Source organism: Convivina intestini (assembly GCF_003096575.1).
Classification (GTDB): Bacteria; Bacillota; Bacilli; order Lactobacillales; family Lactobacillaceae; genus Convivina; species Convivina intestini.
The window spans coordinates 294,458-352,128 of sequence record NZ_QEKT01000001.1 but is presented as its reverse complement, the minus strand read 5'-3'; the positions used below and the strand labels follow the sequence as shown (position 1 = coordinate 352,128).

Here is a 57,671-nt window from a genome sequence, read left to right as displayed (position 1 = left end):
GGTCATTGCCTTTCCAAAGAATTCGCGTGCTACTGAGCCAATGACGCAAGCACCAACAGCGGTTGATTTTAAGCAATTAGCAGAACTAGGGCTTGAAGTTGAACCAGCCGAAACGCCAAGAGATGAAAAATAATCCCAACTAATCATTAGCTTGGTAGAATGGGATAAAAATTTATGATTACGAAATATTTACGGAATTCATTGAAGCACTTTTATTTACGGCAAATTGCTGGGGCTATCTTTTATGCGGTCGTCTTAGCGGTAGCTATGAACTATTTTTGGTTGCCTGGGCACGTCTATTCGTCTGGTTTTACCGGCTTTGCCCAGTTATTGTCTACTTTAACCAATAATCAAATCCCCATTGCCTGGGCTTTGGCCTTGACCAATTTACCGCTTTTGGTCTTGGCTTGGATTCAATTGTCACGTCGATTTGCGATTTTTACCACTGGGGCCGTTTTACTTAGTGCACTCTTAGTACCACTATTTTCTACCAACACCGTTTTAACACCAGATCCTTTGATTAATGCGATTTTTGGAGGAGCCTTAAACGGAATGGCGGTAGGAACGGCTCTTCGCTGTGGGGTTGGGACAGGTGGCCTTGATATTATTGGCATGATTGTCAAGCGGCATTTAGGCTATAAAATTGGTTCGGTTAATTTGGCGTTCAATGCGCTTATTATGGTGGGCGCCGGTGTAACTTATGGCTGGAAGTACGCCCTATATTCCATTATTGGGGTCTTTATTAGTGCCCAATTAATTGACTTTTTCTTCACCCGTCAGCAACAGATGCAAGAAATGATTGTTACGACCAAACCCCAAGAGATGGTTGAGGCCATTCAGTGTAAAATGCAGCACGGGGTAACTGTTGTTGATAATGCGCAGGGTGGTTATACTGGTCAGGAACGAGCAATTTTATTTACAGTTGTTACTCAGTATGAGCTACCAGAATTACGAGAAGCCATTCAAGCGGTTGATCCGCATGCTTTTTACAGTGGTTGGAAGGTTGAGTCAACTGGAGGTCGCTTCCACGTACCGGAAGCCTAGTGATTTTTTGGTTGACGAATGGTCTTTTATTTGAGATAATAAACTTCGTTATATTGCATGTCGTGTTAGCGAAATACAGTGCTGGAAGGGAGGGATCGACATGGCCAAGGTTATTGTTCGTAAGAATGAATCTTTGGATGATGCATTGCGTCGTTTTAAGCGTGGTGTTTCAAAAGACGGAACTCTCCAAGAATACCGTAAGCGTGAATTTTACATTAAGCCTTCTGTAGAGCGTAAGTTAAAGTCAGAAGCTGCTCGTAAGCGCAACAAAAAGAAGAAGAATCGTTAATTCGATTAAAAACGTCACGTTGGTGGCGTTTTTTCTTTAGCAGTCGTGGTAGACTGAGTATATAAATATCGGAAAGTGAGCAATGTATGTCTCTTTTAAACCAGTTACAAAATGATATGAAAGTAGCCATGAAGGCCCAAGAAAAAGACCTTCTTTCAGTAATCCGCCAGTTAAAGTCAGCGGTGATGAATGAAAAGATTCAACTTAAAAAAGATGATCTTAATCGGGATGAAGAGTTGGCCGTGATTGCCCGAGAAGTTAAACAGCGTAAGGATTCACTGCAAGAATTTATTGACGGACAACGCCAAGATTTAGCCGACAAGACCCAAAAAGAACTTGATTTGCTGAGTCGCTACATGCCAAAGCAGCTAGATGATAATGAGATTACCGAAATTGTGCAGGCAGCCATCAAGCAAAGTGGCGCTACTGGTCCTAGTGACATGGGTAAGGTAATGGGCATTGTTTCTGGTCAAGTTAAGGGCCGTGCCGATGGAAAAGTAGTAGCCGACCGGGTTAAAACACTGTTAGCAGAGCTAGCCAAGTAAGTTTGCAGATTAGTTGAAGGAATAAAGGAAATTTTGCATGACGCCAATTATTGGAAGTACGATCAAGGCGCAAGTTACGGATCAAAATGATGAGTATTTTTTCGCTCAAGTAGATGGATTAACTTATCAAATTGAAAAAGTTGAGTTACAAAAGCCATTGAAATTAGGTGGTTGGGTGACTGGCTTTGCTTACCGTAACCAAAATCACCAATTACAAATTAGTAAGACCATTCCAGCGGTTCAAAAGGACCGATACGCCTGGGGCACGGTGGTTGCCAACCGGCACGATTTGGGTATCTTCGTGGATATTGGTTTACCAAACAAAGATATTGTGGTTTCTTTGGATGATTTACCTACAATCAAGACTCTGTGGCCTCAAAAGGGTGATCGGCTGTTACTATCCCTAAAAGAAGATCATAAAGGTCTTTTGTGGGGTGAAATTGCCCAAGCTGATATTGTCCAGTCGGTTGCGCGGCGAGCTAATCCACAAGTCAAAGAAAATCACAAAACCAAGGCCACAGTGTATCGTAATAAGATGGCCGGCACCTTGGTTATTACACCTGAATGCTATTTAGGTTTCATTCATCCATCACAGCGGGATAGTGAACCTCGTTTAGGAGAGCAGGTGGAAGCTCGTATCATCGGCGTTAACGAACAAGGTGTCTTAAACCTTTCACTGAAACCCTTGGCTTATCAAGTGATGGATGAGGATGCTCGCTTTTTGTTATTGCAGTTACAACGTAAGGCTGATCATTTCCTACCTTTCAACGATAAGAGTAATCCAGAGGCTATCCGAGCCCAGTTTGGCTTTAGTAAAGCGCAATTTAAGCGGGCCCTAGGTCGTCTTTATAAGCAGGGATTGATTGAACAGGTTCCAGAAGGAACGAGGTTGGTGGTCAAGGATGGAAACCCTGAATGATCAAGTAGTGGATTATCTGCGCTACATTCAAATTGAGCGGGGGTTGTCGGTTAATACGATTAAGAGTTACCGGCAAGATTTACGGCACTTTTTACTTTATTTATCAACCCAAAAGATCACTCCCCAGCAAATTGATTATTTGGTTATTTTAGATTGGTTAAATCATTTAAAGACCAAGGGGGCTTCTACTAGTAGTGTGGCGCACATGGTTAGTACCTTGCGCAAATTTTTTGCCTATCTTCAGGCCGAAAATGTTCTCAGTCATAATCCGATGGACAAAGTTAAGCCACCTAAAAAAGCCGCTACTTTACCAGCTGTTTTAACCATTGATGAGATTGATCAACTTTTTCAAGCCCCCGTGGTGACCAGTCCTTTAGGTTTACGAAATCGAACCCTACTGGAAGTGATGTATGCTAGTGGGTTACGGGTTAGTGAGTTGACCAATCTAAAAATGGGCGACTTACATTTGGATTTAGGGCTAATTCAGACGCTGGGAAAGGGTGACAAGGAGCGAATTATCCCCATTGGTGATCTGGCTATGGATTGGTTAAAACAGTATTTTGCCAAGAGTCGCCCGCAATTACTAAAAAAAGGCGAGAGTGATTACGTTTTTTTAAACGACCATGGTCGCCAACTGAGTCGTCAAGGTGTTTGGAAAATTATTAAGAAGTTAGTACTACTAGCTGGTATTAATAAAGACATTTCCCCCCACACCCTCCGTCATTCTTTTGCCACCCATTTACTGGAAAATGGCGCTGATTTGCGAATTGTTCAAGAACTATTAGGACATTCCGATATTTCGACGACCCAGATTTATACTCATATTTCAAAGAAACATTTAAGTCAGGTCTACGATGAATTTCATCCACGCGCCTAGGAGTTTTTATGCTGATTAAATCACGTCAAGATGATGAAAAAATGGTTATGGGTTTGTTTTCACTATTACCCGGCCTAAAGGAAATCGCGCATTTAAATGTCGAATTAGCCGAATATCAAAAGTCTTCGCGGACTTTATATGTCTGGCAAGAAAATCCTCAAAGTCAGATTCAAGGCCTGCTGGGAGTTGAACAAATTAATCCCGAATTACTTTTAGTTCGGCATATTATTTTGACTCCCGGTGTCCGTTCACAAGAACATTATTTTCAAATGTTGGATAATTTACAGCATTTAAATCAGGACAGCTTTATCATGGGCAGTTTGGCAACTCAAAAGTTAGTTCAACACTGGAGGCAAGCATCATCGCAAGCACCAGCCTGACAATTAAATTAACTGATTTTGAGGGACCACTGGACCTGTTATTACATCTTATTAAAAAAAATAAGATGAATATTTTTGACTTACCAATTGCCCAAATTACACAGCAATATCTAGATTTTATTCGAGTTCAAAAATCAATGGAATTAGATGTTGCCAGTGAATATTTAGTCATGGCGGCCAATTTAATTCGTTTAAAATCAATTGATTTGTTACCGCGCCCGGCGGCCGTTGATGAGCTGGAAGATGACTACCAGGACCCGCGTCAAGAGCTGGTTGACCGTCTATTGGTCTACCATCGCTACCAAGCGGCCAGTGATTTTTTTCAAGAACGGGTAGCCCAAGAGCAACATGCCTTTACCCGACCAACTCAGTTAACGGATGCCAACCAACAAAAGGAAATTCATTTAACCCCGGGTTTGACCCTAATTGATTTGCAGTTAGCTTTTGATAGTATTTTAAATCGTCAAAAAGCTAAAATACCGCAGCACCGTCAAATTCAAAAAGAAACTTATACCATTGGTGAGGGAATTGATACCTTACGTCAGCGTTTAGCCCAAGCTCATCCCAATCAAGCCCTAAGTTTAGATCAGCTGTTGGCTGATATATACGAGCGTGATTTTTTATTGGTCTTATTTTTGGCCTTGTTGGAGCTGGCTAAATCTGGTGAAATAGCGCTGTCACAAAGCAATCGTCAAGCAGAAATCTTAATTAAAGTGATAATCAATGAACAATCTTAGTCAATTAGAAGCCCTTTTATTTGTAGCTGGAGATGAAGGACTTAGTATGAATGATTTGGCCCAAGCGACCGGCTTTGATCGCGCGGCTATGCCGCATTTACTCGAACAGCTGGAACAACGCTATAATCAAGTTGAAAGTGGCCTGAGCTTACGTTTGGATCAAGAGCGTTATGTGCTAGTAACTAAACCAGCTTTAGGCTCGGTGGTGAATCGACTCTTTGTTTCACCGGTCAACGATAAATTGACCCAACCACAATTGGAAACCTTGGTCATTATTGCTTATCAACAACCGGCCACCCGAGTAGAAATTGAACAAATCCGTGGGGTGTCTTCGGCTGGGACCTTGCAAAAATTGTTACTATATCGCTTGATTGCCGTGGGTGGTCGACGAGATGAAATTGGGCGGCCGCTCGAGTATGTGACCACGCCTGAATTTTTAGATTATTTTGGCTTAGAAAATCTAGCAGATTTGCCTGATTTACCAGATATTACTGAATTAAATTTGGCTGATAGTCAACTCGATCCACAGGATTTGTTTGAAGCTAGTGCGGTAGAAGTGCCTGGTAATCCAACAGAAAAGGAAGAGGACTCATAAGCATGGATGAAGGAAAAGAACGACTGCAAAAAGTGATTGCCCAGGCTGGCTTGGCTTCTCGCCGTGGGGCTGAAGAATTAATTACAACTGGCCGAGTTGAAGTTAATCAGGAAACTGTGCGAACTTTAGGAACTAAGGTTGGCCCCCATGACCATGTTAGCGTGGATGGCGTGCCAATTGAAGGACGGGAAAAGTTGGTCTACTATCTACTTAATAAGCCTCGTGGTGTCGTGACGACCAATCACGATGAAAAGAACCGCCATACAGTAGTGGATTTATTAAGCGATGTTAGCCAGCGGGTTTATTCGGTTGGCCGTTTAGACTATGATACGACTGGGGCTTTGCTCTTAACCAATGATGGTACTTTGGCTAACGAGTTGATGCACCCTAAAAAACGGGTAAACAAAGCCTATTTAGCCAAGGTCAAGGGTTTGGCTAGTGAAGAACAGATTCAGCCTTTACGCCAAGGAGTGGTTATTGATGGTCGTAAGACGGCTCCAGCTAAGGTGGCGATTAGTCGCTGGGATCACACGAAAAACACCAGTATGATTACCATTACCATTCATGAAGGTCGTAATCATCAGGTGAAGGAAATGTTAGCGAAGGTCGGGCTTCCGGTTATTAAACTAACTCGGCAGCGTTATGCCTTTTTAGATTTAGTTGGTCTGCAGCCTGGTGAATATCGACCACTAAAGCATGATGAAATTAAGCGTCTTAAAGAAGGAAATTATCGTAATTTACGTCGAAAATAACTACTTTTTGTGATAGAATATTAATAATTTCAATAACTTCGGGGTCAGGTGAAAGTCCTAACCGGCGGTGATGCAGTCATGATAAGCCCGCGACCTACTAATGTAGCTGATCTGGTGAGAATCCAGAGCCGACCGTAAAGTCGGGTATAAAGAAGTTAAAGCCCATTTTGTGCTGCTTTTCGTGAACCCTGAAGACGAAAGGCAGTTTTTTTATTGTCCGCACAAGATTTCAGGAGGAATTATCATGCAACATCTTCGCACTAAGCAAATCACGCTTATCAGTATTTTGGCAACAATCTCGTTTGCCTTAATGATTTTCCCGCAGTTTTCACTAATACCGGGGGCATCGTTTTTGAAAATTGAATTTTCGATTATTCCGGTTGTGATTGCCCTTTATTGGTTAGATTTTACCAGTGCCGTTTGGGTGCTGGTTTTAAGAACGATTTTAAAAGTTTTCCTGTTAAATGGTGGGGTTAATACTTATATTGGCTTGCCGGTTAATTTGGCCGTTGCCTTAACTTTTATTATTGGCTTGAAACTTTGTTTGCCAGAATTTGATTTTGGCAAACAACAAGGACGTAAACTACTAGCCCTAGTAGTTAGTACGCTTGCCATGACGGTCGTAGCTTTGCTAGTCAATGTAACGATTGCTATGCCTTTGTATAGTGAATTTGCGCATTTTGATATTAGTAAATTTATCGGTACCAAAACCTATCTGTGGGGGATGGTGTTGCCATTTAATCTGGTTGAAGGGTTATTTTGGTCAGGGGTATCTTATTTTGTATTGATTCTTGTCGCACCATTTAAGAATCGTTTCAAATCTTAAGAAAAGGTTATCATTTTCTAGTTAATCCCTATGGTAAACTGTTTTTAGGAATTAATTGGAGGCTAAATTGATGAATGAAGATCAACAACCAATGAGCCGTAGTTTGCGTAATAAGAGTTTGCGTGATAAAGCCGAACACAAGCAAGCTGCAAAACAAGATGCTCATCAAAAGAAGGGCCATGCTCGTTTAATCGTGTTTTTGGTGATGGTATCGCTAGTACTTCTTTCTAGTGCGCCAATTTATGGTCTCATCAGCAATCGTCCTAGCCCCAGTGCCAGTAAAAACAGTAGCAGTAAGAAGGAATCGTCCTCTTCTAAAGCAGAATCAACTAGTTCTTCTAGTTCTGCTAAAAGCAGTACCACTAGCCAAAGTAGTAGTCAACCGTCGGCTGCTAGTGAACACAGTAGTAGCACTATGTCTGAAAGTGCACAGCCAAGCAGTCAACAGCCTAGTCAAAGTACCAGTAGCAGTCAGGCTGCCACTGGTAATACAGCCGTCTTAGCACAAAATCAGACCTTGTACAACTTTGCGGTTTCACACGGTACGACAACTCAGCAAGTAATTAGTTTGAATCCTGGTTTGAATGCTAACAACTATAGTCAGTATGCTGGTCAAGCATTGAGGGTGAAGTAAGTCATAATGACAGAAATTGCACAAAATTTTCAAGTTGCCATTGATGGCCCAGCCTCAGCTGGTAAATCAACCATTGCTAAAATTTTAGCCCACAACTTTCACTATATTTATGTTGATACTGGGGCCATGTATCGGGCCATTACCTTAGCTGCAAAGCTGGCTGGGATTGACTATCAAGATGAAGCAGCCGTTGTCGCCTTATTGCCACAGGTACAGATTGAGTTTAAGCCGGGGAGTCCAGTGCAACACGTCTTCCTTAATGGTCAAGAAGTCACTGAAGCCATCCGGTCACGCGAGATTACCAATCATGTTTCCCAAGTTGCTGCTTATGCAGCTGTCCGTCAAGATTTGGTTGGCCGACAACAACAGTTAGCCCAAGCGGGAGGTGTGGTGATGGATGGGCGTGACATTGGCACGACTGTTTTACCCCAAGCCCAGGTTAAAATTTATTTGATCGCCAGTGTTGATGAACGCGCTCAACGTCGTTACAAGGAAAATCAAGCTCGTGGGATTGCGGCTGATTTACCAACCCTTAAAAAAGAAATTGAACAGCGCGATTACTTAGATTCACACCGCGAGATTAGTCCACTTACCAAGGCTCAAGACGCCCAAGTCGTTGATACGACTGGTCAAAGTATTGAACAGGTAGTGGCTACAATTAGTCAAATCATTAAAAACCACCAAGACAGTTAAGGTGGTTTTTATATTTACCCTATGCAAATTAGCCGGAGTTTGTTAGAATATCCTTATAAGTGTAAATGTAGGAGGACGTTTGACGTCATGAGTGATACAAACAACGAGCTATTAGCAGCTCTTGAAAGTGCTGATCAAATCAAGGTAGGAGATGTCGTTACAGGTGAGGTTTTGGCCATTGATAACGATAATCAGGCAGTGATCGGTCTGCATACCGGTGAAGAAGGAGTTGTGCCAGCGCGTGAGTACTCTGACGATCGTAACGTCAGCTTGGCCGACAACTTGAAGGTCGGAGATACAATCGAAACTGTAGTAATTTCTAACGTAACTAGCGATAAGGAAGGTGTTTCATACCTTCTATCAAAGAAGCGTTTGGAAGCTCGCAAGGCTTGGGAAAAGCTTAGCTTTGGCGAAGGCGATGTTGTTGATGCCAAGGTATTGAACGCTGTCCGTGGTGGTTTGATTGTTGATGTTAACGGTGTGCGTGGATTCGTACCTGCATCAATGGTTGCTGAACGCTTTATTTCAGACTTGAACCAATTCAAGGGTGAAGACATTAAGGCCGAAGTTATTGAAATCGATCCAGCCAAGGCTCGTTTGATTTTGTCTCGTAAGGCAGTTGCTGCTCAAGAACGTGCCGAAAAGTTGGCTGAAGCATTCAACCGTTTGGAAGTTGGCGAAGTTGTTGAAGGTAAGGTTGCTCGTTTGACTGACTTTGGTGCCTTCGTTGATCTTGGTGGTGTTGACGGTTTGGTTCACGTTTCTGAGATTTCTCACGACCGTGTTAAGAACCCAGCTGATGTTTTGTCAAAGGGTGAAACTGTTCAAGTTAAGATTTTGGCTTTGGATAGCGACCGTGGTCGTATCTCATTGTCAATCAAGGCTACTCAACCAGGACCATGGGATGAAGTTGCTGAAAAGGCCCCAGCTGGTACTGTCTTAGAAGGTACTGTAAAGCGGGTTAAGGATTTCGGTGCTTTCGTTGAAATCTTCCCTGGTATCGAAGGATTAGTTCACGTTTCCCAGATTTCACACAAGCGGATTGAAAATCCAGCTGATGTGTTGAAGTCAGGTGACAAGGTTAAGGTTCAAGTATTGGATGTAAAGCCTGCTGAAGAGCGGATTTCACTTTCAATGAAGGCTTTGGAAGAAAAGCCTGCTGATAACAACCGTGAAGAACAAAGTAACCGTGCTTCACGTGCCGACGTAGCTGCATACCAACAAGATGACGATGGTGCTGCAACCTTAGGCGACATTTTCGGCGACAAGCTGTAAGTTATTTTTCAAAGGGGCTGGGTATCCAGTCCCTTTTTTCTTGAAATTGTGAGGTAAGAACATGTCATCACCAATAGTAGCCGTTGTCGGCCGTCCTAATGTTGGTAAATCGACTTTATTTAATCGAATCGTGGGCGATCGAATTGCCATTGTTGAAGACCAACCAGGAGTGACGCGAGACCGTCTGTACGCGCACGCTGAATGGTTAAATTACGATTTTCGTTTGATTGACACCGGTGGAATTGAATTAGGCGATGCACCATTTTTAACCGAAATTCGGGCTCAAGTGGATTTGGCCATTGATGAGGCCGATGTTATTTTGATGGTCGTATCTGGGCGAGAAGGTCTAACCCACGACGATGAAGTCGTGGCTAAAATGTTGTATAAGTGCGAAAAACCAGTGGTTTTAGCTGTTAACAAGGTGGATAACCCGGAAATGCGGAGTGAAGTTTATGACTTCTATGCTCTAGGTATGGGTGAACCTCATCCAGTTTCTGGTTCGCACGGTTTGGGATTGGGAGATGTCTTAGATGACGTTGTTGCTCATTTTCCTGATGAAGCCGCTGAACAAGATGATCCGGCAGTTCGCTTTAGTATTATTGGTCGTCCTAACGTCGGTAAATCTTCAATTGTTAATGCCATTTTGGGTGAAGACCGCATGATTGTATCCAACATTCAAGGAACCACTCGTGATGCCATTGATACCCGTTTTGTTACTAATGACGATGATGAATTTGTCATGGTTGATACGGCTGGTATTCGTAAGCGTGGTAAGGTCTACGAAAATACTGAACGTTACGCAGTTATGCGGGCCATGAAGGCTATTGATGATAGTCAAGTGGTGCTAATGGTCTTGGATGCTGAAACAGGCATACAAGAGCAAGATAAGCATGTCGCTGGCTATGCCCATGAGGCTGGAAAAGCTTTGATTATTGTGGTTAATAAGTGGGATGCGATTGACAAAGACACCCATACGATGACGGATTTTGAGAACTTAATTCGCCAAGACTTTAAGTTCTTAGATTATGCGCCAATTGTCTTTGTCTCGGCTAAGACTGGGCAGCGGTTAGATCGATTACCACAGATGATTTTGGACGTGAATGCTAACCATCAAAAGCGGATACCTTCATCACATTTGAATGATGTCTTGATGGATGCAATTGCTATTAATCCTACACCGACCGATAACGGTCGCCGTTTACGAGTTTACTATGCTACCCAGGTAGCCATCGCACCACCAACTTTTGTTATTTTTGTAAATGATCCAGAGTTGATGCATTTTTCATATCAACGTTTTCTAGAAAATCAGATCCGTTCTTCATTTGATTTTTCTGGGACACCGTTGAAATTAATTATTCGGCAACGTAAATAATTAGTTAAATTTTCATGAAAATTAGCGTAAAAAGCCGTTAGATTAGGCAAAAGGGGTACACATTCAACGTTGCCTGTGCTATCCTATTTCTATGGACGGTATAGCTATGCCTTTCATGAGCTGGGATACGATTAATTCTAGTGACGAAATAAAAAATATTTTCTTATAGGAGAAAAGGAATGGCAAATAAGCAAGAGTTAATTGATTCAGTTGCAATGAAGACTGGATTGACTAAGAAGGATGCCGACAAGGCAGTTGCAGCTGTATTGAGCTCAATTGAAGAAGCCCTTCAAAAGGGTGAAAAGGTTCAATTGATTGGTTTTGGAAACTTCGAAGTACGTGAGCGCGCTGCCCGTAAGGGACGTAACCCACAAACTAAGGAAGAAATCCAAATTCCAGCATCAAAGGTACCAGCATTCAAGCCAGGTAAGGCTTTGAAGGATGCTGTTAAATAATTGATTTTACACAAACGTATCTTCGGGTACGTTTTTTATTTTATCAAATGATAAGGAGCACTCATGCAAATTCGACCAGCCACCATCGCTGATCAGCAGGCCATTATTGCTTTAGAAATGACGATTTTTAAGGATATGGAGTTACCCTTACTTAGTCAATTATCTAACCAGGAAATACAAGATTTGTTATATCAGGTTGCTATAGCAGATCCTAACAGTCGTTGCAGCTATCAAAGAGCCCAAGTAGCCGTGGAAAATGGTGAAGTACTGGGGGTTATGTTTGGATATCCAGCCCAAGACGAACCAATTTTAGATCAAACCTTTCAACAATTTTTGTTAGAAAAGTATGGGATTGATGAATTAGTTTTTCCTGATTCAGAGGTTTATCCCAATGAATGGTATTTAGATTCGTTGGTGGTGGCTGAGACTGCCCGTGGTAAGGGAATAGGTGGTCAGTTATTGGCTGCTAGTGACCAATTAGCTCAAGCAGCTGATTTACCAGTGGTTGGTTTAAATGTTGATGATCAAAATCCTAAGGCTCAGCGTTTGTATGAGCGGGTTGGATTTGAAACAGTTGGTCAATTAATGATTGGACAGCATCAATATAGCCACATGCAAAGAAGTGTGATATAACTATCGTAGAGATTGCTCATATTTTCATTAGCAATCTGGTCGGTTCAGTTATTCCGTAGTTGATCATATGAAGGAGTTCAAAATGAAAGTTGCGATTATTGGTAGTACCCATGCCGGTGTTTTTGCCGCTAAGGAAGTTTTAGCTCAAAATCCGAATGCTGAAGTTCATATTTATGAAAAAAACGATACGGTGTCTTTTCTTTCCTGTGGAATTGCCCTGTGGGTTGGGAATCACGTTTCAAGTCCAGACCGGATGTTTTATGAATCACCAGAGTCTTTAGCAAAACAGGGTTTGCACGTGCATATGCACACCTTGGTGGAAAAGGCTGATTTAGCTGACAAAGCTTTGACTATTAAAGACTTACAAAGTGGTGAACAAACTGAAGAAAGCTTCGATAAGATCGTAATTACTACTGGTTCCAAAGCTGTTAAACCTAATTTGCCTGGCATTGACAGTGACAAAGTTTACCTGGCTAAAAATTGGGCCGATGCCAATGCTTTGAAAAAGGTTAGCGAATATATTAAGAGTGCGATTGTGATTGGTGCCGGGTATATCGGGGCCGAATTAGCTGAACAACTTTCGGTCAACGATAAGCAGGTAACGTTGATTGATGCTTTGGATCGTGTTTTGGCAAACAATACTGATGAAACCTATTCAGATGTTTTTGCTAAGGCCTATCAAGAGCACGGCGTGGAATTGGCCTTGGGACAACGGGTTGAGCGCTTTGAAGAAAGTGACCAAGGTATTACCGTGACAACTGATAAGGGCTCTTATACCGCTGATATTGCGATTTTAAGTATTGGCTTTGTGCCTAATACTAGCCTCTTTGAAGGGCAAGTGGATATGCTGGGTAATGGGGCGATTGTTACAGATCAGTATATGCAAACGAATGTCGCTGATGTCTTTGCGGCAGGGGATGCTAGCACTGTCTTTTACAATCCAACGCAGGAACACGATTATATCCCATTGGCCACCAATGCCGTGCGTCAAGGAATTTTGGTGGGCCGGAACATCGTTAAACCAACGGTTGCCTATCAGGGAACTCAAGCAACTTCGGCCGTGGAACTTTATGGTTTGGCCTATGCCTCTACTGGGCTGAATCAGGCCAGTGCCGTTAAAAAGGGTGTTAAAACTCAGACCGTTACTATTCAAGAAGACTACCGGCCTAATTTCATGTTGACCACCGATAAGGTGACTGCTTCTTTGACATGGGAGGTAGAAACTCGTCGTATCGTTGGGGGTGCTTTCTTATCCAAACACGATATTAGTCAGGCTGCTAACGTGGTTTCATTAGCCATTGAAAATAAGATGACGATTGATCAGTTAGCCATGACTGATTTCTTCTTCCAGCCTAACTTTGACCAGCCAATTAACTATATTTCTTCAGTAGCAATTGCAGCAGCTAGTCAAGCCTAATAAAAAAGTCTATGAAACCAGCTTCGGCTGGTTTTTTTTAATTTTCAACTTATTTTTACTTAATTAATTTTTAATGCTTCCTTTGTAAACTTACAACATTAATTGATGGAGGCACTAAAACATGAATAGAAACAGAAAGCTTGATTGGTATTTAATCGGCATTCTGGTCCTCAGTGCATTTTTATTTGGTTGGGGGATTTGGGATGCTGGCAATGCCAATAGTTATTACACCGCCGCGATTACGTCGATGACGCAAAGCTGGCATAACTTCTGGTATGGCGCCTTTGATCCAGCCGGTTTTATTACCGTCGATAAGCCGCCGGTAGCGCTGTGGTTCATGGCCATTTCAGCTAAAATTTTTGGGATACATGGCTGGTCAATTGTCCTACCCAGCGTCTTAGCTGGTATAGGTTCCGTCTATTTAATGTACCAATTGTTGACGCCTAAATTTGGTCCCTGGGCTGGTCGAATTGGCGCCTTGTTATTAGCTATTACGCCAACGGTAGTGGCCAATAATCGTACCAATAACATGGATGCTATCTTAATTTTTGCCTTACTCTTAGCGGTTTATATCTTGAGCCGGGCGGTATCCAAGAAAAATTTCTGGTTGATCTTACTCAGTTTTGCCCTAGTTGGAATTAGTTTTAACATTAAAATGTTGCAGGCCTTTATGATTTTGCCGGCCATGGTGCTGTATTACTGGTTGGCCATCAAGGTTCCTTGGAAAAAGAAGTTAACCTGGTTAGTAGCTGGTTTTGCTTCCTTAGCAATTTTCACCCTGGCTTATCCAACTGCCGTGGATTCGGTAAGTAAGGACAATCGTCCCTATGTTGGTAGTTCACAAAGTAATTCTTTGCTGGAATTGGCCTTTGGCTATAACGGGACGGAGCGTCTCTTAGGGCAGTCAACTGGTAAAGGCGGTGCCTTTCCAGGAATGGGCACCACTACTAAAAAGAACAGTAAGTCAAATAGCAATACTCAAAATGCCGAAATGACAGCACCTACTGGACAAGCTGGTCAGATGCCAGCGGGCGGCCCTGGAACCAATGGGGGCCAACCTGGTGGAAATGGGCAAAAGCCGACTGGTGCACCAACTGGAGCGGGCGGTCAAAAGCCAACTAATGCTGGTCCTGGTGGCGCTAATGGTAAAACTGGTGGTCCTGGTAAGAATGCTAAGGGTGGCGGTGCTGGTGGGATTGGTAATGCCTTTGCCATCGGTTCTGCTGGTCCATTCCGACTCTTCCAAGCTGATTTGGGATCACAAATCGGTTGGTTCTTACCACTATCAATTATTGGTGGTCTAAGCGGTTGGTTTGCCTTCCGTAATCGTAAAAATAAATGGTATCAGTTTACTGATCAGCAAAAAGAAGTACTTCTTTGGACTGGTTGGTTAGTACCAATCTACGGCTTCTTCTCCGTAGCTGGTTTCTTCCACCCCTATTACACCATTATGTTAGCGCCAGCCATTGCGGCATTGACGGCCATTGGCGTAGTTGCTGTTAAGAAACTGCTGCCAGCAGGTAGTCAAAAGGCTATTTGGGCTAAAGGAATTATTACAACTGGTATCTTATCAACTGTGGCCTTACAGGCATACTATGCTTGGTCTTATTACCCAGTGATTGCAGTTATCCTGATGATCGTAGCCCTTGGTTTATCGACTTGGTGGTGGTTACCAAGTCAAAAGTTACACCGAGTAAAGATTATTTTGTCAGCACTGGTTGTGACGGTATTGGCTGGTTGGTGGGCGCTAACCCCAACTATTGCTCATAACTCAGCAGCGATTCCATTTGCTGGACCATCGCTATTAGCTAAGTCTGGCAGCCAAGATATGATGGGTAGCAGTGTTGATACCAAGTTACTTAGCTATTTAGAAGATCATCAAGGGCAGGCCAAGTATCTGGCAGCTACTGCGGATTCAAATTCGGCCTCAGGTTACATTATCAAATCTAAAAAAGCGGTGATGGCCATTGGTGGCTATAATGGTACCGATCCAACGATGACTTTGACGCAATTTAAGCAATTGGTTGCTAGTGGTCAAGTTCGTTACTTTATTAGTGGGGGTCATTCCAAGTCTTCCACTGGACAAATTGGTAAAATTATCGTCTGGGTTGAAGCTAACGGTAAAAAAGTTAATTACAATAATAGTCAGTCAACCAGTAGTAACAGCGCTAAGGGCGGCATGCAGGCATCGACAACCCTATATGATTTATCAGAAGCTAAATAGGGCTGCTACAATTTAGAAAGGTAGGTTCATCTATGATTATCAGACAAAAAGTTCCCCGTTTAGGATTGATTTTACCGGCCTATAATGAACAAGAAGTCTTAAAAATTACGTTGACTAAATTAAGAATCATTCGTTCGGAATTGGTCAAGAGTGGCGCCATTACGGCTGATAGCTTTATCATGATTGTTGATGATGGTTCTAAAGACCGCACCTGGGCCTTAGTCAATGAGTATGAAGCTACTAATTCGGACATTATTGGGGTAAAACTTTCCCGTAATTTCGGTCATCAACCGGCACTATTAGCGGGGATGTCTGAAGCCAGTAAGTTGGCGGACATTGTGATTACCTTGGATGCTGATTTACAAGATAATCCAGAAATTATCGGGCAAATGGTCGCTAAATACCATGAAGGCTATGAAATTGTTTATGCGGTTCGCTCCAGTCGTCAAACCGATACTTGGTTTAAGCGCAATACCGCACTGGCCTTCTATAAGGTTGCTGCTTGGTTAGGGGTTGATTTAATTCCTAACCATGCCGATTTCCGGTTGATGAGTAAGACTTCGGTCGCAGCTTTGATGAAGTTACCTGAGCGTAATCTCTTCTTACGGGCAATGGTACCTTTGTTAGGCTATCCATCCACTGAGGTGACCTATGAACGTGGTAAACGCCAAGCTGGTCAATCAAAATATCCGTTGAAAAAAATGTTGACCTTTGCCATTGATGGTATTACTAGTTTCAGCGTTAAACCAATTCGCTTCCTCTTTGATTTAGGTGTTTTAGTGGTTGGGGTAGCCGGTATTGAAATTATCTATACCATTTTTGAAAAATTATTCGGTAATCCCCAAAGTGGCTGGTCGTCTTTGATGATTTCGATTTGGCTTCTGGGGGGGATTAATCTAATCGCAATTGGTGTTGTTGGTATTTATATCGGTAAAATCTTTACTGAAGTTAAACAACGACCTCGCTTCCAGATTGAAAATGTGACTGGTCTGAAAGATCCACAAAATCAAGCTGATATTTCAATTTATAAATCAGTTAGTGCTAACTAGTGAAAAGGCCCTGCGGGGTCTTTTTTTCTGGCTGTTTAATTAGGATATAATGGGAGTTACAATACAAAGAGGATAAAATGATGACTAAAAAATTACATTGGTGGCGTTATTGCTGGCTGGGATTGGGTCTTACAATCATTGGGTTGGGTGCTTTGATTTGTTTTTATCATCCCAAAGATCAAGTAAAAGAACTAACCCCTAGACCAGCTGATACGGTCCCAACCTTTTATTTGCATGGCTATGGCGGTACTTATAACTCAGCTAAAAATATGATTGCTGCGGCCCAAAAGCAACCCGGTGTGCAGCGAGTGTTAATTGCCCGAGTAAATAAAAATGGCGAGGTTGAATTTGAGGGGAATTGGTCAGCCGGGGTGAAAAAACCAGTGATTCAGGTAGTCTATGAAGATAATCGTAATTCCGATTTTCATCATAATGCTGCTAATTTTCATCAAGTAATGACCAGCTTACAGGGACGTTATCACTTTAAAAAATTCAATGTGGTGGCCCATTCCATGGGCAATTTGACACTGATGTATTATCTAGCTGATTATGGTCAGCAGCGACAGTTACCACAATTAAATAAATATGTGGCGATTGCCGGGCATTTTAATGGGATTCGTGCCATGGATGATCCAGCTAATTCAAATCAACTAGCTGCAGACGGACGTCCAGAGCTGATTAAATCCTATTATCAGTATTTACTAGATCATCGTCAAAATTTTGATATGACGACTGTTGATGTATTAAATATTTATGGTGATTTAGAAGACGGCAGCCACTCAGATGGCAGTGTTACCAATGTCTCTTCCCAGTCTTTGAAATATTTATTGGGCGATCAGGTTCACTCATACCGGGAATTACTAATTAAGGGCAAACAGGCCCAGCATAGCCAACTCCACGAAAATAGTACGGTTGATCAAGCAGTTATCAAATTTTTATGGGACTAATAATTTGTAATTTAAAATAACTTATTGTATGATAAAAAAGTTAAATAATATCTGGGGTACCACTTTTGGTTGAGATTATACCCATCGAACCTGTCAGGTTAATACCTGCGAAGGAAGATAGCAATCTGGATGAAAAACCACTGGTTTCTGTGTTCTTTAGCACGGAATCAGTGGTTTTTATGTTAACCACAGTGGTTCCTCTTGCAAAATGGAGGGAATGAACATGCAACAAGAAACAAAGTCAACGAGCTGGCATTTACAAGAGGTTATTTGGTTAGCCTTAATTGGGATTGCCTTTGGTTTGATTTACTGGCTAATGGATTCAGTGTATCAGGTTACCGGCGTGCTTTTAGGAGCCGTTGGTTTACAGCCGCTCAATGACGAATTAACTTTAGGTCCTTGGATGATGGCCGGTCCCTTAGCCAGTTATTTGCTACGGCGAGTTGGAGCCGATGTCTTAGGGGAACTATTGGGTGCCGCTGGTGAAATGCTTTTAGGTGGGACCTTTGGGGTTAGCACCTTGTTGTCTGGTGTGATTCAAGGGGTCGGTTCAGAATTAGGCTTTGCTTTAACTGGCTATCGCAATTGGAAAACTGGTTTATGGTTGTCAACTTTGACGGGAACGATTGTCACCTTTGCCTGGTCAATGATTAAAAGTGGCTACCTGCACTATAGTTGGTCCATGCTTTTGATCCTATTTATCGCCCGCTTTATCTCAATCTTTATTTTTGCGGGCGTGTTGGTTTATTGGATTGTGAACCTTTTGGAACGGTCACAAATTTTAAAAAAGCGATAAAGAATGATCAAAGAGGAAAGTTATGGCTTTAGTAACCCAGCAGCTAACCCTTGCTTATGATCAAACTGTGATTATTGACAACTTGGATTTTTCCTTGTCTGTGGGAGAATTCACGCTCCTAATGGGACCTTCAGGGAGTGGCAAATCCACCCTTTTGAAGGCCATGGCTGGTCTATATCCGCAGTTTGGCGGGCAAGTTAACGGACAAATCACCTTGGATCAAGTTTCGGTCAGTCAATTACCGGCTAATCAACGGGCTGAAAAAGTTGCCTTACTTTTTCAACACCCAGATGAACAGTTTGCCATGCCGACGGTTTCCGAGGAATTAATCTTTGCTTTAGAAAATCTAGCTTTACCGGCGGAAGAGATTGACCGACGAATTACCTGGGCCTTAGATAAGGTTGGTATGGCTGATTTTTATCATCGTTCCTTTATCACATTATCGGGCGGAGAACTCCAGAAAATTGCCCTAGTAGAGACCTTAGCCTTAGGTGCTAAATATCTACTGTTAGACGAACCTTTTGCAGCCGTTGATACCAAGGCTCGGGCAGAATTACAACTTCTTTTAAAAGAATTGGTTCAAGAGGGTTATGCTATTTTGGTTTCAGATCACGATGCCCAAGGCTATCTACCGCTGATTACGAATTTATATCAGCTAAAAGACCGTCAGTTAGTATGGCAAGAGCCCAAACAATGGGAAAATTTTGCCTGGCAGTCTCAAAGTTATCATTTAGCAAAACCACAGGTATCGGCAGAACTATTTACCTTTAATGCTTTTAATCTGAGCAGTGGGGGGCAGGGCCTCTTAGAAAATTATCAGGGACAAATAGCTGCCAATGCAGTCAGTCTGATTACTGGCCCCAATGGCGTCGGAAAGTCGACCCTATTAAAGGCCTTAGCTAAATTACAACCCTACCAAGGAGAGTTATTTTATCAGCAACAATTGGTCAGTAAAATTGCTCGTAAAAAATATTTTAAACAGGTGGCCTTAGTTTTCCAAAATGCCCGGGAGCAGTTTTTAACCATTACGGTTCAAGAAGAAATTAAGCAAGTACTAGCTCATTCTAATCAAAAAAACTATTGGACCCAGGAAAGAGTGGATCAGGTTTTAACGACCTTACAACTGGATAACCATCGTGGCCAATCGGTTTATGTTCTTTCAGGTGGACAACAAAAAAAGCTACAAGTTCTTTTGATGTTGATCATGTCTCCGAATGTTTTATTGTTAGATGAACCCTTGGCGGGACTAGATGTAAAGAGTGCCCAAATCTTAGTTAGCCTAATTGATACTGTGCAAAAGGACTGCCACTTGTCATTAGTAATTATTTCACACCAAATCCAGCCCTTAGTCCCAATTTTGGATTATCATCTGGTATTTACGCCGGGACAATTAAACGATAGTCAGGAGGTAAGGTCATGAATTTGACGCAGCGTTTTATATTTTCCTTGATTATTTCATTGGAAGTGGCCTTTACGCAGTCGATTTGGGCCAATCTCTTGCTAGTATTTTTAAGTGTTCTCTCACTATTATGGCGTCGGATTTCGGTAAAACGGCTGCTGGGTTATTTACTCTTGGCGGCAATCCCCATGATTGGTACGTTTTTATCCTTTTACCTGTACGGTTCCGGAACAGCCAGCCAAAATCTTCATTTTGGTGGCGTTATGGCCAGTCGAATTTTAACTTTTGTCTATGTCGGTGCTTGGTTTAGTTACCGATTAGATGTCTACGAATTAATGGCCTCTTTGGAGCAAAATTTACGACTGTCGACGACCTTTGTCTATGGTATTTTAGGGGCAGTAAGTTTTATTCCTCGTTTTAAACAGGCCTTACAAAGTATTCGAGCGGCCGGCTTGATGCGGGGACAGGCCTTATCAATTCTTTCGCCAACCTTGTATTTTAAAGCGATTATTCAAGCTTTAATTTGGTCGGAAAGCCTAGCAATGGCGATGACGGCCCGCGGTTTTCAAGAAGGAGGCCAGCGGTCTCATTATCGTTTATATCCATACCGTCCTTTTGGTTGGCTTATCATTGTTGTAGTTAGCCTAGTTTGGCCCATTAGCATTATTTTATTTCATATCTACTAAAAAAGCCGTTCAATTAATTTGAACGGCTTTTAACTATAATCATTTTCATTTAAAATCCGGTAGGCCAGTGACTCGCTAAAAATTAAGTCAGTGACGAGGCCAGCCCGTAAAGCGCCCAGGGTTGCTTGGGACTTGGATTTACTGCGAACCAGACAAATTCGCTTAGGCACTTGTAAAATGCGATCAAGTGACAGGCCAAAAACCTTATCTTGGTTTGGATTAAGAATCCGTCCCTGGTTATCAAAGGGCCGACCATAAATCATACCGACAATTTGCTTGCTGGCTATATTAGGGAAAAGTTGGTCTAAATGGTCGCGCCAAATTGGAATTGACTGTAAGGATCCCAAGGTGCCAATCCCAGTGATGAGGGTATCCATTTTAGCGGCCATGTTGAGCGTATTGGCTAAAGAAGGTTCCTGGGTCAGGTTTTGGCGCAAGTCATCATTAGCTAAATACAGCGGCGCTGGCAAAGTTAGGAACTCACCGCCGACTTTTTTAGCCGCTTTTTCGACAATTGGCATGGCACCGGCCATCGAATTGTATTTCATATTATCGCCGATAAATTGGGTGAACTTTATCTGATCCAATGGCGCGGTACTAATACTTTCGACCAGGCTAAGCATGGTATCCCCCCAAGCAGCCCCAACAATATGGTCATTATCGAGTAAATGCTTGACTAAGAGGTTAGCAGCATACTTAGATAGGGATTCCTCGGTAGCCGTTGAAGTAGCGCTATCTTGGATGATATAGCAATTGGTTTGCGGGAATTCCTCTTTAAAAACTTGCTCAAGTTGAGGATTACGGCTGGCTAGGGCGGTGATTTCAATCTTCACCACGCCAGTTTTGACTGCCTCATTGAGATATTTATTAATTAGATAGCGGCTGAGGTCATATTTTTCGGCAATTTGACCAAAAGACTTTTTGTTTAAATAGTAGTCCTCAGCGATTTGAGCTAGGACATTAGTGGTTACCATGTAAGAATCTCCATCCCGTTAAATTCATCTATTAAGTAGTATAAACTAACATTTTTTAACAAGCAAAAAGAAAGTGATATAAGTCACTTAATCGCTAATGCGGATTTTACCTTTGGGGGGCTTAATTTAGCTAAATTTATTTTAATTTTTAAAAAATAAGATAATTTAATCTAATTTTTCAAAGACTTAGCTTTACTTTTGGTAGCAATCCAACTAAAATAATAATTGTGAAGCAGGTTACATTGATTAGAAAAAAGTAAGGAGATAATGCATGGTAGATATGGACGAAGTCCTTAATATTCACGCCGCTCATCAAGGGGTTTTGGACATCAAATCCGAATTCGATATTAAGACCAATACTGATTTAGGAGAGGCCTATACTCCTGGAGTGGCTGGTTTAGCAAAGTTAATTGCTGCTGATCCTCAAAAAAAGAAGCTTTATACCATGAGTGGGAAGTTGATTCCAATCATCACTGATGGATCAGCTGTCTTGGGCCTAGGAAACATTGGACCAGCGGCTGGTTTGCCAATTGTGGAAGGAAAGGCACTGATTTACAAGAACTTTGCCAACGTGGATGCCATTCCAATGGCTTTGGATCAGGTTAGTGAAGATGAATTTGTGAACACTGTTAAAAATATGGCGCCTTCTTTTGCGGGAATCCATTTGGAAGATATTGCAGCACCACGGGTATTTAACATTGAAAAGCGTTTGAGCGAAGAATTGGATATCCCGGTTTATCACGATGACCAAACCGGAACTGCCATTGTTGTTTTGGCTGCCTTAATTAATGCGGCGAAGGTGGTTGGTAAGCATCTCAGTGATATGAACATTTTAATTAATGGAATGGGGGCCGCTGGTGTTGCCACAGCTAAGATTTTGTTAGCTGCTGGTGCTAAAAAGTTGACCTTGGTTGATATCCATGGGGTCGTGCATATTGATGATATGCGTTATAACGAATTCCAACGTCAAATTGCACAAGAAGTTGTTCAAACACCAGGATCCACTTTGGATGAAGTGATTGCTGGACAAGACGTTTTCATTGGTTTGTCGGATGCCAATGTTTTGACTAGTGAGCAAGTGGCCCAAATGGCTGATCAAGCGATTGTGTTTGCCTTGGCCAATCCCGTACCCGAAATTTTGCCAGAAGAGGCAAAAGCTGGTGGCGCAGCCGTAGTGGCAACTGGTTCATCACAGTGGCCTAACCAAGTTAACAACGTTTTGGTATTCCCTGGCTTGTTCAAGGGACTGTTAGAGACCGACTTGAAGCATGTTGACATGGATTTGGAAGTCAATGTTGCGCAAGGTTTGGCCGACTTGGTTCAAAATCCTACAGCAGATGATATCGTTCCTGGTGTCTTTAGCGAAGGCGTGGTGGCTGCGGTTAGCCAAAAAGTGGTTGATTACGCTAAGGCTCAAGGTTAATTAGTTATGACAGCAGTTATTCGGCCAATTTATTTGCAGCAATCACGGTTTAAAAAGGTCTGGGAAGATTTTTTAACTGCTCGCGGGGTTGATAATTTTGCGCCCGAGGAGTTAGCCCAAATTGAAATCACTTTGGGGATGTACGACGAGGTCGATAACTTGGTGGGTACAGGTTCAATTGCCAACGAAGTAATCAAATATGTCGCAGTCTGTGATAAGGGTAGTGACCAAAAGGGCGCTCGCTTTAATACTTTGATTACAGCCTTATTAAATCAAATGGCCCAATGGGGTCGCTTTCATGCTTTTGTTTTCACCAAGCCGGAATATCGGGTTAGTTTTGAACACGTTGGCTTTAAAAGTCTAGCGGATAGTTCAACCGGAGTCATATTAGAACGGGGAACGCCCAATATTGATGATTACTTAGCTAACTTACCGAAAGCACCCCAACCGGATCGAAATATTGCTAGTATTGTGATGAATGCTAATCCCTTTACCAGGGGACATCGCTACTTAGTTGAACAGGCCGCTCAAGCCAACGATTTTGTTTATGTTTTTGTGGTCAATCAGGATGCTTCGCTCTTTACAACCCAAGAACGAATGGACTTAGTTGCTGCTGGTTGTGCTGATTTACCAAATGTAGTCGTAGTTAACGGCGGCGATTATATGGTGAGTTTCTTGAGTTTTCCATCGTATTTCATCAAGAATCCTGACCAAGTGATTGGCTATCAGACTACTTTAGATGCGCGATTGTTTAAAAATAAGATTGCGCCGGCTTTACGGATTAATCGTCGTTATCTGGGCAGTGAACCACAATCGCATACGACCAATATTTATAACGAAACCCTGCAAAAAGAATTGCCACCGGCAGTTGAAGTGATTATCGTGCCTCGTTTGCAAGCAGATGACAAGCAAGTAATTGTCTCCGCTCGGGACGTTCGGCAGGCCATTGCTCAGGGCAATCAAGCTGGTTGGGAAAACCTTGTACCAGCTACCACTGGGCAATTTATCACCGGACACTTAGCCCAATTACAGGCGCGAATTGAGAAAGGACAGCAGATTAATGGAAATTAAGAAAACCGCTATGGCGGGAACATTAGAATCCTCAGATATCCAAATTATGCTGAGCCAAGGTAGTAATGGCTTAGAATTTGATTTGGTTTCTGATGTCGCTAAACAGTTTGGAAAGGCTATTCAAGCCACCATTACTGATGTATTAAATACCTATGATATCCATGATGCCAAGGTTAAAGTCGTTGACAAAGGGGCCTTGGATATGGTGGTTAAGGCTCGAGCAATCACGGTTGTGCAACGGGCCTTGGACATGGCTGATGAGCCAGATTGGAAGGTGATTTAATGGTTGCTGAAGAACGTTTACGTCGGACAATGATGTTTGTGCCCGGTAATAACCCGGCCATGGTCAAAGATGCTGGAATTTTCGGTGCTGATTCAATCATGTTTGATTTGGAAGATGCTGTGTCAATTACCGAAAAAGACGCTGCCCGCTATCTAGTTTATGAAGCCTTAAAAACTGTTGATTACGGTAATGCTGAATTGGTCGTTCGAATCAACGGCTTGGACACACCTTTCTATCAAAATGATATTAAGGCCATGGTTAAGGCTAATATTGATGTTATCCGTTTGCCAAAGGTTGAATCCGCTGAAATGATTAAAGAATTAGAGCGACTAGTTGAATCTGCCGAAAAGGAATTCGGTCGTGAAGTTGGTTCAACTCACTTGATGGCAGCGATTGAATCAGCTCAAGGTGTGGTCAACGCCAATGAAATTGCGGCTGCTTCAGATCGGATGATTGGTATCGCCCTATCAGCTGAGGATTACACTACTGACATGAAGACTCACCGTTACCCTGACGGTCAAGAATTGCTTTATGCTCGTAATGTCATTTTGCATGCTGCCCGAGCAGCTGGCATTGCTGCCTTTGATACGGTCTTTACTAATTTGGATGATACGGAAGGATTCTATCGTGAAACGCGCTTGATTCACCAACTTGGTTTTGATGGTAAGTCCTTGATTAACCCTCGCCAAATCGCGATGGTTAACGAAGTTTATCAACCAACTGCCAAGGAAATTTTGAACGCTCAAAACGTGATTGCTGCCATTGAAGAAGCCCGTCGTAAGGGTTCTGGTGTAATTGCTATGAATGGTCAGATGGTTGATCGACCAGTCGTTTTGCGGGCAGAACGTGTAATGCGGTTAGCTAAGGCTAACAATTTAGTGGATTCGGAGGGAAACTACATTGAAAAATAAAGTGAATCGCGAAATACCAGATGAAATTTTAGCCAGCACTGGTTACAAGCCCTTTGAAAGCGTTGAATATGGTCACCAAGTCAACCAACGCGTAGCGCCAAAAGTTCGAGCAACTACTGGTCCAAGTAAGGTTGTGGAATCAATTGATAAAATTGTGGAAGAGACTGTCCGCGATGGCATGACGATTTCATTCCACCACCATTTCCGTGAAGGAGACTTTGTCTTCAACATGGTCATGCGCAGTATTATTGACCATGGTTTGAAGGATCTAACGCTAGCGCCTTCTTCTTTGACCAATGTTATGAATGACATTGTGGTTGAAGCGATTGAAAAGGGGGTTGTTACCAACATTACTTCTTCAGGAATGCGTGGTAGTTTGGGAGATGTTGTCTCTCACGGCGCCTTGAAGAACCCCGTAATTTTCCGTTCGCACGGTGGTCGTGCTCGGGCCATTGAAAATGGTGACATTAAGATTGACGTGGCTTTCTTGGGTGTACCAAATGCCGATGAAATGGGAAATGCTAACGGTATGAATGGTGAAACGGCCTTTGGTTCTTTGGGTTATGCTTTGATGGATGCCCAATATGCCAATACTTTGGTTTTGATTACTGATGATTTGAAGCCTTATCCAAATACCCCAGCCTCAATTAAGCAAACGCAAGTTGATTATGTCGTTAAAGTGGACAAAGTTGGTGATCCAGACAAGATTGGTTCCGGGGCAACTCGTTTCACCAAGGATCCTAAGGAACTCCAGATTGCTAAGATGGTCAATGATGTCATCATTCATTCACCATACTTTAAGGAAGGTTTCTCCTTCCAGACTGGTTCTGGTGGAGCAGCTTTGGCGGTTACGCGTTTCTTGCGCCAAGCCATGTTGGATAATCACATTACAGCTTCCTTTGCTTTGGGTGGTATTACCAAGCCAACCATTGATTTGTTAGAAGAAGGTCTTGTTAAAAAGATTATGGATGTCCAAGACTTTGATAAGGGCGCTGCCTTTTCAATGAAGTCTAACCCTAATCAACAAGAAATTGATGCTTCTTGGTACGCTGATCCAGCTAACAAGGGGGCAATGGTCGATAAGTTGGACGTTGCTATTTTGTCCGCTTTGGAAATTGACACCAAGTTCAATGTTAACGTTATGTCTGGTTCTGACGGAGTCATTCGTGGGGCCATTGGTGGTCACCAAGATGCTGCTACCGCCAAGTTGACGATTATTTCAGCGCCATTGGTTCGTGGTCGAATTGCTACTATCGTGCCAGATGTGACAACTGTCATCACACCAGGTGATTCAATTGATGTCGTTGTGACTGAAATTGGTTTGGCGATTAACCCTAAGCGTACTGACTTAATTGAAGCGCTTTCCAAGGTACCTGGTTTGCCAATCTATACGATTGAAGAATTGCAAGAACGGGCTCAAAAGATTGTGGGAACCCCAGAACCATTGCAGTTTACTGACCGAGTAGTTGCTTTGGCAGAATATCGTGATGGTACTTTGATTGATGTCATTAAGCAAGTCAAAGATTAATTGTTATTGATGCAACAGCCGGGCCATTTACTGGCCTGGGTACATAATTTTATAGGATGCTTATGAATATTTTCTTAAAGGGCCAATCCACTGATTTAAGCGCTGTTTTATTACAGCGTGAAAAGCGGAGTCATTATCAAAACCAATTAGAACAACGCTATCCTAATAAGGTGGTCATCAGTTTTAAGTTAAATATTCCGGGTCCGATTAAAAATAACGATTATTTGGCACGTATTTTTCAAACCGGGTGGCGAGTTTTACTGAGTCAATTAACCGGCCAAGTGATTGAACATAGTCGGATGGAAAATGCTTTAACTACCGGTCCGGAAGCCTTTTTGGTGGTTGCCGGTGACCTATCCCAGCTCAAACAATTGACCATCAAATTTGAAGATGATTTTCCACTGGGACGTTTGTTTGATGTGGACCTGATGGCCGGAAAAGATGAAAAATATCAACTATCACGTCAAGATTTGGGCTTTGCGCCACGGACTTGTTTGATTTGTGATCAAGAGGCTAAAAGTTGTATTAAGGCCCAGCGTCATTCCTTGATGGATGCTTACCAGGTCATTAATGGCCTTTATGCTAATTACTACCAAGAGAACTTCTATCTATTTAACTGGGGAAAAGCTACAGTCATCAATGCGGCTTTGGCGGCCTTATTGGATGAAGTTACGGTGACGCCTAAACCTGGACTGGTTGATCCAGCCAGCAATGGTGCCCATCAGGATATGACGGCTTTTACCTTTATTGATAGTAGTCTGGCCTTAAGACCGTACTTTGTACGAGCCTTTGAGCTAGGACAGAATTTTCAAGGAATGGATTTAACGATTTTATTTGAACAAGTCCGCCAGGCTGGTATACGGGCGGAGCAGGCGATGTATTTAGCAACGAAGGGCGTTAATACCCATAAAGGTTTAATTTTTTCCTTAGGTATTATGGTGGCGGCCTTGGCTCAAGTTACTAAAAATGGCCCCAGTCGTGCCGATCGACTACGTCAGATTATTCAAGCAATGACCGCTAATTTATTAACTGTTGATTTGCAAAAGGGCTTAGCTAATCAAGAAGATTTGACGGCAGGGCAGCAGCAATATCAGCGTTATCAATTGACCGGTATTCGAGGAGAGGCGGCCCAGGCTTTTCCGATGGTCTTTGAATTAGCGTTACCATTTTTAGGCCAGGCAAGTGGTAGTGATAATCAACGTTATCTGGATACCTTAATGTTAATCGCCGGTCAATTAGCTGATTCAACGCTAATAAAAAGAGCTGGGAGTCCAGCAATTTTAGCCAAAATGCAGGCATGGTCGGCTGAATATTTTGCTTTAGGAGGCAGTCAGCGTGAATCTGGTCGTACCTTCTTAGCCAATCTAGATCAAGATTTTATTAAACGGAATTTGAGCCTCGGTGGGGCTGCCGATACTTTGGTCTTAACCATCTTTTTGGCTCGTTTACAAGGAGTAGTGTGATGTTTTTTAAAACAAACGATGGCGTATCCTTGGCCTATCAAGATACCGGTGGGACGGGAACAACTTTAATTTTCGGTGCTGGTTTTTCTGGTACCCAGTTGGAATGGCAGGAGCAGGTCGAATTTTTTAGTCAACAGGGTTATCGAGTGGTGACAATGGACTGGCGTAGTCATGGACAATCAACACGAACCAGTAAAAATCTGCGAATTAGCCGCTTGGCTGCGGATTTAGAAGAATTGATAACCTACCTGGGACTAGACCAGGTGGTTTTGATTGGCCATTCAATGGGAGCCAGTATTATTTGGGCCTATCTTTCGCTATTTGGGGAAACTAAGGTTCAAGCAGTCGTGGCAGTGGACGAATCACCGCAATTATTAAATACGCCAGATTGGCCAAATGGCTTGTTTGATATCAGTTGGGAAAATTTACCACTGTTGGGGCCAACTATCATGCATCATAAAATGACCGCCTTGCCAGTTGCAGCTGATTTGAAAAAGCAATTGATTGAACAAAAAAAATTGCATCCTTTCAATGAAGACTTGGTTTATCCGCTGCTAGTGAACCATTTGTGTCAGGATTGGCGTGGTAGCTTGTATGATGTGACGCTACCTCAGTTATTTATGGTAGGGGGGCAATCTCCCTTGTGGCCGGTTGGCTATCAAGAGGCGATTAAACCCTTGTTAAATAGCGATTCGGCGATTGTGGTAGTACCAACTAGTGGGCATTTGATTCATTTAGAGTGTCCAGCGATTTTTAATGAAGAAGTGGTTAAATTTTTACAGTTAAAAAAGTTATAATAGTTGCTTTTTTAAGTTCTTTTTTGCACATTTATGTGATAAAATGAGCGACGTGTATAACTTATATGCTGTGTCATTAGGAGGAAAACATGACGGATAATCAGGAGGCTCAGAGCGGGTTTAAGGCGCTTTTGAGCAAATGGGATAAAATTCGGGTCAGTGGCATTGGTCTAGTTGCATATTTCTTGATGGGTGTATTGCTCATTATTGCGATTAGATATAATGTCTTACCCAAGACCATGATTGGGGCAATTTTTGCCCTAGTATTAATGGGACACATTTTGTACTACTTGGGAGCGAACTTACCAATCTTTCGTTCTTATCTAGGTGGTGGGGCGGTTTTCACCATCCTAGGGGCTGCTATTTTGGCCACCACAGGGGTTGTACCGCATTCAGTGGTCGTTACAGCCTCAACCTTTGTTAATAAGATGGATTTCTTGGGGCTATATATCGTCTCATTAATTGCTTCTTCAATTTTCAAAATGGATCGTAAGGAATTGCTAAAAGCTGCGGTTCGATTCCTGCCAGTGGCCTTTATTTCAATGGCCGTGACTGGATTGGTAGTCGGATTAGTGGGAATGTTAATCGGTGCTGGCTTTAACCACTCGATTTTGTACGTATCATTGCCAATTATGTCTGGTGGTGTTGGTGCTGGAATCGTGCCTATGTCAGGTATTTATGCCAAGGCCTTGGGCGTTTCAGCTAATGGTATTTTGTCACAACTTTTCCCAGCCGTTGTTTTGGGTAACTTGTTGGCCATTATCAGTGCTGGTTTAATTTCTAAGTTGTTTGCTAACAGCAAGTACAACGGTCACGGGGAAATCCTAAATGACCTAGAAAGTCAGCAAAAGAAGCCAGCTGCTGAATTGGTACCTGATTACATGCAGATGGGTGTTGGAATGATGGTTTCAATTTCTTTCTTTATGTTGGGTACAATTTTGAATAAGGTCGTGCCTGGTGTTAACGCCTATGCCTTTATTATCTTGTTGATTGTGCTAGCTAAGGCGGCTGGTATTTTGCCTAAGTACTATGAAGATGCCACTGTTATGTTTGGTCAACTAATTGTTAAGAACATGACCCATGCCTTGTTGACTGGGGTTGGACTATCCTTGTTGGACGTTCACCAGTTAATGAGCGCCTTGAACTGGCAGTTTGTGGTTCTTTGCTTGACTAGTATTATTACTATTTCACTTGCTAGTGGTTTCTTGGGTAAGCTCTTTGGCCTATACCCAGTTGAGTCAGTGATTGCCGCTGGTCTTGCTAACAACAGTATGGGTGGAACAGGAAACGTTTCAGTTTTGGCGGCTTCTGACCGAATGAACTTGATTGCCTTTGCCCAGATGGGAAACCGAATTGGTGGTGCCTTGGTACTGGTGGTTTCGGGAATCTTAGTTGCCCTGATGCATTAAAACGAAAAACAGCTGCGGCTGTTTTTTTATTTTTAGATTAAATTTTCATTCACAAGCTAAAGTATTAAAATGGAGGTAAAGATTGGTAATAAAGTAGAAAGAGATTAATGTGATGGTCGAAGAAAACAAAACTAATGATCAACTCGCTCAGTTATCTTTAGACGAATTTTATCAAGCAGTCGATAGTAGCCCTACTGGTTTAAATGCTAATCAGGTCCAGCAACAGCGCAGTAAATACGGTCCCAATGTGATTACAGCGGCTAAAACCGGTAATCGTCTATGGAAATTTTTTAAAAATTTCACGAGTCTGATGGCCGGCTTGCTCTGGGTCAGTGGCCTTATTGCGATTTTTGCCAAGATGCCAGAATTAGGAATTGCCATTTGGGCGGTTAATATTATTAATGGACTTTTTAGCTACTGGCAGGAGAATCAAGCTCAAAAAGCTTCGGACGCTTTGAAAAAAATGTTACCCACTCAGGCGACCGTTATTCGGGCTGGTAAGTCGGTGCAAATTGATACGGCTGACATTGTACCGGGAGATCTTTTAGTGATTGCGGCTGGAAATAGTATTTCAGCAGATGCTCGGATTATTAGTTCTGATTCTTTTCAAGTGGATGAATCGGCCTTGACTGGTGAGTCTGATTTGCGTGATAAAAAAGCGACCTATCATCGTGGCGCTGGCCGCTTTGATGAAGATAACATTATTTTTGCCGGTACCGTGGCCAGTTCTGGCAGTGCGCAAGCTGTTGCTTTAAAGACGGGGATGAATACTGAATTTGGTAAGATTGCCCGTTTGACACAAAGCCAAGCAGCTAAACCATCACCCTTGGAATTAGAGTTAAACCGCTTGACTCGTCAATTATCCGTGATTGCCATCTTGATAGGCGTTTCCTTCTTCTTAGCGGCCATCTTTATCGTTCATTATCCAGTCGTCCAGTCCTTTATTTTTGCCTTGGGTATGGTTGTGGCCTTTATTCCCGAAGGCCTGCTACCAACAGTTACCCTTTCTTTGGCCCAGGGTGTTCAACGGATGGCCAAAAAGCATGCGCTGGTTAAAAATTTGAATAGCGTGGAAACCTTGGGAGAGACGACGGTCATTGCTTCGGATAAAACCGGTACTTTAACGCAAAATCAAATGACTATTAATCACATTTGGTTGCCCGATCAGGTTTATACGGTTAGTGGTGAAGGATATGTGAACAATGGTCAAGTATTGGCTCAAGGACAAGTTGTAAAACCGGGACAAAATGCAGATTTAGATTTGTTAATGCAGGCGATTGCCTTAAATAATGAAACAACGGTTAAGCCAACTAATCAACCCGGTGGACAGGCTCAAATTGTAGGGACGCCTACTGAAGCTGGCTTGGTTATCTTAACTGAAAAATATCAGCTGGCTAGCGCCACTCTTAAAGATGCTAATCCACGGCTCAAAACCTTGGTTTTTGATTCGGATCGTAAACGAATGTCAACGATTAACCAAGCTAGCAATGGAAAATTAACCCTGTATACCAAGGGGGCTTTGGATGGTATCTTGGCCATTAGTCAATCGATTTTAGTTGATGGACAGGTGCGGCCTATCACGGCTGATGATATCCAAAAAATTCAGGCCGCCAATGAACAATATGCGGCCCAGGGTTTGCGGGCTTTAGCGATTGCAGTGCGTGATTTACCCGCTGATACTAGTCAAAATCTGGCTGATTGTACCATTGCCAACACTGAAAAAGATTTAACCTTTGTCGGTCTAACCATTATGGCTGATCCACCTCGACCAGAAATTTATGAAGCCGTAAAAAAAGCCCATCAAGCTCAGATTCGAATTATAATGGTCACTGGGGATGGACCAATTACGGCGAAGAGTATTGCGGTTAAAATTGGTTTAGTTTCTGATCAGGCCCGTGTAATTACGGGTGATGAGTTAACGGCCATGTCAGATGAGGATTTGCGTCAGGCCGTTAAGGGTGAAGTTATCTTTGCTCGGGTTGCTCCTGAGCAGAAATATCGAATTGTTAAGGCCAATCAGGCTAATGGTGAAATTGTGGCTTCAACTGGCGATGGGGTCAACGATGCCCCCGCCTTAAAGCAGGCCGATATCGGGATTGCCATGGGGGCCACTGGCACAGATGTGGCCAAAGATGCGGCGGATATGATTTTAACCGATGATAACTTTGCTTCAATCATTGCTGCGATTGAAGAGGGGCGGACTGTCTATAGTAATATTCAAAAGTTTTTGCTCTATATTTTGAATAGTAATGTCCCTGAAGCTTTTCCATCCGTGTTGTTCCTCTTTTCGGGTGGTTTGATTCCGTTACCTTTGACGGTTATGCAGATTTTAACTATTGATTTAGGAACCGATATGCTGCCGGCGCTAGGGCTTGGCTCCGAAAAGAGTGAACCAGGCGTTATGCAACAACCACCTCGTTCTCGTTCAGCCCATTTGCTTAATAAATCAATTATCTGGAAGGCCTTTGCCCTATATGGTTTGACGGCTTCTTTGATATCAGCGGCGGCTTATTTCTTTGTTAACTATGCTTATGGTTGGCCACAACAGGCTTTGGCTAGTTCTGGCGCTGTTTATGCTGAAGCAACCACAATTACGCTAGCCGCGATTGTCTTTTGTCAGGTAGCGGCGGCCATTAATGCGCGGACTAAATATACCTCGGTTTTCAAGATTGGTATTTTCAGTAATCGGCACATTATTACTGGGATTCTCTTTGAAATTGTCTTAATTGCGTTAATTATTTACTTACCATTCTTACAGTCAGTCTTTAATACTCATGCGCTAGGTTTACAGGAGTGGTTATTTCTGCTAGCGATTCCAATTCCTTTGATTTTGTTGGAAGAATTGCGGAAGTGGATTGTGCGTAAGTACTTGCTAAAATTGAATCAAAACTAGTAAAAGCCCTTCAATCGAAGGGCTTTTCTTATTGGCGAATGGTTTGACTAGTTAAGCGCAGAGTGGCAAAGGCGGTCGTGATTTGACTGTCTTGTTCATAAATTTTAACCTGCCAGGTTTGGAGTCGATGGCCTAAATGCAATGGGGTGGCTTGGGCGACCAAAATACCTTGGCGCACGGCTTGGAGTTGGCTAACGTTTAAGTCAACGCCAACGGCGGCTTCCTTAGTGCGTTGATCTTCCTGTAAAACAGCATTAGCGCCCAAACTAGCGGCTTCTTCGGCTAGGAGGGCGTTAATCCCGCCATGAACCACGCCGTAGGGCTGTTGGACGGCGTTCGTGATTGGTAATTGCAGTTCAACTAATTTGGGACTGACTTGAATAATTTTAATACCTAGAGCAATGGCAACAGACATATTTTTCTCTTTCTAGGGTTGAGCGCCCATTTAAACATGCTTTAATGAAAAATGTTAGAATAAAACTATTATTAATTATATTAACTTTCTTTGAAAATTAACGCAAAAGTGAGGACAAACAATGACCACGGTTGAATGGACACCGATTAAAGAATATGCCGAAATTTTATTTGAGCGGACCGATAAGATTGCCAAAATTACGATTAATCGTCCGGAAAAGCGCAATGCCTTTACGCCAGTAACGGTAGCTGAAATGATTGATGCCTTTACTGTTTGTCGGGATGACGCCAGTATTGGTGTTATTATTTTGACTGGTGCCGGTGATTTGGCCTTTTCTTCTGGTGGCGATCAGTCAATTCGGGGTAACGGTGGTTACTTAGGACCTGATCAAATTCCGCGGTTGAACGTTTTGGATCTACAACGCCTTATTCGAATTATTCCTAAGCCCGTGATTGCCATGGTACGTGGCTGGTCGGTTGGTGGTGGCAATGTTTTGCAGTTGGTATGTGATTTGACAGTGGCTGCTGATAACGCTCAATTTGGTCAAACCGGTCCGATGGTTGGTTCCTTTGATGCCGGTTATGGGTCAGCTTACTTGGCTCGAGTGATTGGGCACAAGCGGGCCAAAGAGGTTTGGTTCTTAGATGAATTCTACTCAGCTCAAGAAGCTTTGGAAATGGGGTGGATTAATCGCGTGGTGCCATTGGCTGAAGTCGAAACAGCCACCCTGGAGTGGGCTAACAAATTATTGAAAAAGTCGCCCACGGCCTTGCGCTTTATCAAGGCCGCGATGAACGCTGATACGGACGGCGTGGCCGGTTTGCAGCAATTGGCCGGGGATGCCACCATGCTCTTTTACACCACTGATGAGGGGAAAGAGGGCCGGAATGCCTTTTTGGAAAAGCGTGATCCTGATTTTGGTCAATTCCCAACCTTCCCTTAAAAGCGTGATATTAGAATCTCTGACCAATGTGGCGGGGATTTTTTAGTTAGGAAATATTCATGGAAAACTGGTTACATAAACAGGCTGATTTAAAACCGAATCAACTCGCTTTGATTGCTGAAAATAAACAATATACCTTTGCTCAGTTAGAACAAATCGTGATTAAACGGGCTCAGCAATTAATGACTATTTTAGATGATAATCGGCGCGTGGGGGTCTTGACCACGAATTGTCTGGCAGGTTATGTTACAATTTTGGCCCTACAACAGTTAGGTCGGCAGTTGGTTTTGTTAAACCGTCGTTTGGCTAAACCGGAACTAGAAGATCAGATTGATCAGGCGCAACTGACTCAAATTGTTCAAGATGATGCTTTTGAGCTGGATTTAAGTAATACGCAGCAGTTTACTTTTCATTATCTGAGCCAATTAGCGGGCCAGCCGGCAGAGATTTTAGCTGATTTCAAGGAGGACCAGGTTACTTCCATTATGTTTACTTCCGGGACGACTGGCCGTCCTAAGGGGGTGGAACAAAGTTTTGGCAATCATTTTTATTCAGCCATGGGGTCGGTGTTGAACTTAGGATTGTTACCAGACGACTGTTGGTTGGCAGCTGTACCAATTTTTCATATTAGTGGTTTTTCGATTATGATGCGCTCCTTAATTTACGGCATACCGGTTCGATTATATGATCACTTTGATGCCCATCAGATTAATGCGGATTTGCTAGCTGGCCGAGGGTCGATTATTTCTCTGGTACCCGTCATGTTTGAAAAAATGTTGGCGGATTTACCAAGGAATCAGGCTTATCCAGCAAGTTTCCGTCAGGTTTTGCTTGGTGGTGGCCCAGTTAAACAAGTGACCTTGGTGGCTAGTCAAACTCGTGGTATCTCCATTACTCAGTGTTATGGTATGACTGAAACGGCTTCGCAAATTATTGCCCTGAACCCCAAGGATGCAGCCGCTAAATTAGGTTCGGTTGGTAAGCCGCTGTTTCCGGTTAGTTTAAGGATTGTTCAACAAGACAGTGAGGGGCTTGGTCAATTAGAAGTCAAAGCGCCTAATATTGCGGTTGGTTATTTGAATCAAGCTGACAAATATCAGGCTAGTTTTGATGATGGTTGGTTTAAAACTGGTGATTTAGGCTGGCAGGATGATGAGGGTTTTATCTATATTAAAGGCCGGCAGGGGGATATGATCTCATCCGGTGGGGAAAATGTTTTCCCCCAAGAGATTGAAGCCGTCTATCGCCACTTGCCAGAAATTGAAGACATGGTAGTAGTCGGTGTGCCAGATACCCAGTGGGGCAGTGTACCAGTGGCCCTGGTTAAATTTAAGTCAGACGCCTTTTTATCGGTGGCTGACTTAAGAAATTATGGCCGAGAACAGTTGGCCCACTACAAGGTGCCACATGATTTTGTTGAATATTCAAATGATTGGCCCAGAACGGCCAGTGGCAAAATTCAACGCTATCGCTTAGTGACTGAATATCAAAATATAAAAAAACGCCCTAGTTAGGGCGTTTTTTGGGTAGCTAGAGGATGATTCATACACCTAAAATTTGATTTTTCTTGGTTTCAAAATCTTCTTTGGTGATAACACCATCGTTTAAGAGTTGTTTGAGTTTTATTAGCTCATTGTAACTAATAGTACAGCTGTCATGATTTTGAGAGGTTTGCTTATTTAACATATTTTCTATGTGAACCAGCCTTTCGTTGATTTGTGTTAGTGTGTCATCGTTTTCAGAATTAACAAAAAAGGAAGTAATCGTGCTGGTGATACTTCCGATGAGGCCGATACCAACAATCATTAAGACGACTGCTACAGCTTTACCAATTTCAGTGTGGGGCGAGATATCGCCGTAACCAACGGTCGTGGTTGTGGCGATGGCCCACCAAAGAGCATCGGCATAGTTAGCGTTTTCGGCCACTGAGTATATACCGGCCCCTAAAAGAATAATTATCAGAGCCGTTATAACCAAGTAGATGAAACCGTTGGTATTGATAAATTTCTTAAAATTATTTTGAATACGTTTGGTAAAGCCAACAATTCTAACTAGTTTTAATAATTTTAGGAGCCGTACGGTTCGAGCAATCCGAAAAACAGTAAATAATGAATCATAGGGGATGATGGCGATTAAATCAAAAATATTGGCTTTAACAAAAGTCCATTTGTTTTGCGCTTTGGTAAATCGTACGATATAGTCAATCCAGAAAAAAAGTAAGATGACCCGATCAACGATGACAAAAGGATAATGAGCAATATTAATGATGTTAGTGATATCTAAAATTGCCAGTAGAATGGAAATGAGTGCCAGAGTAAAAACGAGCGAATAATAGAGTTTTTTCATATTATTTTAATGGATTAAATCGTATCGCACAGCCACTCTTTGCTAGTAAGTGTCGTTTTGCTATTAATGGTGACCGAAGTCCAATTTTCATCAATCAAAGCTGTTTTAGCTAGTTCGGCATTGCTGAATTCCTTTTGACTACCATCTTCAAATGTGATGGTAACCGATCGAATATCCTTGAATGTGCGGAGTTCGATGTTGTTTTGTTTTTTAAAGATTAGCATGAGTTTTTTCCTTTTGGGGTGAGATAAGGTGTTTCTTAATTATAACTAAAATATTGGTGTTTAGTAGTTGTATGTACGCCCAGTAGGGCTAATTTATTTCACTTCGTAGGTTTTTGATCCGATATCTTTAAATGAATCGTTACTGAATTTAACAGTCACTGTACTATCATTATCCAATTCAAAAATTACGACAACTGGAACAGTTTTACCTGGTAATAATTTGTTATGTAAATTATTCTGTTCTTCTTCAAATGGTTGTTTACCATCATTGCTGAATTTAGGTAAGCCGGGATTCAGAGTTTTATTTTGTTTATCCGTTTTTTGATATGCATGAACTGTCGCATAAATTCCATCTGCATCCATCTCTTTATCGGATATATTTGTCATATCGGCATGTAAAACTAATACTTTTGGATTATTATCACCAATACCATCAATAATCTCGGATTTTCCGAATTTTAGTTTTAAGTTTCCGGCGTTGTAAGTATTCCCTGTAAAGGACCAATCAGATTTTTTACTCGTATTATCTTTTGCTGTTTCTGTCGTTGAGATTCCAGTTGCCTTATCAATTGCCTTTGAATATGTAGACTGGGTTCCTAAAACAATTAATATGGAAATTATAGATAGTGATGCTCCAATAATTGCCAGTATTTTTTTATTCTTGCGATTAATGAATAAAGAAATAACACCTAGTACTAGACCAACAATACCAAATAAAAAAGCAATATTATTGATAATCGGAATCCATGATAGAGCTAAGGCAATGCCACCAAATACAATTGCTAAGATACCTAGAACTTTACGTTCATCTTGTTTCACATGTTTTCTCCCAACAGCTTTTAGTGTCAATCAGTCAATTGGATATTAAGTTTAAAAAAGTTTCATAGTACATTATTTTTATTTTATGTCTTTTACATACAATGCACAAATTATGAACTAAATAAATCGTATGTACTTCTACCACGATTTATAATCTTTCAATCGTTATTATGGTGTATAATATCTTTATTCTAGGAAAGGGGGTGATACGATTTGTTAGAATTTAATAATCATCAGATCTGTGTCGCCCTTGTAAAGGAAACAAGGGCGACACAGATCTGATGGCTTTGGCCAAGGAAAGTGTTTGCGAATTTTTTTCGCAGTCCGAACGTATCGACAAAGTCGGTACGTTTTTTATTATGAGAATAAAATTAAAAAATAAGTATTGACTAATTAAAATCTAATTTATATAATAAAACCATCATAAAAAACCAGCAGGAGGAATTGTCATGTCAACATTTAAAGTAGTGTCATCAACTAAGTCAATCAACCTCTTGCTCAGCTTGCTCGGTAACTCCTAGTAAGTTGGTTTTTGTGCCGGTTGCTAGGAATTCAATTCTTAGCAACTGGTTAGGTAGCTTAAATTTTTTGCCCTAACAAGTTCGCTTGTTAGGGCTTTTTTCATGGTAAGGGTAAGAAAAAGGAGCATCAGATGGATAATACACGACAACCAGTAACTGACAACATTGATATTAAGGACTTTGAAGAGGCGACTAAGGCTGCCATTGGCTCCGTGGCCCCTAAAAAAGAATCAGTGCGTGAAATCGTTTATAACGTTTCAGCCGCCGTTTCCAATGCCATTTTGGTCACTTTGGGGATGGGCTTGTTGCTCCAAACCATCGCCGGTTTTATTCACTGGGCGCCAATGATTCAACTGGGCGCCATTACTAAAATAATGTTGCCAGCGGCCTTTGGTGCGGCGATTGCCTCCCAAATGAAGTCTAATACCATGGTTATGTTTTCAGCCATGGCCGCTTCAACAGTTGGCGCCAACGCGGTTTTTTTCACTAGCCAAAGCCTAAAAGCCGTAACGGCAACTGGTTTTGCGGGTACTCAGATCCCAGGATCAGCGATTATGACCACCGGACAGCCGATTTCAGCGGTGATGGCCGGCTTGATTGCTGTTTTGTTTGGGAACTGGTTAAGTGGGAAAACACCCTTGGACATGGTGATTGTCCCGGCTTTAACAACGATTGTTGGGACGGTTTCCGGTTATTATTTAGCAATTGTTACAAGACCCATCTTGGTTAGCATGGGGGAGATGATTACTGCTAGCGTGAATGTTAATCCGATTTTAGGAACTGCTTGTGTGGCGATGGCCTTTGGCGCCATGACGATGACACCGGCTTCAGCCGCTGCTTTAGCAGTTGCAATCGGGGCCACAGGGGTGACTTCTCCAGCCGCATCGGGTGCAATTTTGATTGGTACCACAGCAGTCTTTGTTAGTTATCCAGCGATGTCCTTTCAAGAAAATAAGATTGGGGCAACGATTGCCCAAGGGATTGTGACCCCTAAAATTCAGTTCCCCAACATTATTAAAAATCCCATGTTATTAATTCCGCCAATGATTGGCGCAGCGATTGCCGCACCGATGGCTACCATCATGTTTCATGTTTCGGTACCCTTTGCTATGGCCGGGATTGGCTTTAACTCCTTCATTGTTCCTTTAGCTTTATTCGGTAAGAGTATGAGCATGTTTATTGCCTATATGGCCTGTGGCGTAGCGATTCCAGTGGTGGTTTCCTTTATTACCTATCGGATTATGCGTCAGATTGGCTGGATTAAGCCGGGGGCTTTGCACTTAGAAATGATTTGATTTTCACAAATTGTTTGACAAAGTAAAATAAGTGTTTTATCATAATTATATTATTTAAGTGAAGAAAAGATAAGTATTTGATGAAAGTTGCCTAGCGAGCTGATGACTGGTGCAATTCAGCCAACTGACATCTTAGAAAATGGTCTTGGAGCTTTTAGTTTTGTGAGTTGCGATAGTGCAGCAAGCAGAACTCGGGAACGCCCGTTATCGCGGACAGGTATCGCTGTAAAGCTGTACTTAATGAGTGGGTGGCAGTGATGTCACTTTAAAACTGGGTGGTAACGCGACCATATTCGTCCCGGGGATTTCTTCTAGAAGTCCTCGGGTTTTTTATTGGTTATAATTATCAAGGAAGAGCAATGAGGAGAAAAAAGATGGCAAAACACGTAGTATTACAAACCGACTTTGGTTTAAATGATGGGGCAGTTTCAACCATGTATGGGGTGGCTGACCAAGTTGACCACAACCTACAAGTGGCTGATTTAACGCATGGGATTACCCCCTTTAATATTTTTGAAGCTTCCTTCCGTCTAGCCCAGACGGTTAAATACTGGCGTCCAGGGACTGTATTTGTATCAGTAGTTGATCCAGGCGTTGGTTCCAAGCGTCTGTCTTTGGTGGCGAAATTAAAAACTGGTCACTTTGTCGTAACTCCTGATAACGGCACTTTGACTCATCTAAATAACTTGTACGGCATTGAGGCAGTACGGGTAATTGATGAATCAATTGACCGTTTACCGGGTTCAGAAAAGTCTTCAACCTTTCACGGTCGTGATATCTACGTTTATAATGGGGCTCGTTTGGCTGCTGGACAAATTCAATTTGAAGAAATTGGCGAAGCCTTGCCGGTCGAAAAGATTGTTACCTTACCGTTGAATCTACCGCAGGTAAGCGATGGGGTCTTGAAAGCCAATATTGATATTACTGATGTTAATTTCGGTTCGCTTTGGACCAATATCAGTCAAGAATTGTGGGATGATGAATTAAAGGCTCAGTACGGTCAAACTTATCGGATTCGGGTTTATCATCAAAACGTCTTGCAACATGAAGAAGTGATCCCATACGTCAAGACTTTTGCTGATGTTAAGCCTGGAGAATCTCTTCTCTACATTAATTCCGTTTATACTTTAGGCGTAGCGATTCGCATGGGGAGTTTTGCCGGTGAAAATCATGTTTCAGCTGGTCAAAACTGGACAATTGAAATCGAAAAGGAGCAATATGTATGAAGAAAAATAAACTTTCGACTCGGAGTGTCGTCGCAATTGGTATCGGGGCTGCCGTATTTCTCATTCTTTTTAAATTTATTGCCATTCCCACTGGGATTCCCAATACCCAAGTCAATGTCGCTCAATCGTGGTTATCGCTCTTAACCGTCATTTTTGGCCCTTTGGTTGGTTTTCTGGTCGCAGTCATTGGCCATAGCCTAAACGATGCGATTTCTTATGGTTCAATTTGGTGGTCCTGGGTGATTGCGGACGGTATTTATGCTCTAATTTTTGGTTTGTTAATTAAAAAAGCCCAACTATTAGAGGGAAAATTAACAACACGTAAGGCCTGGTATTTCAACCTAGGACAGGCGATAGCCAATATTATTGCTTGGACGGTTGTCGCGCCAATCCTTGATATCTTCATCTATAGCGAACCAGCCAACAAGGTGATTGTCCAGGGATTATTGAGTACTGTGATTAACATTATTTCAACGGCTGTTATTGGAACTGCTTTATTAGGAATCTATACGAAAAATAAAGTTCAAAAAGGCCACCTGGTCAAAGAGGATTGAGCAAAGAACGCACGAAGGGAAAAACGATGGTAGCAGCGGCATTAGAATTTAAAGGAGTTACTTTCAAATACGATGTTCAGCAAAATCCCACGCTGGAAAATATTTCCCTGACGATTCCAAAGGGCAGTCGGACACTGATTGTTGGTCCTTCGGGTTCCGGGAAAAGTACCCTGGCGGCTTTGCTGAATGGTGTTATTCCAAATTCACAGCCTGGTAAAGTCCAGGGTGAGATATACATTGATGGCCAGTTGAGTAATAAGGATAGTATTTTTGAGCGTTCCTTGAAGATTGGGACAGTCTTGCAAAATCCAGATACCCAGTTTGTCGGGATGACGGTCGCTGAAGATATTGCTTTTGTCTTGGAAAATGATAACGATAGCCATGACCAGTTGGTCGCCAAGGTGCAAGAATGGGCAAAGCGTTTGCGTTTGGAAGAATTATTAGATTTAGCACCGCAAGTTTTATCCGGTGGTCAAAAACAGCGCGTCGCCATGGCTGGGGTTTTGGCCGGTGACAGTCCTATCTTGCTCTTTGATGAACCCTTAGCTAGTTTGGATCCAGCTAGTGGGCAGGCCATGTTGACTCTGTTGGATGAATTACAGGCGGAGCTAGGATTAACCGTTGTGATTATTGAACATCGGGTTGAGGACGTTTTGCGTCATGCTGTCGATCAAGTCGTGGTCCTCCAAGAAGGAAAAATTGCCTACCAAGGCTCGACAGTCGAATTACTGAAAAGGTCAATCTTGCCAAATTATGGGTTAGCTACTCCCAAGTACATTCAATCTTTACAAGATTTAGGTTATCCTATAGATCAGTTAGAAGCGATTGATGATGTTCAAAAAATGACTGGTCCTGATCTGAAAAGTTATCTGGAACGGGGTCTAGCCCATCAAGTTAGTCAGTCAAACGATACAACTAGTCCGATTCTCACTGTTAAAAATTTAAGCTATCAATATCATAATCAGGCTGTTTTTACCGACATTAACTTCACTTTATACCAAGGAGAATGGTTATCCTTGGTGGGTTCAAACGGCGCTGGAAAGTCAACTTTAAGTCGTTTACTAGCTGGGTTTTTACCAGTTCAAACGGGTGAAATTAGTTTAAATCAGGAGCCTGAAGTAGATTTGAATCAGTTGACTTTGAAGGAACGGGCCGATTATATCGGTTATGTCGCCCAAAATCCGGTCGAAATGTTGATTGAAACAACGGTCTTTGATGAAGTTGCGGCTGGATTACGACTACGTGGTATGGCTACTGAGGATATTACCGCTGAAGTTCAGCGATATTTAAAATGGGCCAACTTATATGAGATTCGCAATTGGCCAGTTAATGTTTTGAGTTTCGGTCAAAAAAAGCGTTTATCAATTTTAAGTGTTGCCATTTTGCAGCCTAAAATTTTGATTTTAGATGAACCAACGGCTGGTCAAGATTTTCAACACGCTCAGCAATTAATGACCCTGCTACAAAAGTTAAATCAGGCGGGGATGACGATTGTGATGGTGACCCATGATGTCAATATTATGCAAGAATGGACCAGTCGTGTCCTGGCTTTACATCAGGGAAAACTAATCGCTGATACAACCCCGGGAGAACTGTTAGCTAATCAAGAGGTCGTAGCCCTCGCTGATTTATGTCAGCCAACTGACTATATTTTGGCCCAACGTTTGGGTGTAACCGTGGGAAAGGGGGGAAAACGTGGATAATTTATTTGGTTATCAAACCGGACAAACCGTCTTTCATCGTCTAACTGGCAGTGCGAAGTTAATTATTTTCTTACTATTAACGATTAGTGGCGTGCTGAGTTTTGATATCCGGTATTTACTGCTCTTAACGGTAGTGGCCTTGTTGGGCTTATGGCAAGCTCGCATTAGTTGGCAGCGGATTCGAGTGATTGTGATTTTGACAGTTATTTTTGCCCTGTTGAATTTGATTTTGATCTATGTTTTTTCCCCCCAGTACGGGGTGCATTTATTTGGTAGTCAACACCTGATTTTGGGCAGTGGGCCTTATGCTTTGACCCAAGAGCAGCTACTCTATGAGGCCATGGTTTTGTTAAAGTATTTGTTCAGTTTGCCACTAGCCTTGATTTTCTTATTTACCACTAATCCCAGTCAATTTTCAGCCGGTTTAAATCGGATTGGGGTGCCGTATTCGGTAGCCTATGCCGTTACGATTACTTTACGGTATATCCCTAATACGCAGCGGCAATTTTTCATGATTAAAAAGGTCCAAGAGGCTCGTGGCTATAACATTTCCAAAAAATCATCCTGGACACAAAAGATTACCGGAGTGGTTCGAATCTTAACCACTTTAATCTTTTCTACTTTGGATCAAATTGATGAAGTTACCCAGGCCATGGAATTACGGCGCTTTGGTAAGGGGAAAAAACGGTCTTGGTACTATGAACAATCCTTTGGTAAATTAGATACCATTGCCTTAATATTAGCGCTAGGATTCTTAGCCTTGGGAATTGGTCTAATGGTGATTAATCAAGGTCGTTATTGGAATCCTTTTGCATAATGAATTCTTTTTAAGAAAGTACTTGTAATCTGAAAAAAACGTGGTAATATAATGAGTAATTAATAATAAAACGTTGATTAAGAAGTAGTAGACTTCTCAGACAAGCCAGTGAAATGTTGGTTAGTGCGAAACATTCTTGTTAGAAAGTTGAACGTCTCTTATGAGTGTATGTGTCAAACACATAATGGATGCTCCCATTACCGAGCCAACAATTGTTAGATTGTGAGAGGTGTCATTATTTAATGGCACAAATAAGGTGGTACCGCGTCCAGGCGTCCTTTAGTTCATAGAACTAAAGGACGCTTTTTTGTTATTAATAGCGCCAGCAAAGAGAGGAAAAGATATGCAAGGATGGCAGCAGTGTCTTAAGAAAATATTGGCCGTGATGGTGGCTGGTGTAATGTTGGGAGTATTTACATCGACCTCAGCCAGTGCCGATGACGATAGTTTGCAAAAAATTAAAGATCAGGGTGTCTTACGGGTGGCCTTGTCACCCGACTATCCTCCTTTTGAATTTCAAGTTAATCATGGTCAGGGGGAAGAAGATGTCGGTCTGGATATCGACATCATTAAAAAAATTGCCAAAGATTTGGGTGTTAAATTAGAGATTGAAAATATGAGTTTTAGTTCAGTCTTGGTGGCGGTAGAAACTGGTAAAGCGGATATCGCCATCGGGGGCATTAACCCAACGCCGGAACGTAAACAAAGTGTTGATTTTTCTAATATTTATTACAACGGCGGCCAAGCTTTCTTGGTTACAAAGGCCAAATATAAGCAGCTTAAGAGCGCTAAGCAGTTAAATGGTCATACAATTGGTACCCAGACTGGGACCTTGCAATACAATTTAGCCAAGCAACGGTATACCAAGAGTAAGCTAGTTGGTATGGATAAGGGGTCGGACTTAGTCTTAGCTTTGAAGACCAATAAGATTGAAGCAATGGGGGTTGAAAAGCCAGTTGCCGAAGCTTATATCCAAAATGATCCAGATTTGGTCATGTTCCAATCCGATTACGATTTGAGTAGTGATGAAACTGGTACAGCCATCGCCGCACCCAAAGGTAGTACTAGTTTGGTTGCAGCTATGAACCAGTCGATTGACCAAATTAAAAAAGAGCATTTGATTAGTAAGTATATGAAAGATGCGGCTAAGGATATGAAGACCAATACGGTTGATACTTCCATGTTGCACTACTGGAATTACTTCTTTAAGGGCTTCCAGTACACCTTACTAATCTCAATCTTGGCCGTGATGGGTGGTGTCATCCTGGGTGTTGTTTTGGCCTTGATGAAGATGAGTCATTTTAAGATTTTGAGTTGGCCGGCAATTAGCTATATTGAAATTGTCCGGGGAACCCCAATGATGGTGCAGGTCTTGTTAGTCTACTTTGGACTGGGTGTGGTGGTTAACTTGCCAGCGCTAACGGCCGGTATCATCGCCGTCACTTTAAACAGTGCCGCTTATATTAGTGAAATTATTCGGGGTGGTATCTTATCAGTGGACAAGGGTCAGCGCGAAGCCAGTCAAAGCCTTGGTTTGAGCCACAAAGATGCCATGCGGTTTGTGATTTTACCACAGGCCTTTAAAAATATTTGGCCGGCCTTGGGTAATGAATTCATTGCTATTATTAAGGAAAGTTCGATTGTTTCCATTATCGGGGTAACCGACCTAGTTTATGAATTAAACGTTGTCCGGGCTGATACTTATCGGGGCGTCGCACCCATTATTGTGGTTATGGTGGTTTACTTCCTCATGACCTTCGCCCTAACTCGGGGCTTGAATTACCTAGAGAGGAAGATGAAGTATGAATGAGCCATTAATTAAAATTGAACACTTACAAAAAAAGTACCAAGATAACCTGGTGCTAAAGGATATCAATGGCGAGGTTCAACCTAGTGAGGTAATTGCCTTAATTGGTCCATCCGGGTCAGGAAAAAGTACTTTGTTACGCTGTATCAATCAGTTGGAAAAGCCAACTAGTGGCGCGGTTTACTTCCAAGATAAGGATTTAACTCAGGCTACTGCCCAAGATTTATCACAGCTGGGCGAAGAAATTGGGATGGTCTTTCAGAGTTTTAATCTTTTCCCCAATATGACCGTTTTGGAAAATATTAAATTAGCGCCGATGCGTGTAAAGCAAATGGATGAACAAGAGGCTGAGACGACGGCCATGCAATATTTAACCCGTGTCGGTCTGGCTGAAAAAGCGGCGGCTTATCCGGATAGTTTATCCGGCGGTCAAAAACAGCGGGTGGCCATCGCCCGTGCTTTGGCCATGCATCCCCAAGTCATGCTCTTTGATGAACCTACCAGTGCCTTAGATCCAGAAATGGTTGGCGAGGTATTAGCGGTGATTAAAGAGTTAGCTAATGAAAAAATGACCATGGTGATTGTGACCCACGAAATGAATTTTGCTCGTAAAGTGGCCGATCAAATTTGGTTCATGGCTGATGGCGTGATTCAAGAAAAAAATACGCCAGATGAACTCTTTAATCATCCTAAAGAGGCTAAGACTCAGGACTTTATTCAAAAAGTATTAACTATCTAACAGGTAAAAATAAAGGAGAAATATTATGACAACAAGTACGAAAGAAAAGATTGTATTGGCTTATTCCGGTGGTTTGGACACTTCCGTGGCGATTCCATGGTTGATGGATAAGGGTTATGACGTGATTGCCGTAGTCCTGGATGTCGGTCAAGGCGGTAAGGATTTGGATGCCATCCAGAAAAAGGGCTTGGCTGTTGGTGCGATTGAGTCAATTGTGATCGACGCCAAAGATGAATTTGCTGATGAATACGTCGCTCCAGTTATTTTATCTAATGCTTTGTATGAAGGCAGTTATCCCTTGGTATCAGCTCTGTCTCGGCCATTAATTATTAAAAAATTAGTCGAAATTGCTCATGAAAATGATGCCCATGCCATTGCCCATGGATCAACGGGAAAGGGAAATGATCAAGTGCGTTTTGAAGCAGCCATCCATGCCCTTGATCCGAATTTAGCAATTGAAGCGCCAATTCGTGATTTTCACTGGTCGCGGGAAGAAGAAATCGACTACGCTAAGGACCACGGGGTACCAGTACCAATCGGTAAGGCTTCTCCTTACTCAATTGATGCTAACTTATGGGGCCGGGCTAATGAAGCTGGTATTTTGGAAAACCCTTGGAATCAAGCGCCTGATGACGCTTGGGGAATGACGGTTGATCCACAAGATGCGCCCGATGAGGCTCAATTTATTGATTTGGACTTTGAAAATGGCTTGCCAGTTGCTATTGATGGTCAAGCTATGAAATTAAGTGTTTTGATTCAAGAATTAAATGTTATTGCCGGCAAGCATGGAATTGGCCGGATTGATAAAATTGAAAACCGGTTGGTGGGGATTAAGTCGCGTGAAGTTTATGAAGCGCCCGCTGCTGCGGTAATTATGACCGCTCACAAGGACTTAGAAGATTTGACCTTGGAGCGGGATGTAGCCCACTATAAGCCAATCGTGGAGCACCAAATTACTGATTTGATTTATAACGGTATGTGGATTTCACCTTTGTTCGATGCCCTGATGTCCTTTGTGGTTACGACGCAAGCGGTCGTTAATGGAAAGGTAAAGTTGAAGTTGTACAAGGGTTCGGTTCAAGCTGTAGCTCGGCAGTCAGAACACAACTCACTGTATAACGAGCAATTGGCGACTTATACTGCCGCTGATAGCTTTGACCAGATCGCAGCGGCTGGCTTTATCAAGTTGTGGAGTTTGCCAACCATGGTTTACGAGCAAGTTAATCACGTCCACTCGGACAAGCTGGAGGATTAAAATATGAGTGATAAATTGTGGGGTGGTCGTTTCACCGGTGAGGCAGCGGAATGGGTCGATGAATTTGGTGCATCGATTGGTTTTGATTATCAAATGGCCGCTGAAGATTTGGAAGGCTCGCTGGCCCATGTCAAAATGCTAGGTCAAGAGGGGATTATTCCGCCTGCTGATGCCCAAGCTATCGCAGCTGGTTTGCAAGAATTACAGGAAGAATTAGCCGCTGGTCAATTAACTTTTACCGTAAAAAATGAAGATATCCATTTGAACATGGAAGCCTTGCTAACGGAAAAAATCGGTCCAGTAGCCGGTAAATTGCACACTGCTCGGTCTCGAAATGACCAGGTTGCTACTGATTTTCATCTCTGGGTGAAGCATCGTTTGCCGGCGGTGATGTCGGAATTGACCACCCTACAAAGCACTTTGGTGAAACTAGCTAAAGACAATGCTGCGGTGATTATGCCGGGTTACACCCATATGCAACATGCCCAGCCAATTAGTTATGGGCACTACTTGTTAGCCTATTTTGAAATGTTCCAACGGGATTATGAACGGTTTGAATTTAACCAAAAGCATACTGATATGTTGCCTTTAGGTGCGGCAGCCTTGGCTGGTACGACTTTTCCGATTAACCGGCAGGTCGTGGCTCATGAATTAGGCTTTGATGCAATTTATCACAATAGTTTAGATGCGGTTTCTGACCGAGATTTTGCCCTAGAATTTTTGAGTAATGCTTCGATTTTGATTATGCATCTATCACGGATGGCCGAAGAGTTAATTTTGTGGTCATCTTATGAATTTAATTATGTCGAACTCGATGATACTTTCTCAACCGGTTCATCCATCATGCCTCAGAAAAAGAATGCTGATTTTGCTGAATTAATTCGGGGTAAGTCGGGGATGGTTTATGGGAACTTGATGGGTCTCTTGACGGTCATGAAAGGCTTGCCTTTGGCCTACAATAAGGACATGCAAGAAGATAAGGCCGGGACTTTTGCAGTCATGGATACGATTTTAGCGGCTTTGAAGGTCTTTAATGGCATGCTGGCTACTTTGAAAATTCATCCAGAAAAGATGGCCGCTTCCTTGGAAAATGATTTCTCCAATGCCACTGAATTAGCTGATTATTTAGCCAATAAGGGGATTCCCTTCCGGCAGGCCCATGCTATTGTTGGGGCTTTGGTGCTCAAAGGCTTGCAGGAAAAGCGTTCTTTGACGGCTATGTCATTGACTGAATTACAGGAACATTCGGACAAGATTGAAGCCGATGTTTATCAAGTGCTCGATCCGAAGGTAGCCGTTGACCGGCGGACTTCCTTGGGTGGTACAGCGGTGGCTAATGTTATTAAGGAAAGTCAGCGCGACCAAGCCATTTTAGACCAACGGACGAAGGGATAAGACAGAATGGATAAACAAATACTAGCCAGTTTTCAAGGGAAATCCTATCTCAAGGAAATTGATTTTACACCGGAACAACTAAAAGCCTTGGTTGAATTTGGTCAAGAAATTAAAACTGCGGAACAGAATCAGACTTTACAACCCTTTTTAAAGGGAAAAAATGTTATTTTACTTTTCGCCAAAAATTCAACGCGGACCCGTTTGGCCTTTGAGCTAGGAGCCCAAGAAATGGGGGCTAACACAGTCTTTTTGGACCCTACCTCGAGCCAATTTGGTAAGAAAGAATCCGTTGCCGATACAGCCCATGTCTTGGCCGGGGTCGCCGATGGGATTGCCTATCGAGGCTTTGGTCAGGCCGATATTGAAGAGATGGCCGCTGATGCCTACGACACGCGTGGCAAACACGCCCCAGTTTGGAATGCCTTGAGTGATCAATGGCATCCGACTCAGATGATTGCTGATTTTATGACCTTGCAAGGTGAGTTTGGTCAGTTGGATAATGAGATTACGCTGGCCTATGTTGGGGATGGTCGTAATAACGTAGCTCGCTCACTCTTGGTGGCCGGTGCTATGGTGGGTATTAATGTCAATATTATTGCCCCACAAAGCTTACAACCGGATCAAGATACTGTTAAGTTGGCCCAGGAATACGCTCAAGCAGCCGGTAGTCAGATTTTGATTACTGATGACTTGGATCAAGGCGCCGCTGATGCTAATGTATTTTACAGTGATGTCTTTGTCAGCATGGGTGAAAATAATTGGCAGGAACGACTAGAAGCGCTGATGCCATACCAAATTAACGAGACCCTGTTACAAAAATCAAAGCACTATGGCCACGATTTGATTACCATGCACTGCCTACCGGCTTATCATGATAATCAAACCCAGGTAGCCCAAGACTTGCATCAAGAATATCCTGATTTGGTAGGGAACACAGGAATTGAAATGAGTGATGCCGTCTTTAAGGGGGCACAAGCTCGTCATTTCCAACAGGCTGAAAACCGGAAACCATCTATTATGGCTATTATGGCAGCGACTTTAGGGAATTTAGATTTATTATAGAGAGTAAAAGTCACTTAATTTGATTAAGTGGCTTTTGTGTTTTTCCAGTGATGTTATGTAAATGGAGTTGTTTTTTGATGCCGATATACATTATTTAAAAACGTGAATTGACCTGTTGCTTAGATATATATATTCTAGCCATCATTTTTTGCTGCAAATTTACAACAGAATTTTATAATAAACTAATAATACAAAGAGGAGAAAATCATCATGGATAAGACAATGCCATTATCAGCCTTGCGTCAAAACAGTGGGATGTTTGACGGCTTAGAACCCGGTATGGCGATTAATTTCACCAAAAATGGGACTTCAGTAGTGATCTTGGTTAACTCCGAAGAATGGGCTCGTACACAAGCATCAATTCGGCTGTTATCAGAATTAAATAAGGTTGAGCGGAATTTTGGTGAAGGTGTGTCCTTGAGTGACTTCCGTGCTCGTCATCAGCGAGGATAGTCAAGTTCAATTATCAAATGATGATGAAGATGACTATATATGAGGAACTTAAGCATACAGTTTAATAAATAAAGAATGCTCCTGAGATCTGAAAAATTCAATCTCAGGAGCATTCTTTATTTAAGTTTTTTGCATGTTATATCAATTCCAAATCAAATACTTTTTGTATTTCGTCTTGGCTTAAAAATTTTGATAGATAAGCTTTTTCATTTGACAGAAAATCGTTATTATCCTGTGCTAAGTAAGTAATTAAATTAGACTTTTTTATTAACTTTAAGCCCTCTTTTTTATTCCCGCTGAGGTATAAAGTTAATCCCTGTAAATTGAATAGGCGGGCTCGATGATAGTAGTCTCTTTCTTGATCTTTAAAGTAAAAAGCTAGTCTATCAAGGAGTTGTTTTGCAACGGTCGAATTCTGTTTTTCCAGCATGTGTAAAATCATATTATTGTAAATATAAAATAGCATTGAGAAACTATCATATCTAAATTGGTCATACAAAATGGCCTTTTTATGAAGTTCTTGAAACAGATTTAACATGAACTCTTTTTCAAGAAAGGGAATGGCATGCCCGAAAAGGTATAGTTCAAAAAAAGTCCAGTTGGTAATGCTTTGAAAATAATTTTGTAAAATCTTTATTTCTTTTGCGGTAATAGTCCCCTTGTCTAGAGTTGTTAACATCATTTTAATTTGGATTACTTGTAGTTTTGAAAATTTATCAGATTTATTTTGCCATAGACGTAGGTGATCATTTAAAGAGTCAAAATCAGATGATTGATAGGCTCTTTGTAGTGTTGGCAGCAAATCATTTGTGTAAGAATTTAATTTTTGATATAAAAATTCAAATTCGGAAAGCTGAACATTAATTCTATCCAGTAGTTCTAACAGATGCATGAAAGAAATATCAGTCAAGCCTCTTTCAAATTTAGATAAAAAAGTATATGAAACAATCCCTCTACTGGCTTCCTTCAAGGTAATATTTTTCCCTTTTCTAAATGTATTAAAAACTTCCCCAATTTCAACCATAATTTTACCTATATGCACATTATTAACCATTTGATTACAAATATTTTAACATGAGGTGATTCAGTAAAAACCACTTATTTAAAAAGGTAATCTAAAGATGAAACAACTATTATTTAATTTATATCCAACACCAGCAAAAAATTTTTCTTTTTACTCGCTCTGGTTAAGCTTTTTAGTCTCTAACTTAGGCGATTGGATGTATCGTCTTGCTTTACCAATTATTATTTTGGAAAAAACGGGTTCAGCCTATCATGCGGCTACGGCTTTTGGTATTTCTTTTATACCATGGGTTCTATTTTCATTGATTGGTGGTGTGCTAGCTGATAATTATTCGAAAAGAAAAATATTAATTGTTGGTAATATCTTGGCCGCAATATTTAGTTACTTTTTATTATTTACTTTGAATGTTGTGAATATCAACTTTACATTCCTGTATCTAGCAATATTTTTATTAGCCTCAGTTGATCCATTAGTTCATCCAAGTTTTCAAAGTATCATTCCAGAGATTATCAATCGGGATGATTACGTTAAAGCAAATGCAGTCATTCAAACGATTGATAACACCTTAACTATTATGGGGCCGTTAGTTGGTGGCAGCATTGTGATGTTATTAGGTGGGCTAAATGCACTTTGGTTTGAAATTGGTTCTTTTATCGTATCTGCTTGTATTTTATATGGCTTACCTAAAATAAAGGAATCACATAAAAAGCAAATTACACTGGCAAACATTAAAAATGATATTTTAGCTGGGGCTAAATATAGTTTTCATCAAAAAGTTATTTTTAGTGGTTCTTTGATGTTTTTTGTTACCAATTTTGCTCTCAACATGTTTGAAGCCAACTATATTTTTTATATGACCAAAGACTTGGGATATCCACTGGTAGATGCCACGATTGCTTTGTCTTTGGGTGGAGTTGGGGCATTGTTAGCCGGTCCGGTTAGTACGTTGATTGTTGAACGCTATCATGCCGGTTTACTCCTGTCAATAAGTACTACACTAGCGGGATTAAGTACGCTCCTGCTATTAGTTAATACAAATTATATTTATATTGGTATTGTTTTAGGGTTCATTAGTTTTTTTGGCACGATTAATGTCATTACTTATTTCACACTTCGTCAACGGACTGTCCCTCGTGAGCAATTAGGTCGAGTCGTTGCCATTACCAGAATGATTTCTTATGCCTCTATTCCGATTGGATCATGGTTTGGTGGTTTATTGTTAAATCAAGGCGTTTCGATGATTTGGATAATTTTAATAGCAGGGCTTTTGAGGACAGGAGCTGGTCTAGGAGCGGGAATATCACCTTTGGGACATGAAAAATAATATGTATGAATAAAAATTTTATTTTTTGTTTATCTATTTTGCTGAAGTTAAAAGTGATACACTAGTTCTATGGAAATCGAACTAGAAGATCAAAAAAGAGCTGAAATATTTAAAACTTTATCGGATGCCAATCGCTTAAAAATAATTCGCACTCTACAGGCTAGTAATCGCGAAATGACTTGTGGGGAAGTCGGTGCCAAGCTGGCTATTAGTAAATCCACAGTCTCTTATCACTTTAAAGCCCTTAGAGCAGTCGGATTAACGAACACGAGAAAAGAAGCACAAAGTAAGTATCTATCTTTAAATCAGGAAACTTTTAATCAATATTTACCCGGATTCTTAGATTCTTTATGAATCTTTTATTTTTACCCTTTAGTTCGATAATTATAGAAATAAAAAGGAGAGAAAATGAACATAAAAAAGGGGTTTACCAGAAATCTTATACTAACGGCTATTTTAATTGCGACCTTTATGACCTCCGTGGAAACGACGATTATTACGACTGCGTTGCCCACGATTGTTAGTAATTTAAATGGGTTATCCTATCAAAGTTGGATATTTGCCATGTATCTCTTAACTACGGCCTTGACGACGCCGATATATGGTAAACTATCCGATCAAATTGGCCGAAAACCAGTTTTTTTAATTGGTTTAGTCTTTTTTACAACTGGTTCGGCTCTGTGTGGACTAGCCGGTAATATGTTAAGTTTGATTCTCTTTCGAGCGATTCAAGGATTGGGTGCCGGAGCCATTATGCCGATTACCTTTACGATGATTGCTGATTTATTCACCTACCAAGAACGGTCTAAGATGTTGGCGCTCAACAATACGCTTGGGGAATTTCGGCATTACTTGGGCCTCTGATGGGTGGCTATATTGTCGATAATTTGGGCTGGCACTGGGTATTTTTTATTAATGTACCCCTTGGGGTGATTGTCTTTTTAATTATTTTTACTACTTACCATGATTCAAAACTAATTCATCAAAAGTCGAAAATGGATTTTTTAGGCATTGCTAGTCTGTCCATTTTACTGGTATCGGTCTTGTTGTTATTTCAAGGCTTATCAGTTTCTAAAATTAATTGGGTTTTAATGGCCTTTTTAACGTTAGTAATTCTACTAGCTACACTGGTTTTAATAAAAGTCGAACAGCAGGCCATTGATCCCATCGTGCCCCTGAATTTATTTGGGAATCAATTATTTTTGGTTCAAATTTTTACCACCTTGGCGCTCAGTGCTATTCAAATTGGTTTTCAAACTTATTTTCCAATGTGGTTCCAATCACTTTATCATGCTAGCCCCTCGCTGGCGGGGTTGGCTGTGACGCCTAGTCCGATTTTGTGGCTACTTTCCTCATTTTTGGTGGGGAGTTTAGTTGAAAAATTTGCTCCTAAATATATTGCTTTGCCTTTAATCATTGTGATGGCTTTGACCTACTTACCGCTGGTCTTTGCTTCGATTAATTTTCCAGAGTACTTATTCTATGTTATTTCTGGTGTGACCGGTTTTGTCTTGGGAATTGTGATTACAATGAACACTCTAATTGCCCAGCATGTGGTATCACAAAAAGACCTCGGCACAGCTTCTTCCATGATTACCTTAGGCAGAACGTTGGGACAAACGATTGCGACTGGTATTTTTGGTTTGATATTTAATTTAACCATTCATCACGAGATTTTCCAGCAACCTACAATTAGTGAAAATATGGTAAATCAATTCATTAGCAGTAATAATCACGGCAGCACCATGGTTGGTAAAAACTTTGATGTCTTAGCCCAGGCAGTATTGTCGGGTATGCATGCGGTTTTTCTGGTTACCTTGATTTTGTTTGTTCTGGTTATTATTCTGAATTTATCGGATAAAAAGCGGACCATTGTAAAATAAATCAAAAAAATCCTCGTTAACATCCTAGCTAACGGGGATTTTTATTATGGTTGCGTTGCAATCGCAAGCTTAATTGCCTCAACTGCTTGCTTTAGATGGCTTTCATCGATTACCAGAGGTGGTAGGAGCCGGAGCGTGTTCCCCCGAGCTGATAGGGTCAGGTAACCAGCCTTTTGGAGGGAAGTAATCACCTGATTAACCGGCACTTCTTCAGTCAGATGAATGCCAATCATTAAACCAGCGCCACTAACCGCCTTTACTTGGGCAAGGGGGGCGATTTCCTGCTCTAATAGCTTCATTAAAAATGCCCCTTTAGCTTGTACACTGGTTAAAAAAGTAGGGGTTAGCTGCTGCAAAACTTCCTTTGCCGCCGCCATAGCGACTAAGTTACCACCAAAAGTAGTCCCGTGGTTACCAATTTTAAAGTGTTTTGCGACATTTTTTTTAGCTAACATTGCCCCGACTGGTAAACCATTGGCAAGCCCCTTGGCCACTGTGATAATATCAGGCTCCAGGCCAAATTGTTGATAGGCAAATTGATAGCCGGTCCGACCCATGCCCGTCTGTACCTCGTCAACGATTAGTAGGGTCTGAGTTGCTTGACATTGGGCTTGGACGGCTTGTAACCACTGCTGATGACCGACATTGACACCACCTTCGCCTTGGATGACTTCTAAAATAACAGCCGCCGTATTTTCATTAATAGCCGTTAAGGCCTGTTCCTGATTATAATCAACCATCTTCACGTGGGGGAGCAGTGGGTCAAAACCTTCTTGAATGTGGGGATAGCCGGTTACGGACAGGGAGCCGATTGTCCGGCCATGGAAGCCATAATTAAAGGCTACAATTTCTTTTGGCTGCTTTGTTGATTTATCGGAAGCGACTTTAAAGGCTAGTTTAAGGGCTGCTTCGTTGGCTTCGGTACCGGAATTACAGAAGAAAGCTTGGTAATCAGCCGGACAGAGTAATTCAGCGACTTCTTCGGCTAAAGGATTTTGATAAAGATTGGAAATATGCCATAATTGGCTAATTTGTTGAGCTGCTGCTTGTTGAATAGCACAGTTACTATAGCCAAAGTTACAAACCCCGATTCCAGCGGTCAAATCAACATAGCTCTTACCATTTTGATCAATTAAGTGGAAATCATGACCACCGATAAGTTCGATGGGAAAGCGTTGGTAGGTTGACATGGTTGCATTCATATAAGAATTCCTCCGTTATTTTTAATGAGTAATCGTCGTACCAGGATGATTAAGCTGGTCGGTAATTGTAATTTGGTGGACACCATCTTTTAAACTGGCTAAAGCCGCTTTAATTTTAGGAATCATGCCACCGGTAATTTGTCCTTCTTGCATAAATTGCTGGGCTAAGGCTGGCGTTAACTGAGTTTGAACCTCTTGGTCAACTAAAATACCAGGAACGTCAGTCAGTAAAATTAATTCTTGTGCCTGCGTTAGCACTGCCAGAGCTTGGGCGGCCTGATCAGCATTGACGTTTAGCAGTTGCCCTTGGGGTGTTTGGACCAGTGAATTAATCAAGATTACGCTGTTAGTTGGACTTTGTGCCAATAGCTGAGTTTTAATACTGGTTACTTGGCCGACTTGGCCATATTGACTTTGGTCCAAATATTGACCTTGTAAGAGGGTATAGCCGTTAAAGTTTAGGGGCTGGCAGTTGATGCCATGTTGTTGAAATAATTGAGCAAAATAGGGCTGGATGACATTTGATAAAAGTCCCTGGGTAAGTAACATTTCAGCTGGTGAAGTTTTACGAATGCCATCAATTTTTTGCACTGGTAGATTAAAAAATTGACTAGTGGCAGTAATTAGTTGACCACCACCATGGACAATAATGATTTGTTTTTCTTGGTCCAGCCAAATCTGGATTTGTTTAAAAAAGTCCTCGGTAAGTTGATGGATGGCATTGCCACCGATTTTAATGATAATCATCGTTTTATCCCTCATAGGCGGCGTTGATTTCAACGTATTGATAGGTTAAATCACAACCCCAGGCCATACCTTGTGCCTCACCACAATGTAGATTGACAGTAATGATAATCTTATCAGTGGCTAAGATTTGGTGAAGGGCTGCTTGGTCAACCGGAACAGTCAAACTGTTTTTGACTAAGGGGATGCCACCAATTTGGATGTCCAATTGGTTGGGATTTAATTGGGCTTGGGTTTGGCCAATGGCTTGGACGATTCGTCCCCAATTGCCATCTTCGCCAAACAGCATGGCCTTAATTAAATTCGAGCCCACAATTGCCTTGGCAACTTGATTAGCTTCGACTGGATTGGCCGCATTTTGGACCTGGGCTTCAATTAATTTGTTGGCCCCCTCACCATCAGCTGCGACCATTTTTGCCAAATTAATTAAAACTGTTTGCAAGGCTTTTTTGAAGCTAACAAATTCAGGATGTTTGGCGGTTAGTGTTTGATTTTGTGCTTGACCATTGGCTAACACCACTACCATATCGTTGGTGGACATGCAGCCATCGACGGTAATTTGATTAAAAGAGCTTTGAATTAGTTCCCGTAGTAAATCTTGGAGTAATGAGCCTTCAATCTTAG

At 41.9% G+C, this 57,671-nt stretch carries 57 protein-coding genes, 1 pseudogene, 2 riboswitches and 1 other annotated feature (2 of these 61 running past the window's edge); of the genes and pseudogenes, 49 read left to right on the top strand and 9 right to left on the bottom strand.

What is annotated here, in order from left to right:
• The 24 genes from aspS to C7384_RS01550 all read left to right on the top strand — a co-directional run.
• Positions 1–133: the 3' portion of an aspartate--tRNA ligase gene (gene aspS, locus C7384_RS01665; RefSeq protein ID WP_089937805.1), read on the top strand. The gene continues 1,661 nt to the left of window position 1, outside the view; the window shows 133 of its 1,794 coding nt (coding positions 1,662–1,794); its start codon lies off the left edge, out of view; the stop codon is at positions 131–133.
• A 41-nt stretch (positions 134–174) separates the two neighbouring features.
• Entirely contained in the window at positions 175–1,044 is an 870-nt protein-coding gene (locus C7384_RS01660; RefSeq protein WP_420838703.1) for a YitT family protein, read from the top strand.
• 100 nt (positions 1,045–1,144) lie between these two features.
• Positions 1,145–1,333, top strand: a complete 189-nt coding sequence (gene rpsU / locus C7384_RS01655; RefSeq protein WP_089937802.1) for a 30S ribosomal protein S21 — start codon at positions 1,145–1,147, stop codon at positions 1,331–1,333.
• Between the two features lie 86 nt (positions 1,334–1,419).
• Positions 1,420–1,878: a GatB/YqeY domain-containing protein gene (locus tag C7384_RS01650; protein ID WP_089937800.1), complete on the top strand. Its 459-nt coding sequence runs from the start codon at positions 1,420–1,422 to the stop codon at positions 1,876–1,878.
• A 37-nt stretch (positions 1,879–1,915) separates the two neighbouring features.
• The gene (locus tag C7384_RS01645; RefSeq protein WP_089937798.1) at positions 1,916–2,797 is read left to right on the top strand and encodes a CvfB family protein; all 882 of its coding nucleotides are present in this window, start codon (positions 1,916–1,918) and stop codon (positions 2,795–2,797) included.
• Positions 2,781–3,674, top strand: coding sequence for a site-specific tyrosine recombinase XerD (gene xerD, locus C7384_RS01640; RefSeq protein ID WP_089937796.1), 894 nt, complete (start codon positions 2,781–2,783; stop codon positions 3,672–3,674). Before C7384_RS01645 ends, xerD begins: the two co-directional genes overlap by 17 nt.
• A gap of 8 nt (positions 3,675–3,682) precedes the next feature.
• Entirely contained in the window at positions 3,683–4,054 is a 372-nt protein-coding gene (locus tag C7384_RS01635; RefSeq protein ID WP_089937795.1) for a riboflavin biosynthesis protein RibT, read from the top strand.
• Positions 4,021–4,791, top strand: coding sequence for a segregation and condensation protein A (locus C7384_RS01630; RefSeq protein ID WP_338064694.1), 771 nt, complete (start codon positions 4,021–4,023; stop codon positions 4,789–4,791). The genes C7384_RS01635 and C7384_RS01630 overlap by 34 nt, the downstream gene beginning before the upstream one ends.
• Entirely contained in the window at positions 4,778–5,386 is a 609-nt protein-coding gene (scpB, locus tag C7384_RS01625) for an SMC-Scp complex subunit ScpB (RefSeq protein ID WP_089937792.1), read from the top strand. Before C7384_RS01630 ends, scpB begins: the two co-directional genes overlap by 14 nt.
• A gap of 2 nt (positions 5,387–5,388) precedes the next feature.
• Complete coding sequence (locus C7384_RS01620) at positions 5,389–6,138, top strand: pseudouridine synthase (protein WP_089937790.1); 750 nt, start codon at positions 5,389–5,391, stop codon at positions 6,136–6,138.
• Positions 6,139–6,168: 30 nt separating this feature from the next.
• Positions 6,169–6,299, top strand: a riboswitch (FMN riboswitch).
• Positions 6,300–6,382: 83 nt separating this feature from the next.
• Positions 6,383–6,964, top strand: a complete 582-nt coding sequence (locus C7384_RS01615; protein ID WP_089937788.1) for an ECF transporter S component — start codon at positions 6,383–6,385, stop codon at positions 6,962–6,964.
• A 70-nt stretch (positions 6,965–7,034) separates the two neighbouring features.
• Entirely contained in the window at positions 7,035–7,598 is a 564-nt protein-coding gene (locus tag C7384_RS01610) for a LysM peptidoglycan-binding domain-containing protein (RefSeq protein WP_089937786.1), read from the top strand.
• A 15-nt stretch (positions 7,599–7,613) separates the two neighbouring features.
• Positions 7,614–8,291, top strand: a complete 678-nt coding sequence (gene cmk, locus C7384_RS01605; RefSeq protein ID WP_089937935.1) for a (d)CMP kinase — start codon at positions 7,614–7,616, stop codon at positions 8,289–8,291.
• Between the two features lie 87 nt (positions 8,292–8,378).
• Complete coding sequence (gene rpsA, locus C7384_RS01600; protein ID WP_089937784.1) at positions 8,379–9,566, top strand: 30S ribosomal protein S1; 1,188 nt, start codon at positions 8,379–8,381, stop codon at positions 9,564–9,566.
• Between the two features lie 61 nt (positions 9,567–9,627).
• Entirely contained in the window at positions 9,628–10,938 is a 1,311-nt protein-coding gene (der, locus tag C7384_RS01595; RefSeq protein ID WP_089937782.1) for a ribosome biogenesis GTPase Der, read from the top strand.
• A gap of 179 nt (positions 10,939–11,117) precedes the next feature.
• The gene (locus C7384_RS01590) at positions 11,118–11,393 is read left to right on the top strand and encodes an HU family DNA-binding protein (protein ID WP_089937780.1); all 276 of its coding nucleotides are present in this window, start codon (positions 11,118–11,120) and stop codon (positions 11,391–11,393) included.
• A 63-nt stretch (positions 11,394–11,456) separates the two neighbouring features.
• Complete coding sequence (locus C7384_RS01585) at positions 11,457–12,026, top strand: GNAT family N-acetyltransferase (protein WP_089937778.1); 570 nt, start codon at positions 11,457–11,459, stop codon at positions 12,024–12,026.
• Between the two features lie 82 nt (positions 12,027–12,108).
• Positions 12,109–13,443 (top strand): FAD-dependent oxidoreductase, encoded by a 1,335-nt coding sequence (locus tag C7384_RS01580; protein ID WP_089937777.1) that lies wholly within the window; start codon positions 12,109–12,111, stop codon positions 13,441–13,443.
• Between the two features lie 121 nt (positions 13,444–13,564).
• A complete protein-coding gene (locus C7384_RS01575) occupies positions 13,565–15,667 on the top strand; it encodes an ArnT family glycosyltransferase (RefSeq protein ID WP_089937775.1) in 2,103 nt (700 codons plus the stop codon).
• 32 nt (positions 15,668–15,699) lie between these two features.
• Positions 15,700–16,716, top strand: coding sequence for a glycosyltransferase family 2 protein (locus C7384_RS01570; RefSeq protein WP_089937773.1), 1,017 nt, complete (start codon positions 15,700–15,702; stop codon positions 16,714–16,716).
• A gap of 80 nt (positions 16,717–16,796) precedes the next feature.
• Positions 16,797–17,663, top strand: a complete 867-nt coding sequence (locus tag C7384_RS01565) for an alpha/beta hydrolase (protein ID WP_165806757.1) — start codon at positions 16,797–16,799, stop codon at positions 17,661–17,663.
• A 42-nt stretch (positions 17,664–17,705) separates the two neighbouring features.
• A riboswitch (TPP riboswitch) is annotated at positions 17,706–17,796 on the top strand.
• A gap of 90 nt (positions 17,797–17,886) precedes the next feature.
• Complete coding sequence (locus C7384_RS01560) at positions 17,887–18,459, top strand: ECF transporter S component (RefSeq protein ID WP_089937770.1); 573 nt, start codon at positions 17,887–17,889, stop codon at positions 18,457–18,459.
• Positions 18,460–18,481: 22 nt separating this feature from the next.
• Positions 18,482–19,879, top strand: a complete 1,398-nt coding sequence (locus C7384_RS01555) for an ABC transporter ATP-binding protein (protein ID WP_089937768.1) — start codon at positions 18,482–18,484, stop codon at positions 19,877–19,879.
• A complete protein-coding gene (locus tag C7384_RS01550; RefSeq protein ID WP_089937766.1) occupies positions 19,876–20,544 on the top strand; it encodes an energy-coupling factor transporter transmembrane component T family protein in 669 nt (222 codons plus the stop codon). The genes C7384_RS01555 and C7384_RS01550 overlap by 4 nt, the downstream gene beginning before the upstream one ends.
• A 29-nt stretch (positions 20,545–20,573) precedes the next feature.
• On the opposite strand, the gene C7384_RS01545 is transcribed toward C7384_RS01550, so the two are convergent.
• Positions 20,574–21,518, bottom strand: a complete 945-nt coding sequence (locus C7384_RS01545; RefSeq protein ID WP_089937764.1) for a sugar-binding transcriptional regulator — start codon at positions 21,516–21,518, stop codon at positions 20,574–20,576.
• 271 nt (positions 21,519–21,789) lie between these two features.
• On the opposite strand from C7384_RS01545, the gene C7384_RS01540 reads away from it, so the two are divergent.
• The 9 genes from C7384_RS01540 (at position 21,790) to C7384_RS01500 (ending at position 33,296) form a co-directional block, all read left to right on the top strand.
• Positions 21,790–22,941 (top strand): NAD(P)-dependent malic enzyme, encoded by a 1,152-nt coding sequence (locus C7384_RS01540; protein WP_089937763.1) that lies wholly within the window; start codon positions 21,790–21,792, stop codon positions 22,939–22,941.
• A 6-nt stretch (positions 22,942–22,947) separates the two neighbouring features.
• Positions 22,948–24,012, top strand: a complete 1,065-nt coding sequence (gene citC, locus C7384_RS01535) for a [citrate (pro-3S)-lyase] ligase (protein WP_089937761.1) — start codon at positions 22,948–22,950, stop codon at positions 24,010–24,012.
• Entirely contained in the window at positions 24,002–24,295 is a 294-nt protein-coding gene (citD, locus tag C7384_RS01530; RefSeq protein WP_089937759.1) for a citrate lyase acyl carrier protein, read from the top strand. Before citC ends, citD begins: the two co-directional genes overlap by 11 nt.
• Positions 24,295–25,206 carry a citrate (pro-3S)-lyase subunit beta gene (citE, locus tag C7384_RS01525; protein WP_089937757.1) on the top strand — a complete coding sequence of 304 codons (912 nt, stop codon included), beginning with the start codon at positions 24,295–24,297 and terminating at the stop codon, positions 25,204–25,206. The genes citD and citE overlap by 1 nt, the downstream gene beginning before the upstream one ends.
• Entirely contained in the window at positions 25,196–26,734 is a 1,539-nt protein-coding gene (gene citF, locus C7384_RS01520) for a citrate lyase subunit alpha (RefSeq protein ID WP_089937754.1), read from the top strand. Before citE ends, citF begins: the two co-directional genes overlap by 11 nt.
• A gap of 62 nt (positions 26,735–26,796) precedes the next feature.
• Positions 26,797–28,197 (top strand): triphosphoribosyl-dephospho-CoA synthase CitG, encoded by a 1,401-nt coding sequence (gene citG, locus C7384_RS01515; protein ID WP_089937752.1) that lies wholly within the window; start codon positions 26,797–26,799, stop codon positions 28,195–28,197.
• Positions 28,197–28,994, top strand: a complete 798-nt coding sequence (locus tag C7384_RS01510; RefSeq protein ID WP_089937750.1) for an alpha/beta fold hydrolase — start codon at positions 28,197–28,199, stop codon at positions 28,992–28,994. The genes citG and C7384_RS01510 overlap by 1 nt, the downstream gene beginning before the upstream one ends.
• Before the next feature lie 89 nt (positions 28,995–29,083).
• Complete coding sequence (locus tag C7384_RS01505) at positions 29,084–30,403, top strand: 2-hydroxycarboxylate transporter family protein (RefSeq protein ID WP_089937748.1); 1,320 nt, start codon at positions 29,084–29,086, stop codon at positions 30,401–30,403.
• Between the two features lie 112 nt (positions 30,404–30,515).
• Positions 30,516–33,296, top strand: a complete 2,781-nt coding sequence (locus C7384_RS01500; protein WP_089937746.1) for a cation-translocating P-type ATPase — start codon at positions 30,516–30,518, stop codon at positions 33,294–33,296.
• A gap of 28 nt (positions 33,297–33,324) precedes the next feature.
• Here the strand turns inward: C7384_RS01500 and C7384_RS01495 are convergent, their stop codons facing one another.
• Positions 33,325–33,711 carry a PaaI family thioesterase gene (locus tag C7384_RS01495; RefSeq protein ID WP_089937744.1) on the bottom strand — a complete coding sequence of 129 codons (387 nt, stop codon included), beginning with the start codon at positions 33,709–33,711 and terminating at the stop codon, positions 33,325–33,327.
• 121 nt (positions 33,712–33,832) lie between these two features.
• Between C7384_RS01495 and menB the strand changes: the two genes are divergently transcribed.
• The gene (gene menB, locus C7384_RS01490) at positions 33,833–34,654 is read left to right on the top strand and encodes a 1,4-dihydroxy-2-naphthoyl-CoA synthase (protein WP_089937742.1); all 822 of its coding nucleotides are present in this window, start codon (positions 33,833–33,835) and stop codon (positions 34,652–34,654) included.
• Positions 34,655–34,713: 59 nt separating this feature from the next.
• Positions 34,714–36,168 carry an o-succinylbenzoate--CoA ligase gene (locus C7384_RS01485; RefSeq protein ID WP_089937740.1) on the top strand — a complete coding sequence of 485 codons (1,455 nt, stop codon included), beginning with the start codon at positions 34,714–34,716 and terminating at the stop codon, positions 36,166–36,168.
• Between the two features lie 28 nt (positions 36,169–36,196).
• On the opposite strand, the gene C7384_RS01480 is transcribed toward C7384_RS01485, so the two are convergent.
• From C7384_RS01480 to C7384_RS01470, 3 genes are all read right to left on the bottom strand, one after another.
• Positions 36,197–37,000: an ion channel gene (locus C7384_RS01480; protein WP_089937738.1), complete on the bottom strand. Its 804-nt coding sequence runs from the start codon at positions 36,998–37,000 to the stop codon at positions 36,197–36,199.
• Between the two features lie 14 nt (positions 37,001–37,014).
• Positions 37,015–37,224, bottom strand: coding sequence for a hypothetical protein (locus C7384_RS01475; protein ID WP_089937736.1), 210 nt, complete (start codon positions 37,222–37,224; stop codon positions 37,015–37,017).
• 93 nt (positions 37,225–37,317) lie between these two features.
• Positions 37,318–38,043 (bottom strand): DUF5067 domain-containing protein, encoded by a 726-nt coding sequence (locus tag C7384_RS01470; protein ID WP_089937734.1) that lies wholly within the window; start codon positions 38,041–38,043, stop codon positions 37,318–37,320.
• Between the two features lie 652 nt (positions 38,044–38,695).
• Here C7384_RS01470 and C7384_RS01465 point away from each other — a divergent pair.
• The 11 genes from C7384_RS01465 to C7384_RS01415 all read left to right on the top strand — a co-directional run bounded on the left by C7384_RS01465 (position 38,696) and on the right by C7384_RS01415 (position 50,870).
• A complete protein-coding gene (locus tag C7384_RS01465) occupies positions 38,696–39,859 on the top strand; it encodes a PTS sugar transporter subunit IIC (RefSeq protein WP_089937732.1) in 1,164 nt (387 codons plus the stop codon).
• Positions 39,860–40,233: 374 nt separating this feature from the next.
• On the top strand, positions 40,234–41,085 hold the full coding sequence (locus tag C7384_RS01460) for an SAM hydrolase/SAM-dependent halogenase family protein (protein WP_089937730.1): 852 nt from the start codon (positions 40,234–40,236) through the stop codon (positions 41,083–41,085).
• Entirely contained in the window at positions 41,082–41,639 is a 558-nt protein-coding gene (locus tag C7384_RS01455; RefSeq protein WP_089937728.1) for an ECF-type riboflavin transporter substrate-binding protein, read from the top strand. Before C7384_RS01460 ends, C7384_RS01455 begins: the two co-directional genes overlap by 4 nt.
• A 26-nt stretch (positions 41,640–41,665) precedes the next feature.
• On the top strand, positions 41,666–43,342 hold the full coding sequence (locus C7384_RS01450) for an ABC transporter ATP-binding protein (protein ID WP_089937726.1): 1,677 nt from the start codon (positions 41,666–41,668) through the stop codon (positions 43,340–43,342).
• Positions 43,335–44,159 (top strand): energy-coupling factor transporter transmembrane component T family protein, encoded by an 825-nt coding sequence (locus C7384_RS01445; RefSeq protein WP_089937724.1) that lies wholly within the window; start codon positions 43,335–43,337, stop codon positions 44,157–44,159. The genes C7384_RS01450 and C7384_RS01445 overlap by 8 nt, the downstream gene beginning before the upstream one ends.
• Positions 44,160–44,223: 64 nt before the next feature.
• Positions 44,224–44,442, top strand: a binding site (T-box leader).
• Positions 44,443–44,502: 60 nt separating this feature from the next.
• Positions 44,503–45,969: an ABC transporter substrate-binding protein/permease gene (locus C7384_RS01440; RefSeq protein ID WP_089937721.1), complete on the top strand. Its 1,467-nt coding sequence runs from the start codon at positions 44,503–44,505 to the stop codon at positions 45,967–45,969.
• Complete coding sequence (locus C7384_RS01435; RefSeq protein ID WP_089937719.1) at positions 45,962–46,705, top strand: amino acid ABC transporter ATP-binding protein; 744 nt, start codon at positions 45,962–45,964, stop codon at positions 46,703–46,705. The genes C7384_RS01440 and C7384_RS01435 overlap by 8 nt, the downstream gene beginning before the upstream one ends.
• Positions 46,706–46,730: 25 nt before the next feature.
• Positions 46,731–47,960 carry an argininosuccinate synthase gene (locus tag C7384_RS01430; protein WP_089937717.1) on the top strand — a complete coding sequence of 410 codons (1,230 nt, stop codon included), beginning with the start codon at positions 46,731–46,733 and terminating at the stop codon, positions 47,958–47,960.
• 3 nt (positions 47,961–47,963) lie between these two features.
• Entirely contained in the window at positions 47,964–49,355 is a 1,392-nt protein-coding gene (gene argH / locus C7384_RS01425; protein WP_089937715.1) for an argininosuccinate lyase, read from the top strand.
• 6 nt (positions 49,356–49,361) lie between these two features.
• The gene (argF, locus tag C7384_RS01420; RefSeq protein WP_089937714.1) at positions 49,362–50,417 is read left to right on the top strand and encodes an ornithine carbamoyltransferase; all 1,056 of its coding nucleotides are present in this window, start codon (positions 49,362–49,364) and stop codon (positions 50,415–50,417) included.
• Between the two features lie 210 nt (positions 50,418–50,627).
• On the top strand, positions 50,628–50,870 hold the full coding sequence (locus tag C7384_RS01415; RefSeq protein ID WP_089937712.1) for a hypothetical protein: 243 nt from the start codon (positions 50,628–50,630) through the stop codon (positions 50,868–50,870).
• A 136-nt stretch (positions 50,871–51,006) separates the two neighbouring features.
• Here the strand turns inward: C7384_RS01415 and C7384_RS01410 are convergent, their stop codons facing one another.
• Positions 51,007–51,894 carry a helix-turn-helix domain-containing protein gene (locus tag C7384_RS01410; RefSeq protein ID WP_089937711.1) on the bottom strand — a complete coding sequence of 296 codons (888 nt, stop codon included), beginning with the start codon at positions 51,892–51,894 and terminating at the stop codon, positions 51,007–51,009.
• Between the two features lie 97 nt (positions 51,895–51,991).
• On the opposite strand from C7384_RS01410, the gene C7384_RS01405 reads away from it, so the two are divergent.
• From C7384_RS01405 to C7384_RS01395, 3 genes and pseudogenes are all read left to right on the top strand, one after another.
• The gene (locus C7384_RS01405; protein WP_089937709.1) at positions 51,992–53,218 is read left to right on the top strand and encodes an MFS transporter; all 1,227 of its coding nucleotides are present in this window, start codon (positions 51,992–51,994) and stop codon (positions 53,216–53,218) included.
• A gap of 69 nt (positions 53,219–53,287) precedes the next feature.
• Positions 53,288–53,572 (top strand): ArsR/SmtB family transcription factor, encoded by a 285-nt coding sequence (locus C7384_RS01400; RefSeq protein WP_089937707.1) that lies wholly within the window; start codon positions 53,288–53,290, stop codon positions 53,570–53,572.
• A gap of 54 nt (positions 53,573–53,626) precedes the next feature.
• Positions 53,627–55,101 (top strand): annotated as a pseudogene (locus C7384_RS01395) (MFS transporter).
• A 44-nt stretch (positions 55,102–55,145) separates the two neighbouring features.
• Here C7384_RS01395 and C7384_RS01390 read toward each other — a convergent pair.
• The 3 genes in view from C7384_RS01390 to argJ are tightly spaced (at most 21 nt apart) and all read right to left on the bottom strand, a layout consistent with a single transcriptional unit that may run on beyond the window.
• Entirely contained in the window at positions 55,146–56,303 is a 1,158-nt protein-coding gene (locus C7384_RS01390) for an acetylornithine transaminase (protein WP_089937705.1), read from the bottom strand.
• A gap of 21 nt (positions 56,304–56,324) precedes the next feature.
• Positions 56,325–57,050 carry an acetylglutamate kinase gene (gene argB / locus C7384_RS01385; RefSeq protein ID WP_165806756.1) on the bottom strand — a complete coding sequence of 242 codons (726 nt, stop codon included), beginning with the start codon at positions 57,048–57,050 and terminating at the stop codon, positions 56,325–56,327.
• Positions 57,051–57,054: 4 nt separating this feature from the next.
• A protein-coding gene (gene argJ / locus C7384_RS01380) for a bifunctional glutamate N-acetyltransferase/amino-acid acetyltransferase ArgJ (RefSeq protein WP_420838704.1) crosses the window boundary here: on the bottom strand, positions 57,055–57,671 show its 3' portion. The gene runs 595 nt beyond the window's last position; the window shows 617 of its 1,212 coding nt (coding positions 596–1,212); its start codon lies off the right edge, out of view; its stop codon occupies positions 57,055–57,057.

What these genes read in the sequence shown, in the direction of transcription:
- rpsA (WP_089937784.1), top strand. Translation starts at nt 8,379, where the DNA reads ATGAGTGATACAAACAACGAGCTATTAGCAGCTCTTGAAAGTGCTGAT.
- C7384_RS01500 (WP_089937746.1), top strand. Translation starts at nt 30,516, where the DNA reads ATGGTCGAAGAAAACAAAACTAATGATCAACTCGCTCAGTTATCTTTA.
- C7384_RS01580 (WP_089937777.1), top strand. Translation starts at nt 12,109, where the DNA reads ATGAAAGTTGCGATTATTGGTAGTACCCATGCCGGTGTTTTTGCCGCT.
- C7384_RS01430 (WP_089937717.1), top strand. Translation starts at nt 46,731, where the DNA reads ATGACAACAAGTACGAAAGAAAAGATTGTATTGGCTTATTCCGGTGGT.
- der (WP_089937782.1), top strand. Translation starts at nt 9,628, where the DNA reads ATGTCATCACCAATAGTAGCCGTTGTCGGCCGTCCTAATGTTGGTAAA.
- C7384_RS01390 (WP_089937705.1), bottom strand. Translation starts at nt 56,303, where the DNA reads ATGAATGCAACCATGTCAACCTACCAACGCTTTCCCATCGAACTTATC.
- C7384_RS01540 (WP_089937763.1), top strand. Translation starts at nt 21,790, where the DNA reads ATGGTAGATATGGACGAAGTCCTTAATATTCACGCCGCTCATCAAGGG.
- citD (WP_089937759.1), top strand. Translation starts at nt 24,002, where the DNA reads ATGGAAATTAAGAAAACCGCTATGGCGGGAACATTAGAATCCTCAGAT.
- C7384_RS01485 (WP_089937740.1), top strand. Translation starts at nt 34,714, where the DNA reads ATGGAAAACTGGTTACATAAACAGGCTGATTTAAAACCGAATCAACTC.
- C7384_RS01405 (WP_089937709.1), top strand. Translation starts at nt 51,992, where the DNA reads ATGAAACAACTATTATTTAATTTATATCCAACACCAGCAAAAAATTTT.
- citE (WP_089937757.1), top strand. Translation starts at nt 24,295, where the DNA reads ATGGTTGCTGAAGAACGTTTACGTCGGACAATGATGTTTGTGCCCGGT.
- C7384_RS01455 (WP_089937728.1), top strand. Translation starts at nt 41,082, where the DNA reads ATGAAGAAAAATAAACTTTCGACTCGGAGTGTCGTCGCAATTGGTATC.
- C7384_RS01555 (WP_089937768.1), top strand. Translation starts at nt 18,482, where the DNA reads ATGGCTTTAGTAACCCAGCAGCTAACCCTTGCTTATGATCAAACTGTG.
- C7384_RS01465 (WP_089937732.1), top strand. Translation starts at nt 38,696, where the DNA reads ATGGATAATACACGACAACCAGTAACTGACAACATTGATATTAAGGAC.
- citC (WP_089937761.1), top strand. Translation starts at nt 22,948, where the DNA reads ATGACAGCAGTTATTCGGCCAATTTATTTGCAGCAATCACGGTTTAAA.
- C7384_RS01435 (WP_089937719.1), top strand. Translation starts at nt 45,962, where the DNA reads ATGAATGAGCCATTAATTAAAATTGAACACTTACAAAAAAAGTACCAA.
- C7384_RS01450 (WP_089937726.1), top strand. Translation starts at nt 41,666, where the DNA reads ATGGTAGCAGCGGCATTAGAATTTAAAGGAGTTACTTTCAAATACGAT.
- C7384_RS01660 (WP_420838703.1), top strand. Translation starts at nt 175, where the DNA reads ATGATTACGAAATATTTACGGAATTCATTGAAGCACTTTTATTTACGG.
- C7384_RS01480 (WP_089937738.1), bottom strand. Translation starts at nt 37,000, where the DNA reads ATGAAAAAACTCTATTATTCGCTCGTTTTTACTCTGGCACTCATTTCC.
- C7384_RS01495 (WP_089937744.1), bottom strand. Translation starts at nt 33,711, where the DNA reads ATGTCTGTTGCCATTGCTCTAGGTATTAAAATTATTCAAGTCAGTCCC.
- C7384_RS01615 (WP_089937788.1), top strand. Translation starts at nt 6,383, where the DNA reads ATGCAACATCTTCGCACTAAGCAAATCACGCTTATCAGTATTTTGGCA.
- C7384_RS01610 (WP_089937786.1), top strand. Translation starts at nt 7,035, where the DNA reads ATGAATGAAGATCAACAACCAATGAGCCGTAGTTTGCGTAATAAGAGT.
- C7384_RS01585 (WP_089937778.1), top strand. Translation starts at nt 11,457, where the DNA reads ATGCAAATTCGACCAGCCACCATCGCTGATCAGCAGGCCATTATTGCT.
- C7384_RS01460 (WP_089937730.1), top strand. Translation starts at nt 40,234, where the DNA reads ATGGCAAAACACGTAGTATTACAAACCGACTTTGGTTTAAATGATGGG.
- C7384_RS01650 (WP_089937800.1), top strand. Translation starts at nt 1,420, where the DNA reads ATGTCTCTTTTAAACCAGTTACAAAATGATATGAAAGTAGCCATGAAG.
- C7384_RS01440 (WP_089937721.1), top strand. Translation starts at nt 44,503, where the DNA reads ATGCAAGGATGGCAGCAGTGTCTTAAGAAAATATTGGCCGTGATGGTG.
- C7384_RS01620 (WP_089937790.1), top strand. Translation starts at nt 5,389, where the DNA reads ATGGATGAAGGAAAAGAACGACTGCAAAAAGTGATTGCCCAGGCTGGC.
- C7384_RS01645 (WP_089937798.1), top strand. Translation starts at nt 1,916, where the DNA reads ATGACGCCAATTATTGGAAGTACGATCAAGGCGCAAGTTACGGATCAA.
- C7384_RS01505 (WP_089937748.1), top strand. Translation starts at nt 29,084, where the DNA reads ATGACGGATAATCAGGAGGCTCAGAGCGGGTTTAAGGCGCTTTTGAGC.
- C7384_RS01410 (WP_089937711.1), bottom strand. Translation starts at nt 51,894, where the DNA reads ATGGTTGAAATTGGGGAAGTTTTTAATACATTTAGAAAAGGGAAAAAT.
- argB (WP_165806756.1), bottom strand. Translation starts at nt 57,050, where the DNA reads ATGATTATCATTAAAATCGGTGGCAATGCCATCCATCAACTTACCGAG.
- rpsU (WP_089937802.1), top strand. Translation starts at nt 1,145, where the DNA reads ATGGCCAAGGTTATTGTTCGTAAGAATGAATCTTTGGATGATGCATTG.
- C7384_RS01570 (WP_089937773.1), top strand. Translation starts at nt 15,700, where the DNA reads ATGATTATCAGACAAAAAGTTCCCCGTTTAGGATTGATTTTACCGGCC.
- C7384_RS01415 (WP_089937712.1), top strand. Translation starts at nt 50,628, where the DNA reads ATGGATAAGACAATGCCATTATCAGCCTTGCGTCAAAACAGTGGGATG.
- C7384_RS01550 (WP_089937766.1), top strand. Translation starts at nt 19,876, where the DNA reads ATGAATTTGACGCAGCGTTTTATATTTTCCTTGATTATTTCATTGGAA.
- C7384_RS01510 (WP_089937750.1), top strand. Translation starts at nt 28,197, where the DNA reads ATGTTTTTTAAAACAAACGATGGCGTATCCTTGGCCTATCAAGATACC.
- xerD (WP_089937796.1), top strand. Translation starts at nt 2,781, where the DNA reads ATGGAAACCCTGAATGATCAAGTAGTGGATTATCTGCGCTACATTCAA.
- argH (WP_089937715.1), top strand. Translation starts at nt 47,964, where the DNA reads ATGAGTGATAAATTGTGGGGTGGTCGTTTCACCGGTGAGGCAGCGGAA.
- C7384_RS01560 (WP_089937770.1), top strand. Translation starts at nt 17,887, where the DNA reads ATGCAACAAGAAACAAAGTCAACGAGCTGGCATTTACAAGAGGTTATT.
- C7384_RS01400 (WP_089937707.1), top strand. Translation starts at nt 53,288, where the DNA reads ATGGAAATCGAACTAGAAGATCAAAAAAGAGCTGAAATATTTAAAACT.
- argF (WP_089937714.1), top strand. Translation starts at nt 49,362, where the DNA reads ATGGATAAACAAATACTAGCCAGTTTTCAAGGGAAATCCTATCTCAAG.
- menB (WP_089937742.1), top strand. Translation starts at nt 33,833, where the DNA reads ATGACCACGGTTGAATGGACACCGATTAAAGAATATGCCGAAATTTTA.
- C7384_RS01565 (WP_165806757.1), top strand. Translation starts at nt 16,797, where the DNA reads ATGACTAAAAAATTACATTGGTGGCGTTATTGCTGGCTGGGATTGGGT.
- C7384_RS01545 (WP_089937764.1), bottom strand. Translation starts at nt 21,518, where the DNA reads ATGGTAACCACTAATGTCCTAGCTCAAATCGCTGAGGACTACTATTTA.
- citG (WP_089937752.1), top strand. Translation starts at nt 26,797, where the DNA reads ATGAATATTTTCTTAAAGGGCCAATCCACTGATTTAAGCGCTGTTTTA.
- scpB (WP_089937792.1), top strand. Translation starts at nt 4,778, where the DNA reads ATGAACAATCTTAGTCAATTAGAAGCCCTTTTATTTGTAGCTGGAGAT.
- C7384_RS01575 (WP_089937775.1), top strand. Translation starts at nt 13,565, where the DNA reads ATGAATAGAAACAGAAAGCTTGATTGGTATTTAATCGGCATTCTGGTC.
- C7384_RS01590 (WP_089937780.1), top strand. Translation starts at nt 11,118, where the DNA reads ATGGCAAATAAGCAAGAGTTAATTGATTCAGTTGCAATGAAGACTGGA.
- C7384_RS01475 (WP_089937736.1), bottom strand. Translation starts at nt 37,224, where the DNA reads ATGCTAATCTTTAAAAAACAAAACAACATCGAACTCCGCACATTCAAG.
- C7384_RS01635 (WP_089937795.1), top strand. Translation starts at nt 3,683, where the DNA reads ATGCTGATTAAATCACGTCAAGATGATGAAAAAATGGTTATGGGTTTG.